General features: G+C 41.3%; 46 protein-coding genes (1 of these 46 running past the window's edge). 31 read left to right on the forward strand and 15 right to left on the reverse strand.

The genetic code is table 11. From position 1 onward, the window contains the following. From I2I33_RS20300 to thiE, 4 genes are all read left to right on the forward strand, one after another. The coding region (locus tag I2I33_RS20300; RefSeq protein WP_229128278.1) for a hypothetical protein at positions 1-205 on the forward strand (205 nt) is incomplete at its 5' end. Positions 206-440: 235 nt separating this feature from the next. Next, positions 441-1,625: a carboxypeptidase-like regulatory domain-containing protein gene (locus I2I33_RS11040; RefSeq protein WP_087420286.1), complete on the forward strand. Its 1,185-nt coding sequence runs from the start codon at positions 441-443 to the stop codon at positions 1,623-1,625. A gap of 173 nt (positions 1,626-1,798) precedes the next feature. Next, the gene (gene thiM, locus I2I33_RS11045; RefSeq protein ID WP_087420285.1) at positions 1,799-2,593 is read left to right on the forward strand and encodes a hydroxyethylthiazole kinase; all 795 of its coding nucleotides are present in this window, start codon (positions 1,799-1,801) and stop codon (positions 2,591-2,593) included. 7 nt (positions 2,594-2,600) lie between these two features. Beyond that, on the forward strand, positions 2,601-3,218 hold the full coding sequence (gene thiE, locus I2I33_RS11050) for a thiamine phosphate synthase (protein ID WP_087420284.1): 618 nt from the start codon (positions 2,601-2,603) through the stop codon (positions 3,216-3,218). 244 nt (positions 3,219-3,462) lie between these two features. On the opposite strand, the gene I2I33_RS11055 is transcribed toward thiE, so the two are convergent. After that, on the reverse strand, positions 3,463-4,809 hold the full coding sequence (locus I2I33_RS11055) for a sodium-dependent transporter (protein WP_087420283.1): 1,347 nt from the start codon (positions 4,807-4,809) through the stop codon (positions 3,463-3,465). Positions 4,810-5,059: 250 nt separating this feature from the next. Between I2I33_RS11055 and guaA the strand changes: the two genes are divergently transcribed. After that, positions 5,060-6,589, forward strand: a complete 1,530-nt coding sequence (gene guaA / locus I2I33_RS11060) for a glutamine-hydrolyzing GMP synthase (protein WP_087420282.1) — start codon at positions 5,060-5,062, stop codon at positions 6,587-6,589. Positions 6,590-6,675: 86 nt separating this feature from the next. Here the strand turns inward: guaA and I2I33_RS11065 are convergent, their stop codons facing one another. The 6 genes from I2I33_RS11065 to I2I33_RS11090 all read right to left on the reverse strand — a co-directional run bounded on the left by I2I33_RS11065 (position 6,676) and on the right by I2I33_RS11090 (position 11,246). After that, on the reverse strand, positions 6,676-7,083 hold the full coding sequence (locus tag I2I33_RS11065) for a HEPN domain-containing protein (RefSeq protein WP_087420281.1): 408 nt from the start codon (positions 7,081-7,083) through the stop codon (positions 6,676-6,678). Beyond that, positions 7,080-7,394: a nucleotidyltransferase family protein gene (locus I2I33_RS11070; protein ID WP_087420280.1), complete on the reverse strand. Its 315-nt coding sequence runs from the start codon at positions 7,392-7,394 to the stop codon at positions 7,080-7,082. The genes I2I33_RS11065 and I2I33_RS11070 overlap by 4 nt, the downstream gene beginning before the upstream one ends. Before the next feature lie 63 nt (positions 7,395-7,457). Next, positions 7,458-8,189: a LytR/AlgR family response regulator transcription factor gene (locus I2I33_RS11075; RefSeq protein WP_087420279.1), complete on the reverse strand. Its 732-nt coding sequence runs from the start codon at positions 8,187-8,189 to the stop codon at positions 7,458-7,460. Next, a complete protein-coding gene (locus tag I2I33_RS11080) occupies positions 8,186-9,238 on the reverse strand; it encodes a sensor histidine kinase (protein ID WP_087420278.1) in 1,053 nt (350 codons plus the stop codon). The genes I2I33_RS11075 and I2I33_RS11080 overlap by 4 nt, the downstream gene beginning before the upstream one ends. Next, entirely contained in the window at positions 9,229-10,248 is a 1,020-nt protein-coding gene (locus I2I33_RS11085; protein ID WP_195666804.1) for a sensor histidine kinase, read from the reverse strand. The genes I2I33_RS11080 and I2I33_RS11085 overlap by 10 nt, the downstream gene beginning before the upstream one ends. A 92-nt stretch (positions 10,249-10,340) precedes the next feature. Next, on the reverse strand, positions 10,341-11,246 hold the full coding sequence (locus I2I33_RS11090; RefSeq protein WP_087420276.1) for a DUF6268 family outer membrane beta-barrel protein: 906 nt from the start codon (positions 11,244-11,246) through the stop codon (positions 10,341-10,343). Positions 11,247-11,584: 338 nt separating this feature from the next. Here I2I33_RS11090 and I2I33_RS11095 point away from each other — a divergent pair, with 338 nt between their 5' ends. The 6 genes from I2I33_RS11095 (at position 11,585) to I2I33_RS11120 (ending at position 22,099) form a co-directional block, all read left to right on the forward strand. Then, positions 11,585-12,757: a FecR family protein gene (locus I2I33_RS11095; RefSeq protein ID WP_140402558.1), complete on the forward strand. Its 1,173-nt coding sequence runs from the start codon at positions 11,585-11,587 to the stop codon at positions 12,755-12,757. Positions 12,758-12,837: 80 nt separating this feature from the next. Further along, a complete protein-coding gene (locus I2I33_RS11100; protein ID WP_087420274.1) occupies positions 12,838-16,446 on the forward strand; it encodes a SusC/RagA family TonB-linked outer membrane protein in 3,609 nt (1,202 codons plus the stop codon). Between the two features lie 11 nt (positions 16,447-16,457). Then, on the forward strand, positions 16,458-17,999 hold the full coding sequence (locus tag I2I33_RS11105) for a RagB/SusD family nutrient uptake outer membrane protein (protein WP_158571939.1): 1,542 nt from the start codon (positions 16,458-16,460) through the stop codon (positions 17,997-17,999). A gap of 3 nt (positions 18,000-18,002) precedes the next feature. Next, on the forward strand, positions 18,003-18,998 hold the full coding sequence (locus tag I2I33_RS11110) for a hypothetical protein (protein WP_087420272.1): 996 nt from the start codon (positions 18,003-18,005) through the stop codon (positions 18,996-18,998). Positions 18,999-19,010: 12 nt separating this feature from the next. Further along, on the forward strand, positions 19,011-19,967 hold the full coding sequence (locus I2I33_RS11115) for a fibrobacter succinogenes major paralogous domain-containing protein (protein ID WP_140402557.1): 957 nt from the start codon (positions 19,011-19,013) through the stop codon (positions 19,965-19,967). Between the two features lie 17 nt (positions 19,968-19,984). Next, positions 19,985-22,099, forward strand: coding sequence for a thioredoxin family protein (locus I2I33_RS11120; protein WP_087420271.1), 2,115 nt, complete (start codon positions 19,985-19,987; stop codon positions 22,097-22,099). 57 nt (positions 22,100-22,156) lie between these two features. Here I2I33_RS11120 and I2I33_RS11125 read toward each other — a convergent pair whose 3' ends face one another. Next, positions 22,157-22,705 (reverse strand): RNA polymerase sigma factor, encoded by a 549-nt coding sequence (locus I2I33_RS11125; RefSeq protein ID WP_087420270.1) that lies wholly within the window; start codon positions 22,703-22,705, stop codon positions 22,157-22,159. 564 nt (positions 22,706-23,269) lie between these two features. Between I2I33_RS11125 and I2I33_RS11130 the strand changes: the two genes are divergently transcribed. The 7 genes from I2I33_RS11130 (at position 23,270) to I2I33_RS11160 (ending at position 29,470) form a co-directional block, all read left to right on the forward strand. Then, positions 23,270-24,289: a DHH family phosphoesterase gene (locus I2I33_RS11130; RefSeq protein WP_087420268.1), complete on the forward strand. Its 1,020-nt coding sequence runs from the start codon at positions 23,270-23,272 to the stop codon at positions 24,287-24,289. 13 nt (positions 24,290-24,302) lie between these two features. Continuing rightward, entirely contained in the window at positions 24,303-24,632 is a 330-nt protein-coding gene (locus I2I33_RS11135) for a DUF1904 family protein (RefSeq protein WP_087420267.1), read from the forward strand. Positions 24,633-24,736: 104 nt separating this feature from the next. Next, positions 24,737-25,156 (forward strand): MarR family winged helix-turn-helix transcriptional regulator, encoded by a 420-nt coding sequence (locus I2I33_RS11140; RefSeq protein WP_087420266.1) that lies wholly within the window; start codon positions 24,737-24,739, stop codon positions 25,154-25,156. Positions 25,157-25,239: 83 nt separating this feature from the next. Next, a complete protein-coding gene (locus I2I33_RS11145; RefSeq protein WP_087420265.1) occupies positions 25,240-26,691 on the forward strand; it encodes an aminoacyl-histidine dipeptidase in 1,452 nt (483 codons plus the stop codon). 119 nt (positions 26,692-26,810) lie between these two features. Beyond that, complete coding sequence (locus tag I2I33_RS11150; protein WP_087420639.1) at positions 26,811-27,284, forward strand: GAF domain-containing protein; 474 nt, start codon at positions 26,811-26,813, stop codon at positions 27,282-27,284. Between the two features lie 113 nt (positions 27,285-27,397). Next, a complete protein-coding gene (locus I2I33_RS11155) occupies positions 27,398-28,159 on the forward strand; it encodes a tetratricopeptide repeat protein (protein WP_087420264.1) in 762 nt (253 codons plus the stop codon). A 174-nt stretch (positions 28,160-28,333) separates the two neighbouring features. Further along, positions 28,334-29,470, forward strand: coding sequence for a hypothetical protein (locus I2I33_RS11160; protein WP_087420263.1), 1,137 nt, complete (start codon positions 28,334-28,336; stop codon positions 29,468-29,470). Here I2I33_RS11160 and I2I33_RS11165 read toward each other — a convergent pair whose 3' ends face one another. Together I2I33_RS11165 and I2I33_RS11170 are read right to left on the reverse strand one after the other, a co-directional pair. Next, positions 29,471-30,172: a tetratricopeptide repeat protein gene (locus I2I33_RS11165; protein ID WP_229128279.1), complete on the reverse strand. Its 702-nt coding sequence runs from the start codon at positions 30,170-30,172 to the stop codon at positions 29,471-29,473. A 55-nt stretch (positions 30,173-30,227) separates the two neighbouring features. Continuing rightward, positions 30,228-32,066, reverse strand: a complete 1,839-nt coding sequence (locus I2I33_RS11170) for a YgiQ family radical SAM protein (protein ID WP_410492000.1) — start codon at positions 32,064-32,066, stop codon at positions 30,228-30,230. Between the two features lie 83 nt (positions 32,067-32,149). Between I2I33_RS11170 and rimO the strand changes: the two genes are divergently transcribed. The 3 genes from rimO to I2I33_RS11185 all read left to right on the forward strand — a co-directional run bounded on the left by rimO (position 32,150) and on the right by I2I33_RS11185 (position 36,622). Beyond that, a complete protein-coding gene (gene rimO, locus I2I33_RS11175; protein ID WP_087420260.1) occupies positions 32,150-33,439 on the forward strand; it encodes a 30S ribosomal protein S12 methylthiotransferase RimO in 1,290 nt (429 codons plus the stop codon). Positions 33,440-33,597: 158 nt separating this feature from the next. After that, positions 33,598-35,781, forward strand: coding sequence for a sodium-translocating pyrophosphatase (locus I2I33_RS11180; protein WP_087420259.1), 2,184 nt, complete (start codon positions 33,598-33,600; stop codon positions 35,779-35,781). A 238-nt stretch (positions 35,782-36,019) separates the two neighbouring features. After that, positions 36,020-36,622, forward strand: coding sequence for a nitroreductase family protein (locus I2I33_RS11185; protein WP_087420258.1), 603 nt, complete (start codon positions 36,020-36,022; stop codon positions 36,620-36,622). 3 nt (positions 36,623-36,625) lie between these two features. Here I2I33_RS11185 and I2I33_RS11190 read toward each other — a convergent pair whose 3' ends face one another. Beyond that, complete coding sequence (locus tag I2I33_RS11190; protein WP_087420257.1) at positions 36,626-37,663, reverse strand: endonuclease/exonuclease/phosphatase family protein; 1,038 nt, start codon at positions 37,661-37,663, stop codon at positions 36,626-36,628. Positions 37,664-37,809: 146 nt separating this feature from the next. Between I2I33_RS11190 and I2I33_RS11195 the strand changes: the two genes are divergently transcribed. The 10 genes from I2I33_RS11195 to I2I33_RS11240 all read left to right on the forward strand — a co-directional run bounded on the left by I2I33_RS11195 (position 37,810) and on the right by I2I33_RS11240 (position 51,740). After that, entirely contained in the window at positions 37,810-40,347 is a 2,538-nt protein-coding gene (locus I2I33_RS11195; protein WP_195666805.1) for a carboxypeptidase-like regulatory domain-containing protein, read from the forward strand. A 51-nt stretch (positions 40,348-40,398) separates the two neighbouring features. Then, a complete protein-coding gene (locus I2I33_RS11200) occupies positions 40,399-41,457 on the forward strand; it encodes a sensor histidine kinase (RefSeq protein WP_087420256.1) in 1,059 nt (352 codons plus the stop codon). After that, positions 41,454-42,512, forward strand: a complete 1,059-nt coding sequence (locus tag I2I33_RS11205; protein ID WP_087420255.1) for a sensor histidine kinase — start codon at positions 41,454-41,456, stop codon at positions 42,510-42,512. The genes I2I33_RS11200 and I2I33_RS11205 overlap by 4 nt, the downstream gene beginning before the upstream one ends. After that, positions 42,509-43,216: a LytR/AlgR family response regulator transcription factor gene (locus I2I33_RS11210; protein WP_087420254.1), complete on the forward strand. Its 708-nt coding sequence runs from the start codon at positions 42,509-42,511 to the stop codon at positions 43,214-43,216. Before I2I33_RS11205 ends, I2I33_RS11210 begins: the two co-directional genes overlap by 4 nt. A gap of 165 nt (positions 43,217-43,381) precedes the next feature. After that, a complete protein-coding gene (locus tag I2I33_RS11215) occupies positions 43,382-43,888 on the forward strand; it encodes a sigma-70 family RNA polymerase sigma factor (protein WP_229128280.1) in 507 nt (168 codons plus the stop codon). A gap of 24 nt (positions 43,889-43,912) precedes the next feature. Further along, positions 43,913-44,800, forward strand: a complete 888-nt coding sequence (locus I2I33_RS11220; protein WP_162613733.1) for a FecR domain-containing protein — start codon at positions 43,913-43,915, stop codon at positions 44,798-44,800. A 104-nt stretch (positions 44,801-44,904) separates the two neighbouring features. Next, a complete protein-coding gene (locus tag I2I33_RS11225) occupies positions 44,905-47,424 on the forward strand; it encodes a TonB-dependent receptor (RefSeq protein WP_204247528.1) in 2,520 nt (839 codons plus the stop codon). Between the two features lie 4 nt (positions 47,425-47,428). Then, entirely contained in the window at positions 47,429-48,400 is a 972-nt protein-coding gene (locus I2I33_RS11230; RefSeq protein WP_162613732.1) for a DUF4249 domain-containing protein, read from the forward strand. Positions 48,401-48,466: 66 nt separating this feature from the next. Then, positions 48,467-49,411 (forward strand): DUF4249 domain-containing protein, encoded by a 945-nt coding sequence (locus I2I33_RS11235; protein ID WP_087420249.1) that lies wholly within the window; start codon positions 48,467-48,469, stop codon positions 49,409-49,411. Beyond that, positions 49,365-51,740, forward strand: a complete 2,376-nt coding sequence (locus I2I33_RS11240; protein WP_195666806.1) for a carboxypeptidase-like regulatory domain-containing protein — start codon at positions 49,365-49,367, stop codon at positions 51,738-51,740. Before I2I33_RS11235 ends, I2I33_RS11240 begins: the two co-directional genes overlap by 47 nt. A 263-nt stretch (positions 51,741-52,003) precedes the next feature. On the opposite strand, the gene ftcD is transcribed toward I2I33_RS11240, so the two are convergent. The 4 genes from ftcD to mrdA all read right to left on the reverse strand — a co-directional run. After that, positions 52,004-53,704, reverse strand: coding sequence for a glutamate formimidoyltransferase (ftcD, locus tag I2I33_RS11245; RefSeq protein ID WP_087420247.1), 1,701 nt, complete (start codon positions 53,702-53,704; stop codon positions 52,004-52,006). A 164-nt stretch (positions 53,705-53,868) separates the two neighbouring features. Then, on the reverse strand, positions 53,869-55,122 hold the full coding sequence (gene hutI, locus I2I33_RS11250; protein WP_087420246.1) for an imidazolonepropionase: 1,254 nt from the start codon (positions 55,120-55,122) through the stop codon (positions 53,869-53,871). Between the two features lie 83 nt (positions 55,123-55,205). After that, a complete protein-coding gene (gene rodA / locus I2I33_RS11255) occupies positions 55,206-56,630 on the reverse strand; it encodes a rod shape-determining protein RodA (RefSeq protein ID WP_087420245.1) in 1,425 nt (474 codons plus the stop codon). Next, positions 56,623-57,671, reverse strand: the 3' portion of a protein-coding gene (gene mrdA / locus I2I33_RS11260; RefSeq protein WP_087420244.1) for a penicillin-binding protein 2. It continues 793 nt past the right edge of the window; 1,049 of the gene's 1,842 nt are visible here — the last part of the coding sequence; its start codon lies beyond the right edge, outside the window; the stop codon is at positions 56,623-56,625. The genes rodA and mrdA overlap by 8 nt, the downstream gene beginning before the upstream one ends.

A 57,671-nucleotide genomic window follows, 5' to 3' on the forward strand; every position in this document is an offset into this window, starting at 1 on the left:
TAAGTGGGTCAGTTTCGGTTATAAAGGTGGGTCAGGTGATTTTTATAATAGTGGGTCAAGTGACTTTATATTTTCCATCGTCCTTAATTTTTTTTGTTCAAAATTAGTTGGTGAAGAGCCCTCCTCTGATACGCAAATCGCGGAAGAACGGCGCAATCTTTTTTCGTTACCGGATTTTTTGCGTGAGTTGTCAGTAACTCACTAATCCTTAAAGCCTTGTTTCGTTATTCGTGTCCATTTCGTCACCTATTGGGCGTGGTTACGAACAAGTAACGTAGCTCCGTCTTGATTTGGCTTCGGCGTGGATTGTAATGGCTCTCGGAATAATTGGCAGCGTAAATGAAACCCCTGTAAATCAAATCCATTACCATATTCTTCCGCATTTCACTTTTTTGTAGTAACTTTGCAGAGGAAAATTAATTTTGAATAATAGAAATGCTATGAATAAAAAAATACTATCATTAATTATTTTGTTTTTAGGAGTGTTCTCGGTCATGCAAGCGCAAAATGACGGGAGGATTCGGGTGAAAGGTGTTGTACTGGACGAGACAACACGGCAACCTATCGCTTTTGCGAATATCGGGATTATCGGAACTGCGGCGGGAGCTGCCTCAGATATGGATGGTTTGTTTGAGTTGATCGTGTCGGAAAAATTGGCAACTTACATGATGAGAGTGTCCGCAGTGGGATATGCATCTGCGGAGATGAAGGTGTACGAGGCACGAGATAAAGGGGAGGTGCAAATTCTTCTGAAACCAGTTACTTACGGGATCGGGGAGGTGGACGTGACGGCCGAGTCTCTGGTGTTGAAGAAATTACTGGAGAACGTGGTGAAGAATATCGGGAGGAATTATATTCCACGGCCCTATAATTACGAGGGATATTTCGAGTATGGTGTAGAGGTAAATGACGGGGAGAAGAAATTTAAGGAGGCGATCGTGGATATTTATGATAGTGAAGGGTATAAGCGTTCAAACGTGGAGCAAACGTTTAAAGCGTTGAATTATAATTTTTCGCAGGTTCGCCGGAGCGGTGAAAGCGGTTCTGCTGTTGACGGTTTGATCTATTTCGATGATATTATTACGGCAGATATTGTTCGTAATACTCGTAATATACTGGATTTACAAAATTTCCGAGACTTCAAACTGAGAAGTAAAGGAAAATTCATGTATGAAGGGGATTCCGTGCAGATTGTTACTTATGAATGTCTGAAACCTTCCTTGTCAAATTCCGGTACGGCAAACGTAACGAAATTCAGTGGGGAATTGTACGTGGAATTAAAGAGTTTCGCGATTATCAAGAACGTGATGCACGTAACTTCTTCCGCGTTTAATTTGTTGGGACGTAATTTGCTGCTTGCTGGAGATAGTCCCCGGCACGAGGTGATGGCCACAATCACGACGAACTATAAACGTGTTAGTTCATACTATTTCCTTAGTGGCGTAAGTATCGTCTACACTTACAAGGATGGTGCCGACCGGATTAAGGGAGAGATGCAGTACCAAACTACTAAAGTCAGCGTGAACAAGACCACCCCGATTGCTGGAAGAGTCTATTACGAGGAAGTACCCACCGATCACAATTTCTGGGATCGATACACGATTTACTTGGAGGAAGAAGAATAGATTAATTTTAGATTTAATGATTTTAGATCCCACTAATTTCTTAATTTATGATTTAAGATTAAGTGAGTTTTACCTATCAACTAACGCTTTTCTTAATCGTAAATCGCAATTCATAAATCATAAATTAATTGATTCTTTCATTTTCAATTTTCAACTTTCAATTTTCAATTATCATGTTGGATCAAATTTGGGAAAATATCCAGCGGGTGAAGGAAGAATCCCCGCTGGTGCATAATATAACGAATGCCGTGGTGATGAATAACACGGCAAATGCGTTGCTTGCCGCTGGTGCATCACCGATTATGGCACACGCCTTGGAAGAGATTGACGAGATGGTGGCTTTATGTCGTGCCACGGTAATTAATATTGGTACACTGGATCGTTTTACCGTGGAATCCATGAAAGCAGCTATCCGGCGGGCAAACGAAGTGGGGCATCCCGTGGTACTTGATCCCGTGGGAGCCGGGGCCACGAGCTTTCGTAATCAAACGTTGCGGGATATACTGGCAGCCGGAACTCCGACTTTTATACGGGGCAATGCATCTGAGATCATGACTATGGCAGGATTATCAACACAATCCAAGGGAGTGGATAGTTCCGAATCTTCTTTAAATAGCCTTGATGCAGCTAAAGCGTTAAGCCAGCGTGTCGGATGTATCGTTTGCGTTAGCGGGGAGACGGATCTAGTAGTAGAAGGGGATCGGGTAGTATACCTGCATAACGGTTCGCCGATGATGGAGAAAGTGACCGGGTTGGGATGTACGGCCTCGGCTATTCTGGGGGCGTTTGCTGCGGTTGTAAAGAATCCGTTTATGGCAGCCGTTAGTGCTACTTCTTTCATGGGGGTATGTGGCGAGATTGCTGTGGGGATGTCTCAAGGCCCTGGAACATTGCAACTTCATCTATATGATGTGATGTATAACTTGAGTCAGGAACAATTCATGCAGATTGTACGAGTTTCAGAATAAGAGGGATATGCGAATTTATTTGGTTACGGATGAAGGGTTGTTATTAGGGAAGGACTTGTACCGTACGGTTGAGGCTGCCGTAAAAGGTGGGGTGAGCATGGTACAGTTACGGGAAAAAGAGTCGTCAACCCGAGAATTTATTGAACGGGCAATTCGGTTGAAAGAAGTGTTGACTCCTTACGGGGTCCCTCTGATTATTAATGACCGGGTGGATGTTGCGTTGGCAGCTGATGCTGATGGGGTACACGTGGGACAAAGCGATATGCCCTACGAGATGGTTAAGCGGTTACTACCGGAGGGGAAAATTATCGGCTTATCCGTGGAATCACCGGAACAAGTGTTGGAAGCCAATGACTATGATTTGGATTACGTGGCAGCAAGTCCCGTGTTTTCAACCACGACGAAAACAAATACTATCGTGGAATGGGGATTAGATGGCTTACGCTGGATTAGATCTGTTTCCCGCCATCCGTTAGTTGCCATCGGGGGAATCCATCCCGATAACGTGGCGTCGATATTTCAGGCCGGGGCGGATAGTGTGGCGGTAATCTCGGCGATTGTCTCTGCCGACGATCCGGAACGAGCTACACGGGAATTATTGGAAAAAAGCGGTGAACTTCACTAATTTATTTTACTATACTAACCCCTGCCTGATAATTAGACTATCCTTGCTTTACCTTTAAAATATAATCTAAACATATCATGAATACATCATCGACACTGACTATTGTTGATGATGTGTTTATGATATGTTGTTGATATGTACTTGAGATAGCGAACCCATAGTGTATTGTCCTTGTATTGTCCTGGAAAAGTTTACTGTAAACTTAGTAAACCAATTTTAGGAAACTACATTGTTGAGAGAATAATCAGAATAGTCCCAGCGAGTGTAACAGAATCACGAGGATAAACAGGGGTGCTACATATTTCAGGACGAATATCAACGGTTTCAGTAACCATAGTTTCAATTCTCCATTATTGGTTAATTCCGCTTCTAGTAAACGGCGATCGAATCTCCATCCCACGTAAATGGAAATCAAGATTCCACCCACGGGTAGCAGTATGTTGGAACTGACGTAATCAAATATCCCGAAGATCGACAAGTTGCCGATATGGACTTCTTTTAACGGCCCAAAAGAAAGGGTGCATAAAATTCCGAAGATTGTGACGATTACCGTGGATATGACGGTCGCTTTGCGACGGCTGATATGCTTTTCTTCCACGAAAAAGGCAACGATTACTTCCAGAAGGGAAATAGAGGACGTGAGAGCGGCCATGGTTAGCAGGAGAAAGAAAAGAATCGCCCATAGTTGCCCGAAAGCCATGCTTTGGAACACTTGTGGCAACGTGAGGAACACAAGGCCCGGCCCGGAATCCGGTGCAATGTTGAAAGCGAACACAGCGGGAAATATGGCAATTCCTGCCAACACGGCGATCAACGTGTCCGCGCAAATCACTTGCAAGGATATAGAAGTCAGGTTTTCATCTTTTTTGATGTAAGAGGCATAAGTCAAGAGGACACCCATGCCGATTGATAAGGAGAAAAAGGCCTGTCCCAGAGCAGAAAGTACTCCCTGCGAAGTAAGTTCCGAGAACTTGGGTAAGAAAAGAAATTTTATCCCTTCCATGGCCCCCTCCAGCGTGCATGCCCGGATTCCGAGTATCACGATAAGCACGAAAAGGAGGGGCATCATGAGTTTGGTGTATCGTTCGATACCTTTTTTTACTCCTGCCAGCACGATAAACCCGGTGAGAGCCATGAACACGATTTGCCAGAATACGGGTTTATAAGGATTCGTGATAAAGTCCGAAAATATGGTATTCAAGTTAACATCGGTGTCGGCATGAAAAGAGAAGGTGAAAGATTTAAAGACATATTCCAACGTCCAGCCGGCAACCGTCCCGTAAAAGGAGAGAATCATCGTGGCAGCAAGAAGAACCAGTACCCCGAAATAACGCCAGGCTGTTTTGGGCTCCAATCGGTCGAAGGTTCCGAAAGCGTTTCTTCCGGAATAGCGTCCTAGAGCAAATTCCGAAAGCATTACCGGTAATCCTATGGCTACCGTGAAAAATATGTATACCAGAAGAAAAGCTCCCCCACCATTATTCCCTGCCTCATAGGGAAATTTCCAGATATTTCCCAAGCCGACGGCGGAACCAGCTAGGGCAGCTATTGCCCCGAATTTAGAGCCAAAACTATCTCTCGTGTTGTGCATAAGAAGAAAAAGTTACAAGTTAACAGATTGCAAGTTACAGGTTAAAATTGTAAAGTGTAAGTGAATTACGGTTTATAGGGATTTTAGGTTACGAAATGACGTTATTTTTTAGCACTGCATATCAGGAGGTTATAAGTATATCAATAGCCTGTAACCTGTTAACTTGTAACCTGTAACTTTTTCGTCAGGACTTTTTTAAAGTTCCGGCGAAAAAAACGTATCTTTGTCCGAAAATAAATAAGCGATTCACATGCAAGAGAAAATTCTAATACTGGATTTCGGTTCACAGTACACGCAGTTGATAGCGAGACGCGTGCGGGAACTGAATGTCTATTGCGAGATTTACCCTTTCAATCACTACCCTGCACTTGATGCGTCCGTGAAAGGCGTGATCCTTTCGGGAAGTCCTTTTTCCGTGCGTGACGAGAAGGCCCCGCAACCGGATTTGTCTTCTATAAAAGGAAAATTACCGTTGCTGGGAGTATGTTACGGGGCTCAGTATCTGGCCCATTATTTCGGGGGTGAAGTTAAAGCCTCGAACAAGAGAGAGTACGGTCGGGCGAATTTATCATTTGTTGATAATTCCTGCCCGTTGTTCAAAAATATCAGCCAACATTCACAGGTGTGGATGTCTCACGGTGATACGATAGAGGTGCTACCCTCGCATTACACGGTGGTTGCCAGCACGTCTGACGTGGAGAATGCCGCTTACCGCATCGAGGGAGAAGAAACTTTCGGTATTCAATTCCACCCGGAGGTGTACCACAGCACGGAAGGAACCGCTTTATTGAAGAATTTCGTGGTGGACATCTGTGGTTGTAAACAAGACTGGACACCGGATTCTTTTATCGAGACTACGGTTGCCGAATTGAAGGAAAAGATCGGCGAAGACCGTGTGATTCTTGGTTTATCGGGGGGAGTAGACTCCACGGTTGCTGCCATGTTATTACACCGGGCTATCGGTAAGAATTTGACTTGTATTTTCGTGGACAATGGTTTGTTGCGGAAAAACGAGTTCTCTGATGTGCTTGAAAATTACAAGGAACTCGGCTTGAACGTGATCGGCGTGGATGCGGGAGATCTTTTCCTTTCCCGTTTGGCAGGTATCGAAGATCCCGAGAAGAAACGTAAGATTATCGGAGCAACATTCGTGGACGTGTTCGACGAAGAGTCGCATAAAGTAAAAGATGCAAAATGGTTGGGGCAAGGTACGATTTACCCGGATGTGATTGAATCATCATCGGTAAACGGACCGTCACAGACCATCAAGTCACATCATAACGTGGGCGGTTTACCCGATTATATGAAACTAAAGGTCGTAGAGCCTTTACGTCTGTTATTCAAGGATGAAGTTCGCCGGGTAGGTAAGAGTCTTGGATTGGCAGATAAATTTTTGAAGCGTCATCCTTTCCCCGGACCGGGTTTAGCTATTCGTATCTTAGGGGAGATCACGAAAGAAAAAGTGAGATTATTGCAGGAGGCCGACTATATTTATATTTCCATGCTTCAAGAAGAAGGTCTGTACGATAAAGTATGGCAAGCCGGAACCATCTTACTCCCGATCAAGAGTGTCGGGGTGATGGGAGACGAGCGTACTTACGAAAGTGTGGTAGCCTTGCGTGCCGTGGAATCAACGGATGGGATGACAGCCGATTGGTGTCACCTACCATACGAATTTTTGGCAAAAGTGTCTAACAGGATTATCAATAATGTCCGGGGGATTAACCGCGTTGTTTATGACATCAGCTCAAAGCCACCAGCCACGATTGAGTGGGAATAGTGGTGGAATTTAAAATAAAGAGAGCGTTCGACAGGTTTAGAGTTGGACGCTCTTTTTCGTAAGATACTTTGAAATGAATTTAGATTCTATTCTGTTTTTATCAAATTAGTAATAGCATCGATGAAAATTTTAGCTTGCGGAAATAATTCATTTACTAAATCTTCATCGCAATAAGCAAAATCATCATAGTCCCCACTATGCCTTTTTTCAAATAAAGTACTGAATGTTTTACCAATTTTTAATGGTAATTTGCCAGTTGCGACAAAATGTAATCCGAGCATCGTTTTAACCCCATTGTGAGTTTGTGTTTGAATATCATACTTTAATAGGAGAGCCACGGTTGCATAATAACATGCGTAATACAAACGATTGATGGCTGCATTATAGAAATTTTCACGTTTCATAACCTCTGCCTCTTTCAATGTTTCATAAGCTCGTTGTATTCTGTATGCAATCAATGCATTCTTGCTATTTTCGTCCATTTTTTCTTTCATAACACGATCCCTTCATTTACAATGTTGATATAAAATGGTGTTTTAAATGGACGATTTTCCCAAAGCTTTTTTAACATTATGATAGGGCTGATCGTGACACCTGTCTTTAATTCCAGTTCATAAAGAGGTAGAGTAATAGATTCTTCCTGTTCTAGAGACATTTTTTCTCCGTCGACTAAAATCAACAAGTCAATGTCACTATCAGAACGAGCTTCTCCACGAGCCTCAGAACCAAACAGGATAGCTTTAGCTGTTGGGGCAATTTCATGTATTATCTTTCTAATTTGTTCTACTACGTCAGCTCGTTTCATGGGTAATGAATTACTTCGTTCTTACAAAGATAAGAATTTATCTTTTATCTTCAATGCTATTTTTTAAAGAACACCTTTTTTGAACCCACCTCTTTTCGTCACGAATTTCTCGAAAAAGTCGTCTCGGTAACTATTGCCAATGGCGATTTCGTGTGAGCGGATGGTGACGTCGTTGTTGTCGAAGGAGGTGATGTGTCGGGTGTTGATGATATAGGATTTGTTAATGCGGAAAAACAGACTGGCAGGAAGTTGTTCGTGTATGGCCTTGAGAGTCATTTTGGTAATGATCCGTTGATCTTTCAACTGGAGAATCACGTAATCTTTCAGTCCCTCGATAAAAAGAATATCCTCGAAATTTACCTTGAAATAACGGCGTTCGGATTTCACAAACAGGTAATCATTCTCCACTTCCTCGATGTTTTCTTTTTCTCCCGTGACGAGTAAAGTGTGATAGTTCATTGCTTTGTTGACCGCTTTCTGGAAACGTTCGAATTCAATGGGTTTTACCAGATAATCTACGGCATCCACCTCGTAACTATCTAATGCGTATTCCGTGTACGCTGTTGTAAAGATGATCAATGTATCTTTAGAAATATTCCAGGCGAACTCGATTCCCGTGATACCGGGCATCTGTACGTCGAGAAAGACGAGGTCTACCGGGTGAGAGGTTAGGTAAGTGGCCGCGGAGGAGGCATTATTGAACATCTCCATCAGTTCCAGTTCCGGCACCCGGGCTATAAGAGACCGGATACCCTTCCGTGCGATCGGCTCGTCGTCGACAATAATACATTTCATAATTTCAATTGTAAATGAACTTTATATTGCGTTTCTGTTTCTTCTATCCGGAGCGAGTAATCCTTCCCGTACAATAACTCCAAACGTCGTTGCACGTTTGACAATCCTAACCCTCCGGTTTCTTTCTTTACCGGAACGAGAGGTTTGGAGTTTTCGCAGGTGAAAGTCAGTTCGTCATGTTCCACTCGAAAATAAAGGTAAATGTACGATAAATTCTCGCTATCGGGGTTATGTTTTATAGCATTTTCAACAAAGGGGATAAAGAGTAGCGGGGGAATCTTCACGTTATTCACATCACCTTCCTTTGAGATCAAGTACTCGAAATGATCCCGGCGCATCTTTTCCAGTTCGAGAAATCCCGTCAGGAAGTGAATGTCCGCACTCAAGAAAACCTCTTGCCGGGCGCTGTCGTTCAATTGGTAGCGCAGCATATCGTCGAGCTTGGTCAGGAGACGGGAAGCCTCGTCCGGGTCTTCCTTCACGAGAATATTGGCATTGTTGAGCATATTGAACAGGAAATGGGGATTGATCTGGTTCTTTAATTGCTGCAATTCCGACTGCATCGTAGTTTTTTCCAGTTCCGTGATTTGCCGGTCATAGATCATCCAGCGCCGGAACAGTTCGATACTGGTGGTTCCCATGGTGATCATCCCGATGATCACGATCGCGTAAAGAACATTGGGTAAAGAGTAGGCGTTCTCGTTCACGAAAATCTCCGTGATCACGCCATATTTTTGATAAAGATACTGAACAATAGGGGCATAAATCAATAATCCTGTAATAATGATGAGAAACAAGGCTGCAATATAAAACGACAATTTATTCTTCACGAGTAGGCGGGGAATCAAGATAAACTGGTTGATATAGGTCGGTAGCATGAACATGGACAAGCTGATGAGATAAGCATAGAACCAGCCTATCCCGGTGAAGTAACCGTACACGTTCTGGAAAGCAAAGAATGCGATGATCAGAAAGGTCGTGATATTTCTGATCTGGTTGAAATTTGGATTCAACTGAAAGTGCGGGTTCAGGTGGTTCTTTATAAACATATTTGTAAACTGGTAATGTTATTTTTGTCTCCTTGTTTTGTTTCAAGTAGAAAGCTCTCCCCGTACAATAACTGGAGTCTTCGATGCAGGTTATACAACCCGTTGGCTGGCTCTTTCGAAAGGCCGGGAGGATAGATACAGGCGAAGTACAGGTTGTTGTTCTTCATTTTGAACAGGATGTATATATCGGGGAATTTACCCGTGTCATGGGATCGGATATACCCGAGGGCATGTTCAACAACAGGAATAAAAAGCAAGGGAGGAACCAGAACATGATCAATGTCCTTATCCATCGTGATACTGAAGTCAAAACGATCGTTGAGTATTTTCTCTAAGTTCATGTAATCCCGAATAAACGAAATATCCGCACTTAACAGCACCTTTTCCCGCATACTATCATAGAGTTGATAGCGCAGCAGGCGACTTAAACGGAGTAAGAGAGAAAAAGCTTTGCCCGCATCCTTTTTGGTCAGCACGTTGGCCGTGTTTAACATACGTGACAGGAAGTCCGGTTGAACCTGATCTTTCAGACGGTCGAGTTCATTCTGTACCTTGCTTTTTTCCAATTCCTGCAATTGTCGGCTGTGCATGATCCAGCGTTGCAGGAATATGGTCATGGAAAATGCCGAGATATAAAAAAAGATGCCTAGGAAGTTAATGAAAAAGAACAGAAAAAGATTACAATTCGGTTTAATCGCCTCGTGAAATACCGGGAAATAAAATTTCGAGATGAAAATAACCAGAAACATCATGAATAGGAGAAATAGGGTACACGAAAGCAGGCAAATAGCGTATGTCCAATACTTGCCTTTAAAAAGAAGACGAGGTATTAATATATACGTGTTCAAGCATATTATCCCCCAGAACAGGAATATGAGGGTGATGTTAATCAACGTGATGGCATTCCATCCCGGGGAAAACTCGGAGTTTTCGAAGAGTCCCCTCATGACGATAATTCCAAGCAACAGTAGAATCAACAAGTGCCTGAAAATCCGAAATTTTGGGTGCATTAGGAAATTTTCCCAATACTGGTTTCCGTTTTTATATGTGATTGAATTGGACATTTGCGTGTAAAACTGGGGATAAATTTAATGATTTCTTTTTAGAATTTCCATGCTATACCGAGAGAGCAATAGAATCCCAATCTGAAATGCGGATCGCTCTCGTCGTCATCGGAGAAGTATTCCTTTAAACTTCTTTTCGAGTAAAAAGCACTCCGAGCCGGAGTAATGCCCAAGGTGAGCGGGATGGATAACGATTTGCCGAGTGTGAATTCCGGACGTAACCCGACAACCACGTATTGCTGGGTGAAATACATCTTTTTCCCGTTTCTCTCGGAAAGAGCCATCATCCCGTCCATTTCGGCAACAAGACTTAATTTCAGGTGGTTGTTAAATTTCATGCCCACGGAAACCCGCACGGCATCAATTAAGGCAACATTTACTTCGTAACGTCCTTCTAATCGCCAGTTGAAATAAAATGCGGGGAAGAGCATAGGATAACCAAACGTGTTATTCAGGGCGGCTCCCACACCAAGGTCTAGGTTCGGGCGTAAATGGCGGATAAACACGATGGCACCTTGTCCCAGTATATTATCCCATCTTGCCTTGGATAGATTATCGCTATCCATGTAAAGGCCGGCCCCAACGGTTGCCAGCATGGACCATTTAGCATTTAGCGGTCTCGTGTGTGTTAACCCGATTTGAAGGTTTAACATATCCGAGGGACATAGGGTTACGGGAAGTTTCTTGTTACTCATGCTTGCATGCGATGCGCTACATCCGATTGCCCAAGCCGTGGGGCGGTTATTCTCGTTCATTTTAACTGAAAGCGGAACCCGGAATCCACCTTGTATTACTTTTAAATCTCCTTTGGCTCCCGAAAGTTTATTCTCTTCATCTTTGTATGAGGTAGAACTGATGTACTCCGTTTTAAAGTAGACCTGAGCATGTGTTTGCTGATAGGCGAGCGGGATAAAAAAGAATAGATAGCATAGAATAGATTTCATATTGTATTGATTTTTTATTCACGGGATAAAAATAGAAGATGTTTGGGAATGGGGATGAAATAATAGACGAAGTCCGGGTATAAGTCGACCAACCTCATGTTTTTGTTCGTCCTTGCGGCATATATTCTTTTATATCTGTCCCTTCATCCCGTCGATATGCCTTTGTAAAGTCTCCGTTTCTATGAAACACGTGTTTAACGATAGTATAACAAACAGATGTGAGAGAATGTATTGATTAATAGAAGATTAATATATTGTGTGAATTTTTTTTGAAAAAAGTGGCATTTTCTTATTACACCAAAGGGGGTGGTTCCCGTTTTGGTATTAAAAGCACAAAAATGACATTGAAAACAAGAGAATATATCGTACAGTTAATTGTCCGCCACGTGCAAGGAACGTTGGATGATACCGGGAAAAAGGAGTTGCTTGAATGGCGGGAAAGTTTCCCCGAGAACGAGGCTCTTTTTCAAAGAATGACTTCCCGTGTTCATTTCGAGGAAAGTTTAAAGGCTTGCGAGATGACGGGTAAGGAGATGGAATCAGAATGGAAACTGATCTATGGGAAAACGATTGGACGTCGGCGCTTGAGTATGAGACGGATGTTTCAGTACGCTGCAATATTGATTGCAGTTGTGTTGATCGGTGGGATCTGGATGTTGGGAGACGGGGATGTTGAGTTACCTGGTGATTCCTTGATGGCTAAGGCTCATCTGATAAAGAAAATAAAACCTCAAGCAATTTTGGTTATGGGGGACGGGACGACCGTGAATTTAAAAGACACAAGCTCTCTGGCATCATTGGTTTCCACGAAAGTGGCACTTTCCGCGAACAAGGAAATTTTGACCTACACGGAAGGAAGTGTTGACACGGTGATGGAGTTCCACACGATGAAAATACCCCGGGGTGGGGAGTACGTGCTGGTATTGTCCGACGGGACGACAGTTTATCTGAATGCCGAATCAGAATTAACATATCCGGTCAAATTCAGTGGTAAAGACAGGCGGGTTTATTTGAAAGGAGAAGCGTATTTTGAGGTGGAAAGAGATACGTGTAAACCTTTTATCGTGGAGGCAAATTCTTTGGAGATACAGGTTCTCGGAACGGAATTCGGGGTGCGGGCTTATGGGGATGAAGAATGTGTCCGTACAACACTTAAAAAGGGAAAAGTGAGCGTGGAAAGTGAGGGGTGCGGGGTGATCCTGACTCCGAATATGCAGGCCTCTTTTGACAAGAAAACGTCACAGATGGATGTACGGGAGGTGAACGTGGATTTGTTCCTAGGCTGGAAAGACGGACGGTTGATATTTGATAATTGTTCTTTGGAAGATATTTTAAAGGATCTGGGTAAATGGTATGATTTTGATGTACGTTATGCCCGGGAAGATGCCCGGTTAATACCATTCTCTCTGAATATAAAGAAACATGATGCTTTTGCGGAGGTCCTTCAATTACTTGAAGACACGGGGTGTGTGAAATTTGATATAAGAGATAACGTCGTTGTTGTAAAATAAAAAGTAGCGCGGGAACGCTACTTTAACCATCCCCCGCTAAGAACAGGGGACGAATAGTTATAAATTTGATTTACAAAGTTATGAAGAAAAATTGTAATCTTGTAAGGAAGAGGTATTTTTTATTTTTCCTTTTCCTGGTTTTTTCTATGCAATTTAGCCAGCGAGTCTACTCGCAGGAAATGAAGTTGTCCTTCAACCTGAAGAATGCAACTTTGAAAGATGTGATTAACGAGATCAAGCGTATTTCGGTCTATGATTTCGTGTATAGCGATCCTCAGTTAACCTCCTTCAAACAACGGGATGTATCATTTACGAACGCGACGATTCAACAAGTGATGGAGGATTGTTTGAAAGACACGAAACTCACGTACGCGATTAATGGAAACACGATCGTGTTTAAATTGAAAGCGACCCAAGAGAAAGAACAGGAGTTGAAATACATCTCCGGAGTGGTTTCGGATCAAGCTGGTAATCCTTTGCCGGGAGCTACGTTGTTAATTAAAGGAACCACGACAGGAATGGCCACGAATACCAATGGAGAGTACAAGATCGGGGTGCCTAAAGATGGGGAATGTACATTGATTTTTTCATTTATGGGAATGAAAACACAGTACGTGAAAGTCGGGAATAAAACGAAAATTGACGTAAAATTAGAAGAAGACTTGACGGAAGTTGAAGAGGTGGTTGTGACCGGTTATCAGAATATTGATAAAAGACATTTGACCAGTGCTGTAAGTTCCGTAAAAGCATCGGATATATTAACTCCCGGTATGACGAGCATTGATCAAGCTTTGGAAGGACGGATTCCTGAATTGGTATTAATCAGTAATTCGGGGGAAGTAGGAGCGACTCCTAGAATTCGGGTAAGAGGTACTTCCACGTTGCTGGGTAACCGGGAGCCGTTGTGGGTGTTGGACGGTTTTATTATGCACGATCCGGTTAACGTGAGTAATGATGATTTGAATAATCCGGATTATATTAATATTATCGGTAATGCTATTGCCGGGATTAATCCACAGGATATTGAACGTATTGATGTATTGAAAGACGCTTCGGCCACGGCTCTTTACGGAACAAGAGCAGCCAATGGCGTGATTGTAGTTACGACTAAAAAAGGGGCAATCGGTCCGGCTCGTTTCTCCTATAATCACTCATCAAAATATACGCGTCGTCCTCGTTATTCGGATAGAAATATAAACTTGATGAACTCGCAAGAGCGGGTACAGTTTGGTAAGGAACTTAGTGATCTGCATTACCAATTCCCATCAGACATGACTATGGTCGGATACGAAGGAGCTTTGGATAGTTATTATAAAGGTTTATCCACGTATGATGAATTTGTGGAAAACGTGAAATGGTATGAAACCGTGAACACGGATTGGTTTGATATTTTAACACGTGATACTTATTCTCATGATCACACATTTGGTGTATCGGGTGGTAATGATGATATCCGCTATTATGTATCAATCGGGTATAACAAGGAAAATGGAGTTTCTAAAACAACTTATACCGAGCGTTACACGACACGTTTGAATTTGGATATGACTTTCTCGAAGAAAATTAAGGCTAATTTTTCCATGAACGGGAACGTGCAAAAGAAAAATCACTTGATGGATGAGATTGATGCAATGGATTATGCTTATAACACGACCCGGGCTTTACCTTGTTTTAATCCTGATGGAACACTTTATTATTATAACAAGTCGGCTTACGGTGGAACGAACAGGTATAGCAATAAGTTTAGGTATAATATTTTAAATGAAATAGAAAATAGTTCTAACGAGTATGACGGAAACACGATTGGAGCAATGCTTGATATCAAATTAACCCCGATCACTGGACTGGATATCTCTGTATCTGGAAATTATAACAGGAGTAGTACTTTACAGGAACAATGGTGGGGTGAAAAAACGCATTATGTAGCTCGTTGGAAAAATGCCGAGTATGAGTCTCTTCCGTTGACAGGTTCATCCGGATATTGTTATTTGCCTTACGGGGGGATTCTAAAAACAGTAAATTCTATTACAGAAGGGTATACTTTCCGTACTCAGGTTGATTATCGTAAATTATTTGGAGAAAATCAACAACATATGATGATGCTGATGGGTGGATTCGAGTTAAATGGAAATACAACCAGACAGATCAGTGATGAAAACCGAGGATTCGTGAAGGACCGGGGACTGCAGTTTATTGATGAATTACAAAATTTGGATGATTATCCGTGGTACAAGGATTGGTTGAACCAGAATCACCGTAGTATAGCGCATGGTATTTCTCACCAGATATCCGGGTATTTTGTACTGAGTTATAGTTATCAAAATCATTTCACGTTGAATGTGAATGGACGTTTTGATGCTTCCAATAAGTTTGGTAGCCGCAGTAATGAACGTTTTTTACCGGTATGGTCTGTTTCTGGTAACTGGAATTTGCAGGAAAATATATTAAAAAACGTTAAGTTTATTAGTGAATTGCGATTGAGAGGATCATTCGGTATACAAGGAAATATGTTGGAAGACCAAAGTCCGAATTTGATTATTAAACAAGGTACATTGGAACCTATTTACAATGAGAACGTGTCTACGATAGCTCGTTACCCGAATCCTAATTTACGCTGGGAAGAGACGCAACAATTAGACGGAGGTCTTGAGATTGGATTTTTTAATTCACGTTTGAACGTGGAGTTTTCTGTTTATTCCAAGAAAACCACGGATTGTTTTACTGATGTGAGAGTTTCTTCGGTAAACGGAGTGGCCAATCATGCTTACGTTATGAATGGTGGGGATTTGAAGAATAGCGGCTACTCTATTTCTCTGTCTGCCACGCCTGTTAAAACAAAAGATTTCCAATGGAAATTCTCCACGTATTATTCAGGAAACTTTAATAAAGTTCAGACAGCATCGGTTGAAAGTTATACGTTAAATGATTATTTGAATGGTACTGCGTTGGTTGACGGGGCAGCAATTGGTAGTTTTTATTCGTACAAATTTTGGGGATTGAATCCTTCGAATGGAACTCCGATGTTTGATGATTATAATGACCGGAAACATTTACTAGAATATAAAACGTTAGAAGAAACGGTGTTGATGACCATGGAAAAGAGTGGACAACGTGATCCGATTTTTAGTGGTAATTTCTCGAATAATTTCACGTACAAAAATTTTTCTCTGTCGATGAATTTATCTTATAGCATCGGTTCAAAAGTAAGATTATTCCCGTTGTATTCTCCAGTGGTTTCGGGTGTTAGTTCGGAGATGAACGTGAGAAAAGAATTCATGAATCGTTGGATGGCTCCCGGTGATGAAGCACATACGAATATTCCGGTTATCATGAGTCCGGCAGATCCTGAATACATGACATATTATGCTCATTTTTCAGCAGGACCGACAACAGCAACACATATACAAAATTTTGCATCCAATGTTTGGAATATGTATGATAACTCTGATATTCGTGTCGTTAGCGGTAATTACTTGAAATGTTCATCTATGACCATACGTTATAATCTCTCTTCCGAGTTGTTAAAGAAAACACCTTTTTCTAACATATCGCTTAGCTTAAATGCGTTGAATTTATTCACGATATCTGCTAAAGAATTGAAAGGACAGGACCCTTCACAAGCGGGTTTTGCAAAACCGAACTTATCGGTTCGTCCTTCTTACACATTCCAATTTAATGTTACATTTTAATAGTCATGATAATGAAAAATATTATTTACATCGCTATTTTAATCCTGTTTACGGGTTGCGGGAATTTTCTTGACGAATATTCGCAGGATCTCGTTGTCCCGAAAACGGTATCGGATTTGAATGAAGTTTTGCTAGGAAATGGATATGTACCTTCTTCGGAAGTACAGTATTTGAGAAGTGGTTCAATTGGCTGGCAACTTAATATTCTAGATGATGACATTAATACGGTCATTGCTTATGTTGCGAACAAAGGTTTGCAGGAAATGGATCAAGTTTATTATGGGTACACGACTTGGCAAATGGAAGTGGGGAGAAATTACACGGGAAATAATTTGTCCGGAGATAATGCCAATTGGGATGCCTTATATCAACGGATTAATTCAATGAATATTATTTTGCACGAACTTGGCAACGTGAGTCAAAGTACGGAACAAGATAAAATGGATGCCATTCGGGTGCAAGGAGAATGTTATTTTTTACGGGCACAGTTTTACTTATTACTTGTGAATATGTATGCTAAAGCGTACGATCCGGATAATGCGGCAACGGATTTGGGAGTGCCTTTAAAGTTGACCTATTACGTGGAGCATGATAAGGATAAAGAAACTCAGTTTGAACGTACTCCTGTTGCTAAAGTTTATGAGCAGATTGTGAAAGATTTAAAGGAATCTGTGGATTGTTTCACGAAAAGTCCCCAGACAAAAAGTTTTTACCGGGCTTCTAAGGGTGCTGCTTTATTATTGTTGAGCCGGGTATATTTGTATATGCAGGATTGGAAGAATGCAGAAATAACAGCAAAAGAGCTGTTGGCAGAAAACAAATCTCTGTTAGATTATAGTAGTATCGTTGACAATGAGAAAGGATATGCAATATCCGAGAGTAGTCCGGAACTCTTGTTCTCACAAGGTCCTTTAAATTTGCAGTGTGATTTTACGGGAGTTGGGGGAGATTTTTGTATATCCAATGATTTGTATAAACTATATGATGAAAATGATTACCGGAAGGGAATTTATTTTGTTCGATCAACACAAAGTGATAGTTTGGGCTTAAATCGTAAATACGAGATGGGAAAACATCGTTCTTATGTTTCGGACATCTTTACGTTACGTACGGCAGAAGGATATTTGAATGTAGCAGAAGCTTGTGCCATGCAGGGGGATGCTGAAGGGGCATCTGATTGGTTGAATCAATTGAGGCATAAACGTATTGAAAATTACACAGATGTAGAATACGATGCCAATGAGGTAATAGATCAAGTACGTGTAGAAAGGAGAAAAGAGTTATGCCTGGAAGGACATCGGTGGTTTGACCTAAGAAGGTACGCCGTGTGTAAAAAAGCTCCTTTTAAAAAGACCATAGAAAGAGTGTATGCCATTTATGATTGGGAAAGTCGAAATATATTTAAATATGCAGAAGTCTACCAGTTAAAAGAAGATGATTTGGCGTATGTTTTCGCTATTCCGAAATCCGTGTTGGAATTTGATAAAGGTATGCCCGATAATATCAGAGAAAATAGGGAATATGTTAGGTTGATATACAGAAATAATGAATAGGTTATGAGAAATGTTATATATTTAGTTTTTGCGTTCTTGATTTTAGGGTGCGGGAATGAGGACGAACTAACGTCTAAGATTGAGATCGAAAATCTGTACGGTATTCAGGATGATCCGTCAGATCCAGTGAAACATCGTGTTTTCGAGATGTACAGCGAATACGGGATACCCGTTTATTTTAATGACACGATCGGGCGAATTTTCGTGAAAAAAGATGTGACCGGAAAGGATGTTTATCGTTATGAAACCTTGGATTTAGCTTGGGGATTCACTTCCTATGATCGGGTTACTTACGATTATGAATACATGATGGACCCGGATGAGCAACTGAAAGCGTTAGATATTATTGAAAATTACTTAAAACTAGCCGCAAAACCTCTTCATCCGTTTAATTTCTTTGTTACCAAATCTGCAAAAATAACTGATTCGAATGATAAAGAAGAGATTTATGAAAAGGGGGCTTACACGATCAATTATCGAACATTATTAATGACGGGAGATTGGACGGACTCTCAGGTTGAAAATTTACCGGGAGAGATGGTTCGAGAAATGGTGAAATCTAAAATTGTTAATTATAAGGATCTGTTAGAGGCATTTAATACTATTTCGGATCCCACTTGGTATGGTGAAATCTGGTCTAGCTTGGATCCTCATTACTATGACTATGTAGACGGAATTGGGCAACCTAAAGCTTGGTTTACCCCATCCGCTTTGTCTGAAGATTGGTATCTGGCCTCTTACTTTACCGAGGAAGAATTGGCTGAATTTAGAGCAGCGGTACGAGCTGCGATTGGGCAATGGGGTTTTGTTAATGGTGATACGTTCGCAAATGTCATGTCTCCTCGCAAGAATGAAATCGATCTAGTACTATACATTACGGAAATGCTAAGATTGTCAAGAGACGAATTCGAAGAATTATGGGGAGACTGTCCTTTGGTTATGGAGAAATATGAGATTTTATATGATATTGTCGCCAATAAACTGGGTGTGGAACTATAAAGAAATGTAAGTATGAAAAAGGTCATTATAATATTATTAGGCATTATAGTGTATTGTAGTTGTCAGGATGATAATAATTCTAATCGGGTAAAACCTGAGGTCAGTTTTTCTGATTTTCAGGATCCTAGAGATTCGAAGACGTATAAATGCATTACTATCGGGGGACAAACTTGGATGGCTGAGAATCTTAAATATCGTTCTCCACGCGGAAGTATGGACGGATGCTATACTTATGGAGAAGAAAATATGAGAGCACAAGATATTGTCATTAATCAAGAATTATGGGCGGATTCCATACGGGCCGGAATTACACGGGGGGACTTTGAGGGAACTGTCGGGACTATGAAATTGGCAGATATACTCATTTTATGGCTTAATTATTTTAAACCGGATTCCTATATCAATCAAGTTGAGAATAGTTACGGTGCAACTTTTCCAGATGCAGTTATATCTTTAAGACGGATTTACAATAATCTTTATCCTCAAGCACTTATGGAGGTGTCGAATCAGTTTTTTGAGAAAGCTGAAAGTACAAATGGACATTATTCTAGTAAATATGGCTTTTTGTACACGTACGAAGGAGCCTTGCAGGCAGTACCCGATGGCTGGCGTCTTCCGACGGATGACGATTGGAAGAAACTGGAAGAAACCTTGGGTATGTCTGTTTCAGAAATAAATATGTTGGACGAGTGGCGAGGAAGTTATGAAGGTGACCTATTGAAAGAGGGGGAACAGGGAATCGGTTTTAATGCAGGTTATGCCGGCGCCAGAGTATATGGGTCTCACATGTATGGTGGAAATTTTTATAACAAAGATGTTAATGCCTACTTTTGGTCGGCAACTCGTAAAGTAGAAAGTGATACAGTCGATTTAGGGATAACAAGGATACTTTTTTTGAAAGAGGATCGCATTATGAGAAGTTCTTCCAAATTAAGTGCTGCATATAGTGTTCGTTGTATAAAAGAATAAAATGTAAAAACAATCACATGAAAAAGTTTACTTTAGTATTAAATCTTGTATGTTTTTTAGCTTTGGGCTCTTTTGCCCAAAGCATGTACGGAGATGCCGTGAAGGCTGACGTGAAAATGAAATATGTCTATTCTTTTGAAGAGGCATTGAAGAAAGCAAAGGAAGAGAACAAACTGATTTTCTTTAATTGTTTTGCAGATTGGGCTGTTCCCTGTCACTCTATGAATAAATTAGTGTTTAGTGATCAAGAATTTGCAGATTGGATGGACAAACATTTCGTGAATTTTTTTATAGATGTAACTACCCCGGCAGGCCGTCCGTTTGCAGATAAGTATAAAATTACATTTCAAGCACATTATCTCGTTTTAAATAGTGATGGTGAAGTGGTGCATCGGATTGTAGGAGGGCATCAGATCCCTGAATTCAAAGCTATTTTGAAAAATGCTTTAAATCCTAAAACTTCATTGGCAGGTATGAACAAGAGATATGCTGCGGGAGAAAGAAATGTTAAATTCTTGAATGCGTATGCTGATGTATTGAAAATTGCCAGCGAAGATGAGACATATAAAAAAGTTGTTGAAGAACTTTTCAGTAAACTGAAAAAATCGGATTGGTCTAAAAAAGTGTATTGGAAATCATTTTGTTATATGACAAAAGATATTGACAGTGAAATGTTTAAATATATGTTGGATCATAAAGCGGATTTCGTCAAATCAAATGGAGAGGAACAGGTCAATCAGTTTATTTCTAATCTCTATGCTAGAACTCTCTATTCATACGCATCTGGAAAAGAGGTTTATAACGGTGAAAAATTGCTGAATATTTATTTGGATATTCAAAAAGCAGGATTGCCAAAAGAGAATATGGTTTATTCTTTATATACCATTGCCAAGTACCGGGGAGAGGGGAATTTCAGTAAAATGATGGATGTGATCGAGACTGTTGTCCCGACATGGGAGTCTACAATTGCGGTTGCATTGGATTTATCTTTAGCCGAAATGAAGGATTTAGACAAGACAGATAAAGAGCGTTTGATCAATTACTTTCAAAAAAGATCAGAGAAAGCCGGGGGAGCCAAAAAAAATTATTTGGCAGCGATAAGCGATATGGTGAATACCGAAGGAATAAAATTTGAGGATATTACTTTTAACGAGGCCTTGAAAAAGGCCAAAGAACAAGGAAAACTGATTTTTATGGATTGTTACACAACATGGTGTGGTCCTTGTAAGATGATGAGTAATCAAGTCTTCAAACAAAAACAAGTAGGTGATTTTTTTAATCAGAATTTTGTAAATCTAAAAGTGGATATGGAAAAGGGTGAAGGACGAGATTTATTGAAAAGATATGGAGTAGACGCCTTCCCAACAATGTTTTTATTAGACGGTGATGGAAATATTATTTATAAAATTCGAGGAGGGCGGAGTGTACAAGCATTCATGACGGCAATAAAAAGAGGACAGAATCTGAAAATTCCTTTCTACATTCAGAAAAGCAGGTATGAGGCTGGTGATCGGTCGGCAGAATTAATGGCAGATTATTTTTATACAATGGCAGATGCTGGTGATGTAAAGAATGTAATGGGAGAGGCTCGTTCTTACCTTGCAACTTTGAAGGTTCCGGATTTATATAGTAAATCAGCTTGGGAGTTGTATGAGAATTTTGTGAATAACGTTACAGATCAAGAATTCAGATATTTGATAACGAATCGAGAGAAGTTCGTGGAAAATATTGGGGATAGTGTGGTAAATAAAAAGATTGAAAAGGTTATTTTCCCTATGGTTATTGAATATTTGAAAGGTTCTGTCTCTAAAAATGACATAGCTGTAGCTTGGAATCTGGTAAATACAGGTAAATTTTCTTCGGATTATTCTTTGGTGTTGCTAAATAAAATTATTTCCATGTATGACAAAAAAGAATTTAGCCAACTAATCGATTTTTACGAGAAAGATGTTACATCGAATCAAGATGATAGAACACGTCTAAACTTGGATGTAATTCTTCATTATTTACTGAAAGATGCTTCTTCTAAAGAGAAAAATCGAGCTGTGACTTATGCGAAAAAAGAGATGGAGAAAGCTAGACCTGGTGTGCGGGATAGTTACATGGCCTTAATTGAGACTTTATCAAAATAAATAATAAATTTCTATCAATGATTCTCCTCGTAAGACTTTGCGGGGAGAATTTTTGTATTATAACCACGTCAGAACAGTAAGTAGATATTTGAGGCGTTCTCGCATATAATGGTTTGCGTTGTTCTTGTGTTTTTTCACGGTATTAATTGTGATATCTAATTGTTGAGAGATTTCTTCATGGCTTTTTCCTTGTAAACTGAGTAAATATACTTCTTTACAAGCAGGAGGGAGTTCGTTAAATACAATACGTAAAGCTTGGAATATTTCAGTTTCCAGTATGTTGTCTAAAAATGATTTTTCTTCAGTATCTTCAGAATTAACGTGTTGAACATATTTTTGAGCAACAGCCTCATGACGAATCAGATCAATACAGGAATTTTGTACAACTTTGTAAAGAAAGGCTTTCGCCTCATTTTCATCTTTAAATTGGGACATTTTTTCCCATAATCGGACAAATGCATCTTGAATGATATCAGAGATAATATCTTGATCATTAATATACTTTATGGCAAAATAGCGTAGAGTAATCCCATACTTTTCATATAAGTAATGAAAGTTTTTTTCTCTTTCTTTATCCGTGAAATGTGGTACAAAACTTTTTGGCATGGGTATTATTGGAATCCTTCTTAATTATTAAGTTAACAAACTGTCATTCTGTTATTTTTATCTAGGTATTTGCAGGTAATTTTGTATCATAAATGGAACGTTTAATGATTTACATTCAAGGTAATTAGTAATCATTTCAAAAAAACAGTTTTTATATTTGCTATATGTTGGTAATGAAAATATTAAACAAAATTTAATTTTATGCGGAAATATCAATAAATGGTCTATATTTGTACAATCATTAAACGTTCGTTTTTTCACATTTCACGAATACTTAATAGATATTAGATTAAAAGAGATCTATCCCAGAATAAATGGTAAAGCTAACGTGAATAAACCCCTTATTCGTAGAATATTCGAAACTCATACAGAGCTTATACAATGGGGAATGGATAAGCAAAAGATGATCTCTGAACAAGCAACGAATAAAGGGTATTTTTTCCTTGGGATCTCGGCTATATTACTTCGAATTTTGGGTTTGTGAGTATTTAAATTCCATATTTTAGATGAGAAAAGCAGTTTTTTCCTATTTTTGCGGGAATTCATACTGAAAAGATAATACAAATGTACGAAACAATCATAGAAAGAATAAAGGAGAGGCTGGAAAGCAGAGATTTAAAGGCGGTTATCATTCCTCACATATCACCAGACGGAGATGCTGCCGGTTCATGTTCTGCCCTGTGGCAAGTGTTGGATCGGGTGGGAATACAGGCACAGTTGATGACGTGTGATTATATCCCGGATTATTTAAAGTGGTTGAAGCGTATTCCGGATGCAATATCTTTTCAGAATCGGCCTAAAGAATGTAAACATTGGTTACATCAAGCGGATATATTGTTCATGCTAGATCATAATACCGTGGCCAGGGAAGGAGATTTGGAGCCTTTCGTGAAGGAGTTCAAAGGGGAGGTTATCATGATTGATCACCACCCGGATCCGGATGACGTGACGTATCGGATTTCGGACACGAGTGTTTCCTCCACGTGCGAATTACTTTATAATGTAATCTCCGGAGTATGGGGTAAAGAGGTCATTGACACGGATATAGCGAATGCCATTTATACCGGGATTTCAACCGACACGGGAGGATTAAGTCACAATTCTTCTCATCCGGAAACGTATCGTGTGATTGCCGATTTGTTGGCATTAGGACTGAATAAAGACTACGTACACGAACAACTTTATCAACGAAACACGCTTTCCCGGTTACGTCTGACGGGGAATTGCCTGTTGAACAAGCTGACGATTGACGAGCATTTTCCGGTAGCCACGATTCCGATCACGTTTCAGGAATTGGAATTATACAATTATAAAGACGGGGATCTGGAGGGATTGGTAAACATACCCTTGTCCATCGAGGAAGTACTGGTTTCTATTCAGATTACCGAACGTAAAGATAAAGTGAAGTTATCCTTCCGGTCAAAGGGCAATATCCCCGTGAACCTGTGGGCAAAAGAGTTTTTCAATGGTGGAGGACATTTAAATGCCGCCGGGGGACAAATGCCGTTGCCTTTGGATGACGTGGTGAAGAAGGTACAGGACACGGCGGAATGGTTCTTTAAGCAATTGAAAGTTGAGAATTAAAAATTGATTCGTTATGCCATTTTTAAGATTTCATGCAGTAGAAAAAAGTAGATTGGACTTGGTAGGGGAGCGATTGATCTCGGAGATTGTTCGCACCTTGGGATGTCCGAGAGAGACAGTTGTAATAGAAGCTATTGACTCTTCTTTTATTTCTGGACACGAGCAATTTCAGGCTTATCCTTTTGTGAAGGTGGAGTATTTTAAGCGTCCGTTGGAACAGCAGAATGCGGTGGCAAAGATTATTTTCGAGTGTCTGAAGGAAATCGGATACCCGGAAAGTGATGTCTATTTTTCTTTTCTGGAGAAGGATTGTTACTATGAAAACGGGGAAGTGATAAAGTAAAGATTACAAGATGGAAATAGAAAAAGCGGTAATATTTTTGCAGATATTGCCGCTTTTTTCAATAATAATAATTAAGTTTGTGCATAGTATAAAATGCAACGACTATGACGGAAGTAAGTGAATTAGTAGCTCTCTTGAGCAAGGCGGAAAGAGGGTACACCAAAGTTTTAAATCGCAGTTTCCAGAATGCCGGGTACGATCTTAGCCGGGAGCAGTATGAACTTCTGGAAGTGTTATGGGAACAGGATCACGTGAATCAGCAGAACATTTCCAAACGTCTTCAGAAGGATAAATACAATGTCACAAAACTATTGAACACCTTGCAAAAAAGAGGTTACGTGCAACGAAAGATGGACAAGGAAGACAAACGGAGTAATTTCGTGGTACTAACTGAAAAAGGGGTAGAATCCCGTCATACGTTGCGCCAGATCGTGGAACAGGTTCACACGGATATAAGTTTTACCTTGTCTCCGCAAGAGTTGAAGTCCGCGATATGGGTGTTGAAAAAGTTGAATTTGCAATAGATCGCCTACGGCGAGTTGTAGGTTGCGAGTTAACAGGTTACAGGTTGAAATTATAAATCTAAAATTGTAAATCATAAATTGTTATGGGAGTTTTTGAAGGATTAAAACCAGAAGCAGTTTGGGGATATTTTGAAGAAATATGTCAGGTTCCCAGACCGTCAAAGAAAGAAAGTAAAATTATCGCTTATTTATTGGATTGGGCGAAGAAACACAATCTGGAGGCGAAACGGGATGATGCAGGCAATGTGTTGATTAAAAAGCCTGCAACAAAAGGAAAAGAGAATGCACCGACCGTGATTTTGCAGGCTCATATGGATATGGTTTGTGAGAAGAATTCAGATACGGTACATGATTTTGATAAAGATCCGATACAACCCTATGTGGATGGAGAATGGGTACGTGCTAAAGGAACTACTCTTGGTGCTGATGACGGGATTGGTATGGCGGCTCAGATGGCCGTGTTGACTTCTACCGACATCGCACACGGACCGATCGAATGTTTGTTTACCGTGGATGAAGAGACCGGGTTAACGGGTGCTTTTGCTCTGCAACCGGGATTCCTGAGCGGGAATATACTTTTGAATCTGGATTCGGAAGATGAAGGAGAGATGTTTATCGGTTGTGCCGGTGGTATAGATACCGTGATTAACATGGGGTACAAGACCGAGAGAACCTCGGCAGAATCATTTGCCGTGAAGGTACAGGTGAAAGGGCTTCAAGGAGGACATTCCGGTGATGATATTAATAAAGGCAGGGGAAATGCCATCAAGATTCTGAACCGTTTCTTGTGGGATTTGAATGCAAAATACGGAATTCGTGTTTCCGTGTTTGAAGGAGGTAATTTGCGGAATGCTATCGCCCGTGAATCTTTTGCGGTGATCACGTTCCCCGAGCAGTACAAGGAAAACGTGAGGGTAGACTTTAATATATATAGTGCAGAAATGGAAAACGTGTGGAAAATCACGGAACCCGGTTTGCAGTTAGCCTTAGAGTCTACGGATGTGCCAGAAAACGTGTTGACAAAAGAAAGTACTGATGCACTTGTAAACGCATTGTACGCTTGTCCTCACGGGGTTTTCTCCATGAGTTACCGTATGCCGGGATTGGTTGAAACATCAACAAATCTGGCAGCTGTTAGATTCAACGAACCCAATAATATTTTAATCACCACTTCACAACGGAGTGACGTGAATTCGGAAAAATTCAATATCGCTAACATGGTTGAATCTGTGTTCACACTGGCAGGAGCCAAGGTTGAACATGGAGAAGGATACCCGGGTTGGGCACCGAATCCGGATTCTCCGGTGGTAAAAGTTGCCGTGGATTCTTACAAACGTCTGTTCGGTAAAGAACCGATCGTACGATCTATCCATGCCGGATTGGAATGCGGTTTGTTCTTGGAGAAATATCCGAACATGGATATGGTATCCTTCGGACCGACGCTGAGAGGTGTTCACTCCCCGGATGAAAAGATCAATATTAAGACGGTACAGATGTGGTGGAGCCACTTGGTGGATATATTACAAAATCTGTAAAAAGTTTGAAAGTTCATAAGGTTTATAAAGTTTGTAAAGTGGAGAATGATTCCTTGATTTTATACTCTTAAAACCTTATGAACTTTACGAATCTTATAAACTTTATAGACATTCATTTTATGGAGACTTCAAGAAAACTGGCAAAATACGATCGGTTGTATGACCAGATCAAACAATATATCCAGACCACGGAAGATATATGGGCCCGGTTGGCGACGATGGAGGCTGTATTGCATCATAAGATGCAGTCTTTTTTTTGGACAGGGGTATACGTGTTGGTTGACGGGGATTTAATTGTACGTTCCTACCAGGGGCCGGTGGCTTGTCAGAAACTCCGAAACGGGGGTGTTTGCTGGGCCGCGATCAACTCCGGGGATACGGTTATTGTGGATAACGTGGAAGAATTTCCGGGGCATATCGCTTGTAATGCCGCCTCGAAAAGTGAGATTGTAATCCCTTTGCGGGATCCCGAAGGCCGTATTTTTGGCTGTCTGGACGTGGATAGCGACCAGTTAGGGGCCTTTGACAGGGAAGATGAAGTAGGTTTAAAGAAAATTTTGTCTCTTCTTTATCAATCAGATAGCGTGAAATGATTCGAGAAATGTGAAAAATAAGTTAAGAGACTTTTGATTTTTCTTAATAGAGTGTTATCTTAGTGGGCATAAACAACGAATTTATTCATGTTAAACAAAAACACACGGAAAATATGAAGAAACTACTTTTATTTGTTCTAACGAGCTTGTTTATAGGAGGAGCTCTATTTGCACAGACCGATGAATCCGGCAAAGTTAAGAATGAAGGTAATGCAGCTTGGAGAGCCAAGAATTATAAAGAGGCCTTTACCAAGTGGGAGCAATACCTGAAATTAATCGAATTCAAAGATGACGCAACGGTTTATAACGTGGCTGTTTGTGCAACTAAATTGAAAGATTATGCCAATGCGGAGAAATACTTTGGTATGTCTATCAAGAATAATTACAAAGTTGCCTCTTCTTATCTGGGAATGGCTGATGCTCAAGAGAATTTGAAAAAGATTCCTGAAATGTTGAAAACGTTACAGGACGGGATTAAAGCAACTCCGGGACAAAACGTGAAGTTGGAAAAAGCATATTCTGATTATTTCGCTAAAGAAGGTCAGAAATTCCAAAAAGCGAACGATATTGCCAAGGCTGCAGAAAATTACACCAAGAGTAGCCAAGTTTCTAACAAACAATTGAAAGCACGCGGATTGTTGAGTTTAGGTACTCTTTATTTCAATAACGGGGCATCTATCCTTCAAAAAGCAACTCCTTATGCAACTTCTGAGAAAGAAAAATATGAAGCAGAAAAGGCAAAGGCTTTGGCTGATTTCAAGAAAGCTCAGGATTATCTGAAACAAGCTGCAACAGTTGAGCCGACAAACGAGGCTGTAAAAGAAACACAAAAACAAGTGGCTGATGCTATCGCTCCGCTAGTTGAAAAGAAATAAAGCTTAGGCTGAATAATAAATCTTGAAGAGATGTGTCAAAATTTTTGACACATCTCTTTCTGTTTATTCCTTACTTGTTTGAAATTTGAATGGCTATTTAATTACTATTTTGCAAAAATATCGTTTGTTTTTCGTAAATTTGAATAATCAAAGGTGTAACTTAAAATCGTGGGCATGGAGAAAGATTCTTTAGATAAAAAATTACCTTGGGAAAATCGGCTATCTATATTTCGGTTTGTCCAGAATCCCCTAAAATATGTCACGGATGAAGATGAATTTGATTGCTTACCGGATCGGATTCCTTTACGACATGATGTAGGTATGTATTTTCCGGCGTACGACGATTACATGGATTATTATCAGTTTGACAAAGAGATTAATCCTGAATTTATCAAACGACTTGCAGATATGTTCCAAGCCTATGTAAATCGGGAAAATATAAATGCTAAAATCGAATTTTATAATCTATTGAAAGGTTTTCCCATTATTAATTATCACCGTGATTTTATAAATGAATTGGCCACGAGAAAAGTCTTGATCACTCCGCAAATGAAAGAATTAGGACGTTGGATGGTCATGGAAACTCCGGATAGGGAAGTGGTCAAGATGGGAATTATCTTGTTGGGGGTATCTCATGACATTGAAAGTATTCCATTGTTAAAGAGTATTGCCAAACATGGAGAGTTTACTTATTATGTAGGATTAGCACTATATGAAATGACCCCCCAATGGGATCTTATGCTGATTGATATTATAGAGCCTTTGTATTACTGGGGACGGATTATGGCTGTGATTCTATTACTTGATTATTCATCCCGGGAGAAAGTGCGAAAATGGTGTGTTAGATATGGATTCCGGCACAATTATTTACCGGATTATAATATCGAAGACTGCATGAAACAAGGGAATGTCTTAAAGGATATGCGAGAAGAAAAGTGGGATGAACCCTTATTACGTGCCGTACAAGCCTATGTGGTGTTTTTACTTGAAAATACTCGCTATACTCAAGAAAATGGAGGGGAAGTCATTCGGTTATATCTAAAATACACGCTTGGGAAACGAAGAGGGTATGTACAGTTTCATATTATACAGTCATTATACAATTTTCTGAATGTAGCGAAGAACGATAAAACATTTGTAGAAAATCTTAATATGTCGGAAGAAGATTATAGTGATCTATGGATAGATGTACACGAGGAAATTCAAAAGCCGTGGTTCCAGAAATTATTACATGAAGATTGCACGTACAAAACTTATCCTTATACTACGCAAGATCGGTTAAAGAAGGTAATACAAGATCTTGGTGACTAATTAATAGTATTGCGAGATAATTTCTGCTGCTTTCGAGTAACCGAGACGTTTTGAGATTTCCAAATCTTGAAGGGCTTCTTTGTAATTATCGACAATCAGCTTGGAAATAGCCCGGTTATAGTAGGCTCTGGCATTGGAAGGATCGATTTCAATGGAACGGGAGTAGCTTTCAATGGCATCGCTAAGTTGGCCTTTCTGGTGAAAGATGACCCCTCGGTTGAAATATACGGCACTTGATTTTAAGCCGAGGGAAATTGCCTTGTTGTAATCGGCAAGGGCTCCGTCCAAGTCTTTCATTCCATAACGAACGATGCCGCGGTAGTGGTATGCCTCCAATAAATCCGGCTGTAAGTTAATAGCGTGACTATAGTCCTGAATAGCTTGGGTTGGCTGACCGAGATTCTCGTATATGATTCCCCGGTTATAATAAGCTAGAGCATGATCAGGGACATTGGCTATCACGTAATTAATATCTTTAAGGGCCTCTTCATTTTGCTTGAGGTTCGCCCGGATAATAGCCCGGTTATAATAGGCGGAAAAGAAATCCGGGTCCAACGAGATCGCATGGTTGAACTCTTCCAAGGCTTTCCGGGGTTGCTCTCGGGTAATGTAGTCCATACCTCGCTGATTACTCTTCACGGCTTGGTGGTGAGTACACGAGGTGAATAGAAAAAATAACATTATCCAAGTATAATAGCGCATATTCCTTTTAATTACGTGATTCAAAGTTAATGATTAATCATGAAAAAATAAATATTTATTTATTTTTATTTGAATATAACCGTTTTACGAGATCCGTTCTTTTCAGTTTCGTGAGGATACCGATAATTTCACTTTTGAATTCCCGTTTGTACCAGAAGAAAAATATGTTCTGGCGTTTTTTCTCGGTTTCTGTTTTGGCCGATTGAATTTTGCGCAGGGAGTAGGGATGAAAACCGGAATAGTACATATCCGTGGCTAATGTCATGGGAGTGGGGGTAAAATCCTGTACTTGTTCCAGCTTGAAATCCAATTCTTTGGTATTGATGGCCAAGTCAGCCATGTCCTCTAGGCTACATCCCGGATGAGATGAGATGAAGTAAGGTATAATCTGTTGTTTTAAATGCTCTTTGTTGTTGATAGCATTGAAACGAGCTGTCAGTTCCCGGAAAAGCTTAAACGAGGGTTTGCGCATCAGGTGTAGCACGTTGTCGGAACTGTGTTCCGGGGCGACTTTAAAGCGTCCGGACACGTGGTGTTTGATGACGGTTTCCAAATATTCCCGGTTTATGGCGTCGATCTCTTTATTGCCCGTGCGATGCATGGAGAGATCGTACCGGATACCGGAACCCACAAAACAGTGTTTCACCCGAGTGTCTCTACGCACTTGGTTATATAGGTCTAAAAGGTGCGAATGGTTGGTGTTTAAGTTTTTACACACGGTCGGGTGTAGGCAGGACGGACGTTTGCATTGCTCACAAATACGATGATCTTTTCCCTTGATCATGTACATGTTGGCGGAAGGTCCTCCTAAATCGGTAATCGTTCCCTTGAAGTCGGGCATATCACAAACATGCTGAACCTCTCGCAAAATGGATGCCTCGGAACGGGATGCGATAAATTTTCCCTGATGGGCGGAAATCGTACAAAAGGCACATCCCCCGAAACAACCGCGATGCATGGTAATGGAATGGCGGATCATGTTATAAGCCGGAATCTCTTTACCCCGGTATTTAGGATGGGGCAAACGGGTAAACGGCAGATCGTAAATCGTATCTATTTCTGTTGTGGTCATGGGCGGGTAGGGCGGATTCACGATTATTAATTCATCTCCGATAGGTTGTATCAGTTTTGCGGCATGAATACTATTGGATTCTTCTTCGATATACCGGAAGTTTGTGGCATATTTTCGCTTGTCCGATAAACACTCTTCGTGAGAGGCGAGTGTGATGGTTTGCCATTTCTTATTGGTGGCGTATTTCTCGTCTTTATGTCTGATCACGGAGGTTTGCGGGATATTGGTTAAGCTTTGAAAAGGAATACCTCTTTGCAGCATCCGGCAGATTTCGGTGAGAGGTTTCTCTCCCATACCGTATACCAGCATATCCGCTTGGCTATCATAAAGAATGGACGGTTTAAGTGAATCTTTCCAATAATCGTAGTGGGTGAAACGTCTTAAAGAGGCTTCTATACCCCCGATAATGACGGGTGTGTCCGGAAAGAGTTCCTTTAATATCTTGGTGTAAACAATGGTCGGCATATCGGGGCGTGCGCCACTCCGGTTGCCGGGGGTGTAGGCATCATCTGAACGGCGTCTTTTAGCTGCCGTGTAGTGGTTTACCATGGAATCCATGCAACCGGGACTGATTCCAAAAAATAAATTTGGTTTGCCCAATTTCTTGAAATCCCGTAAATCATCCTGCCAGTTGGGCTGGGGGACAATAGCTACGTTCAGTCCGAGAGATTCGAGAAGTCGCCCGATAACGGCCCCGCCAAAGGAAGGATGGTCCACGTAGGCATCTCCCGTGAAAAGAATGACATCAATACTTTTCCATCCCCGCTGTTCGACTTCTTTTTTGGTGGTCGGTAACCATTGTTGTATATTATAATCCATGATAGAGCATTTGCTTGAATTCCGCAGCAAAGATACGGAAAGTCGCTGAAGATTTTATTACCTTTGCCGGCAAATTAGAATATGGCATGAAGAAAGTAAATATTATCAGCTTGGGATGCTCCAAGAATTTAGTGGATACGGAGTTATTGATGAAACAACTGGAGAAGGCGGGGTATGGTGTTGAAGTAGATGTTGAAAATTCGAATGCGAAAATTGTTGTCATCAATACTTGCGGGTTTATCGGGGATGCGAAGGAAGAATCTATAAATACGATTTTGGAGCAAGTGGAGCGGAAACAGGAGGGAGAAGTTGAAAAGATATACGTTATGGGATGTTTGTCCCAGCGCTATGATCAGGATTTAAAGAAAGAGATCCCGGAAGTGGATGCTTATTTCGGGAAATTCGATTGGAAAGGGATTCTTGCGGAATTGGGTAAAAGCTATGACGAGAAACTGCGGAATGAACGTCATTTGACGACACCGAAACATTACGCTTATTTGAAAATATCCGAGGGATGTAACCGGGGATGTTCTTATTGTGCCATTCCAATTATGACGGGGGAATATAAATCACGTCCATTCGAGGAAATCGTGGATGAAGCCGAACGGTTGGCTAAACAGGGAGTGAAGGAGTTGTTGGTGTTAGCACAGGATATTACCTATTACGGGATTGATGAATACGGAAAAAACAGGTTGGCTGAATTGGTGGACCGGATTGCAGATATACCGGGCATCGAGTGGATCAAATTGCATTATGCTTACCCGGCCGGATTCCCCATGGAACTTCTTACCGTGATGCGGGAACGGAAAAACGTATGTAAGTATTTGGATATTGCTTTGCAACATTGTAGTGATCACATGCTAAAAATGATGCGAAGAGGGGTGACAAAACAACAGACGATAGATCTCATCAACAAGATTCGGGAAGAAGTGCCGGGGATTGCCTTGCGCACAACACTGATGGTCGGGCATCCCGGAGAGACGGAAGAGGATTACCAAGAACTGGAAGATTTTGTAAAAACGATGAAATTTGAACGTTTAGGGGTGTTCCCATATTCTCACGAGGATGACACGTATTGTGACAAGCATTATCAGGATGATGTACCCGAAGAGACGAAAAATAAACGGGCTGAAAAGTTGATGGCGTTACAAGAAGGGGTTATTGCCGCTATCAACGACTCGTGCGTGGGAAAACGTTTTTTGGTTTTGATAGATCGGGTAGAAGGGGATTATTTTGTCGGGCGTACACAATATGATTCCCCGGAAGTGGATCAGGAAGTGTTCGTGACAAGTGGAAAAGCGCTGCAAATAGGGGAGTTCTATGAAGTGCTTATTACCGAATCGGGGCAATTCGAGCTTTATGCTAAGTGTGAATAGTAATTTTTCAACAAGGGAAATCTATTTTTAGTTGTAAAAAAAATAAAAGATCGGGAATATTTTTTCATTTTTATTTGTACTTTTACTCATCAGGGTTCGTTTAAATCTTGACGAGTATTTTTTTGTACGACTTTTACTAACTACAAATATATAATACCATGTTAAACGATCTATTTTGGATAGTACCTGTATGTGCTATTATCGCTCTCCTTTTCGCAAGGATTTTTTTTAAAGGGATGATGAAAGAGTCGGAAGGAACCGACACGATGAAACGTATTGCCGGGCATGTACGCAAAGGAGCTATGGCTTATTTGCGTCAGCAATATCGGGTAGTAGCCCTTGTTTTTCTTGTTTTATGTGCGCTTTTTGCTTGGATGGCTTACGGTCCCGGTTTACAGAATCCGTGGGTATGGTTTGCATTCTTGACAGGAGGATTTTTTTCCGGATTGGCCGGGTATATCGGAATGAAAACAGCTACCTACGCATCTGCAAGAACGGCCAATGCTGCACGTAGGAGTTTGAATGACGGGCTGAAAGTTGCTTTCCGTTCGGGGGCAGTCATGGGATTGGTAGTTGTCGGTTTGGCTCTACTGGATATTTCTTTATGGTGGTTATTATTAGATTATTTCGTGGAAGAGGCTACAGAGACGGAAAAGGCGATCGTGATTACGACCACGATGCTAACTTTCGGAATGGGAGCATCCACGCAGGCACTTTTCGCCAGAGTGGGTGGAGGTATTTTCACGAAGGCAGCGGATGTCGGTGCAGACTTGGTAGGTAAAGTGGAAGCCGGAATTCCGGAGGATGATCCTCGTAATCCGGCAACTATCGCAGATAACGTGGGGGATAACGTGGGAGATGTGGCCGGAATGGGTGCCGATCTTTACGAGTCTTATTGTGGTTCGATACTGGCGACGGCAGCGCTAGGAGCTGCGGCATTCCGTATGGAGCCGGATGCACAATTTAATGCGATATTGGCTCCGATGTTGATTGCCGCATTCGGGGTGATCTTATCATTGCTCGGTATCTTTCTGGTAAAGACGAAAGAAGGAGCTTCTCAGCAACAATTATTGCGGGCCCTTGATCGGGGAATTAACGTGAGTTCCTTGTTAATCGTGGGAGCCAGTTTCTTGGTGATTCATTTGCTCGGTTTGAGTTATTGGATATGCGGATCAGTGATCGTGGGGTTGGTAACGGGTATTATTATCGGAAAAGCGACAGAATATTACACTTCTCATGCTTATAAACCGACACAAGATATTGCTAAAAGCTCGGAAACGGGCCCCGCAACCGTGATTATCAAGGGAATTGGAACCGGAATGATTTCAACGGCCATTCCGGTACTTACGATTGTTGCGGGTATTATTCTCTCGTTCCTATTTGCGGCAGAATTCAGTTTTGCCAATATGTCCATGGGATTGTATGGTGTGGGTATCGCTGCAGTGGGAATGCTTTCCACGTTAGGTATAACCTTGGCCACGGATGCTTACGGACCGATTGCTGATAATGCCGGGGGTAACGCTGAAATGAGTCAGTTGGGAGAGGAAGTCCGTCACCGTACGGATGCGCTGGATGCACTGGGTAACACGACAGCTGCCACGGGTAAAGGATTTGCTATCGGATCGGCTGCATTGACTGGGTTAGCATTGATAGCCTCTTATATCGAGGAAATTAAGATCGGTTTGTTGCGGATGGGTGAGGAAGTGTTGAAGATTGGAGACAACGTGGTACGGACGGCTGATGCCACGTTGACGGATTTCATGAATTACTATGATGTTACCTTGATGAATCCGAAAGTGTTGTCCGGAATCTTCATCGGCTCGATGATGGCTTTCGTGTTCTGTGGTTTGACCATGAATGCGGTAGGACGTGCTGCCCAGAAAATGGTGAATGAAGTCCGTCGGCAATTCCGGGAAATCAAGGGAATTATGACAGGAGAAGGAGAACCGGATTACGCTAAATGCGTGGAGATTTCCACGAAAGGGGCTCAACATGAAATGGTTTTCCCGTCTTTGTTGGCGATCATTATTCCGGTTGTCATGGGATTGATCTTTGGCGTTTCGGGTGTGATCGGGTTATTGGCCGGAGGATTGGGTACCGGGTTCGTGCTGGCTATTTTCATGGCAAATTCAGGGGGAGCTTGGGATAATGCTAAAAAGTATATTGAAGAAGGTAACCTTGGTGGTAAAGGTTCTGATAATCATAAAGCAACGGTTATCGGCGACACCGTGGGCGACCCGTTTAAGGATACTTCCGGACCGAGTTTGAATATTCTGATTAAATTGATGAGCATGGTGGCTATCGTGATGGCTGGGGTGACTTGTGCGTTTAGTCTTTTATAATAATTTATACTACTCCCTCCAACTCCCTCTTGCACAAGGAGAGTTGGAGGGGGGCGTATAAAATATTAAAAGTTTATTCTCATTATTCAAATTGCATTATTCAAAATGAATAATGGGGAAAAGATATGATTACGGAGAGAATAAAGTATTATTGTAATGTTTTTTAATTTGATTTATTCTAAATAATCTAACCTTTTCAGAAAAAATGCGTATATTGTAGAAAATAAATCATTGAGATATGGAAAGAAAATTTAAAGAAGCTTTGGCACATAGGAGAAGTTATTATGCTCTCTCGAATAAATCACTTATTTCTAACGAAGAGATAGAGGAAATCGTAAAGTTTGCCGTTAAAAATATACCGTCAGCATTTAATTCTCAATCAACGAGAGTGGTGCTTTTATTAGGTGATCAACATACGAAACTGTGGAATATTGTAAAAGATACGTTACGGGAAATAGTTTCCGCAGAGGCTTTCAAATCGACTGAAAACAAAATTGATAAATCCTTTGCATCCGGTTACGGTACGGTTCTTTTCTTTGAAGAGCGGATGATCGTGGAAGGCCTGCAAAAATCATTTCCGACTTATCAGGATAGATTCCCGGTATGGTCACAGCACACTTCGGCAATGCACCAACTGGCGGTGTGGACCATGTTGGAAGATGCCGGGTTCGGAGCTTCATTACAGCATTACAATCCATTGATTGATGAAGCGGTAGCTAAGGAATGGCAATTACCGGAAACTTGGGAATTAATCGCCCAGATGCCTTTCGGAGCGCCTTTACAAGAACCCGGGGCTAAAGAGTTTAACCCGATAGAGGAAAGAGTGCGTATTTTTAAATAATTACTATCTCATCTGGAAATTAACCCACACGGCTTTGTGATCTGTTGGCCATACACCTAGGGGTTCGATGAAAACATCTTGTCCGGATTCGGCCACACGTTGACTCCTGCGAATACTGGTCTTGGGGCCGAGAATTGCGGCCTCTTTTAGATGCAGTCCTTTACGAGGATAATAGAATATGTAATCAATACGATCGCGCTCATCCGCATCGGGAGTCCAAGTGATCTTACTTGGAGGCAAAGCGAGATTATCCGATGGGTAAGTATAGCCGGGATGTGTAACGGGATTGGGATATTTTTCACGATAAGAATCTTTAAAGCCAGCTTCATGGAGTAGGGTGGTTACCGGCCAAGGAACCACAACTCCATGATGATCTGCACTATCTTTTGTGGCTTCAATCCAATCGAAGTGAGAAGGTTCGTTAAAATCACCTCCTAAAAAGATCCAATTTCCTTCTTCAATTTCTTTTTGAGCATCTTTGATAAAAGCACGGATGGCATCATCACGTAATGAAAGATTGTTACGTTCCAAAATAGTCGGAACATCCGTCAAAGGGGCCTCCATTTTGTGCCAATTGTTACCGTCATAACCCCGTACTTCATAATACGTGTCATTCAGATAGTCTAAATGAGCGGTATAAACAGCACAAACTTGCTTTCCCACGGTAGTTTTCATTTTATAAATAGTTCCGTGATCATCTTGAATCGGGAATATCGTACTACTGTCTGTTATAGGATGTTTACTAAGCAATCCTGAATCATAACTATAAAAGGAATAATACGTTTTACCCCTTTCTTTCAAGGCATTCACGATACGGTCACAAAAGCGGGTATCCCGGTAATTCCGGACTTCACTCAGCATGATAAAATCGGGTTCCAAACGGGCTATTTCATCAGCAATAGCGTCAAAACCGCCCGGGATCATCGAACCTTCCTGCCAGATATTAAACTGTAACATACTAAGGTTTCTGGATGAAGAACAACTTGACAACAAGGTGATTATTCCCATGATGCACCCTAAAAATATTATTCTCTTTTTCATTTTATTATAACTTAAACCGATCCTGATGTACAAAAGTAGTAAAATTCTCCGTATGCTTTTGTTTCGTATACAAAACCGGGTGTTTTGTCTCTTTTCTTTAAATCACTTCTGCCCTGAGTCTATTTTTGTCCCGTAATCAAAAAGTATTGGATATGAATAAGACGGAAATAATAACAGAAGTATCACAAATGACAAGTGTAAGTGTGGCAGACTGCGAGAAGGTTTTAGACGCCTTAGAAGAAGTTTTAGGGGGAGAACTGAATCGTAAAGGATGGAAAAACGGGCTTTTTGACATGATTTTCCAAATCATGAGCAAGATTAAAAGCAAGAAAAGAGTCATCGGCATATATTTTTTCCTTTTCATGTTATCCGTGAATGTATGGGGACAGAAAGAGGGTAGAGTTTTAACACAAAGTGTACGAGGACGGGTGATTGACGCCGCATCAGGTTATCCGGTGGCTTATGCATCCGTGTATCTCATGGGGCAAACGGAGGTCGGTGGAGTAACGGATTCCCTAGGCCGTTTTGTCATCAAGAATGTCCCGATCGGCCGGCACGATATACAGGCTTCTTTCGTGGGATACGAACCAACTATTTTCCGGGAGATACTGGTAACTTCCTCGAAAGAAGTCTATTTGACCATTCCATTGAAAGAAAGCATTAAAGAACTGGAAGAAGTGATGGTTCGACCACAATTGAATAAAGAGCAACCATTAAACAAGATGGTCACCACGGGAGCCCGGATACTCAGCGAGGAAGAGGCAAGCCGATATGCCGGGGGAATGGATGATCCGGCCCGTTTGGTAAGTTCATTTGCCGGGATTTCTCCCAGTATGTCAACGAATGGAATATCCATTCACGGGAATGCCCCGCATTTATTGCAATGGAAACTGGAAGACGTGGAAATCCCGAATCCCAATCACTTTGCGGATCTATCTATTCTTGGCGGGGGAATCTTATCCGGGTTAAGTAGTCTCGTACTGGGTAATTCGGATTTCTTTACCGGAGCTTTTCCCGCGGAGTACGATAATGCCGTGTCGGGAGTCTTTGACATGAAGCTACGTAACGGGAATAATCAAAAGATCGAGAACACGTTTCAGATCGGCTTATTAGGAATTGATTTTGCCTCGGAGGGGCCTTTGACCCGAAAACACAATTCTTCTTACATTTTCAATTATCGTTATTCCACCACGGGATTGCTGGGCGACATCGGGGCTATTGATATTGACGGGACTTTGGATTATCAGGATTTGAATTTCAAATTGAGTCTGCCGACACGTAAAGCGGGTGTCTTCTCGATTTGGGGAACAGCCTTGATAGACAAGTCAAAAGGAGACTTTGAAGAAAACACGGATAAGTGGGAATCGATTGGTGATATGATGAAATCCAGTACCAAACAATACATGGGAGCCAGTGGTATCAGTCACCGCTATTTCTTTAACAACGAGACACAACTGAAAACGACGTTAGCGGTTACCTACTTCAAACACGAGGGGACGATGACAAGTTATGACTGGAATTTGAATTCGGCACCTTTTCTTGATTTAAACCGGAGTAACACAAACTTGATATTCACCACTGCCATTACCCGGAAATTCAGTGCCAAGTTCACGAATAAAACAGGGATAACCTACACGAAGATGTATTACGACATGGACATGAATCTGGCCCCCCATCAAATGCATCCTATGGAATTAATCTCCCAAGGTAAAGGAAACACGGATTTAATATCCGGTTACACGAGTTCATCCATTGACATAAGCGAACAGGTCACGTTAAACGTGGGAGTTAACGCACAAGTCCTGACACTGAATAATAGCTGGGCACTGGAACCCCGGGCCGGGATTAAATGGCAGTTTTCACCGAAGAGTTCTTTTGCCCTCGCTTACGGGTTACATAGCCGGATGGAAAAAATGGACGTTTATTTCGTGAAAACACAAGGTACGGGTGATCGTTCCGTGAATAAAGACTTGGGATTCACGAGGGCGCATCACGTGATGTTATCGTATCGTTTCAAAGTATCGGATAACATGAATATGAAAATAGAACCTTATTTCCAACAATTATATGATGTACCCGTTATTGCCGATAGTTCTTATTCCGTGCTGAATAGACGGGATTTTTACGTGGAGAACGCTCTGGTTAACCGGGGGAAAGGACGTAATATCGGGGTAGACATCACGCTGGAACGCTATTTAAATAAGGGACTTTATTACATGGTGACGGCATCCATTTTTGATTCAAAATATTACGGGGGAGATCGGAAATGGCGTAACACGTTGTATAATCGGAATTTTATTATCAACGTATTGGGTGGTAAGGAATGGATGGTCGGGCGTGACAAGCAAAATATGTTCAGTGTGAACTTTAAAATAACCTTGCAAGGGGGAGATCGCTATGCCCCCGTGGATGAAGTAGCCACGTTACTCGATCCGGACCGGGAAGTGCAATATGATGAAACGAAGGCTTTTTCCAAACAATTCTCACCGATGTTTATCACGAATTTCTCCGTGGGGTATAAAATCAACCGGAAAAAGGTGTCACACGAATTCTCGATCAAGTCCTTGAATACGACGGGATGCGAAGAATATTACGGGCATGAGTATAATTTTAAGACCGATAAGATAAAACCCATCCGTGGAGCCACCTCTTTGCCGAATGTCAGTTATAAATTAGAATTTTAATCCGATTTAGGAATAAGATCGTAACTTTGTAACCATCAAATAAAACCTCAAATGTTTAAAATCAACACGGAAGGACAGGCTTTCCTATATAATCTTCTGGTAAATTCGAAATTCCGGATCTGGCGACATATTCTGTTTATCGTGTCACTTGCTGCCATTTCTTTTAACCAGACGTATGTTATCTTCCAACCGGAAATTCCAGCACTTGGAATAAGGCTCTACTGGATTGCCCTGGGGAATTTGGCCTCCTACTTGGCCGTGGCCTATTTGAATATCTACGTGTTGGTACCCCGGTATCTCATGCAGAAGAGATACCTAACGTATACAGTCATGATATTTGGTACCGTGCTGGTGCTTTTATGGATACAGACAATCATTGAAGATACGGCACGAATTTGGTTGGGACAGCGTGCGGGAAACATCCTGGAACCGGTATTTATTTTAAATTATATCTCCTCTTTTGCCACCGTAACCTTGTGTATGCTGGGAGGTTCAATCACGATCGTGTTAAAACATTGGATGACAGAAAATAACCGGGTAAACCAACTGGAAAGAATTCATGTGCAGTCGGAAGTGGAGCAATTGAAAGCCCAAGTCAATCCTCAGTTACTTTTTAATGTACTTAATCGTACTGCAGTTTTGGCAAAAAGTGAACCGAAGGAGGCATCCGGGATGTTATTGGAGTTAAGCCAGATTCTGAGATACCAACTCTATGATTGTAGCCGGAAAGCGGTGTTATTAAAGGCTGAAATAGATTTTTTGACAAACTATCTCGCTTTGGAGCAGGTGTATTCCCATCGTTTTCAATACATGGTTTCAGCCGAAGGGGAGGTGCATCGGATATTTGTCCCTCCCTTGTTGTTCCTTCCTTTCGTGCAACAAGCCGTGATTCAGATATACAGTCAGCCTGTATTTGGCTCGATTGATCTAAATTTTCATGTGAATGGGAATGAGATTCAATTTGTTTGCTCTTTTGATAATGGGAATTTACAGCATCCGGATGACTTTTCGAAAATCAGGCAGAGACTGGAATTGCTATATGGAAACGATTATACCTTATCTGTTGCTAAAAGGACAATTATGTTGAAACTTAAAATACAGAAAACATGAGTAATTTGATTGATAATCACGTTCCGGATTTCCTGTTATCTCCACGTTTTAAGTTCGTGAGACATTTTCTGTTGCTATTAACTCTTGCCTGTATCACAATTAGTATATTTGCCAATCAATCAGGAGAGTTAGTGTTGACTTGGGAACGTTTTTACGGGTGGGTATTTTATTTTTTGCTCACCAGTGTGATCATTTACTTTAATTTATATGTGTTAGCCCCTCGTTTTTTAATAAAGGGCCGATTATTGAAATATCTGGCATCCATGTTGGTACTGACATCATTCTCGCTTGTATTTATCGCAATTTTACAGATGAATGTTCAAGAGGTTAGTGCGAATTACGAGGATGGAAATCCATATATCATATTAAACATGATCACGTCAATCATCTCGTTTGGGCTACTAATATTTGGAACGTCGGCTTTGCTACTATTTAAATACTGGATCGGTTACAGCCAACGAATAGACGAACTGGCCTCTTCGACATTACAATCCGAATTGAAATTTCTCAAGAAACAAATCAACCCACATTTTCTGTTCAATATGCTGAATAATGCTAACGTGCTGATCAAGAAAAATCCAGAAGAAGCCTCCCGGGTGCTTTTCAAGCTTGAAGATATGTTGCGTTACCAAATTAACGACAGCGCGAAAGAACAGGTGTTATTGAGTTCTGAGATTCATTTTTTGAATGACTTTCTGAATCTGGAGAAGGTTCGACGGGATAAATTCGAGTATGTCATTTCCAAAGAAGGAGATATTAGTGAGGTATGGTTGCCACCATTATTGTTTATTCCTTTCGTGGAGAATGCCGTGAAACATAACGTGGATAGCGAGAATTCATCGTATGTCTATCTCGGTTTTAAGGTCTGGGATAAACAACTGGAATTTCAATGTATAAATTCAAAGCCTAAAATCGCTTTACGGAAAAATGAAGTGGGAGGGTTGGGATTAAAGAATATAAAGCGCAGGTTGGAATTGCTGTTTCCGGAACGTTACATGTTGGAGATAGAAGAAAGTGAAATAAGTTATACCGTATATTTACATTTGATATTATGAATTGTATTATTGTTGATGATGAACCGTTAGCCCGTGAGGCGATAGAAATACTGGTAAAAGATACGAGTCAACTAAATCTGACGGGTATGTTTAATAATGCTATCGGAGCGTCAAAGTTCATGGAAGAGAATCCGGTAGACTTGATCTTTTTGGATATTCAGATGCCGGGAATCACGGGTATCGAGTTCGCTCACAATATATCCAAGAGAACGTTGGTCATTTTCACCACGGCTTACACGGAATATGCTTTGGATAGTTACGAGGTCGATGCTATCGACTATTTAATTAAACCGGTTGACCCGGAACGCTTTCACAAGGCTGTCAACAAGGCAATTGCTTACCATTCTTTATTATTAAAAGAAGAGAAAGAAAATATCGAGGCAGGTAACACGGAATACTTCTTCGTAAAGTCTGAAAGACGCTACTTTAAAATAAATTACAAGGATATTCTATTCATCGAGGGACTGAAAGATTACGTGATCATCCAATTGGATGAACAACGGGTGATTACCCGAATGAATCTAAAGAATATATTTGAGTTATTACCCAAGCATGATTTCTTACGAGTCAATAAGTCCTATATCGTAAATACCAAGCATATAGACTCCTTTGACAACAATGACATTTTCATTAAAACACATGAAATAGCTATTGGAAACACCTATCGGGATGCCTTTTTCGAGGCGTTTATGAGGATGGGGTAGTTTGCTATATATGGCTTTCCTAATTTGTGAGACACTATCTCACAAATTATTATTTCTAATATTATACAATATAGTTGTTATTTAGAAAATAATTATTTTCTAAATAACTTATTGCTTTTATATATTTAAGTACATTTGCGAATGTGTATGTGTAAAACTATTCTTATGTCTATAAGCTCTACTATTTTAGAGAAATATTTTAACAAGTTGTACCGACCGTTATGCCTGTATGCCTTAAATATAACCGAATCATATGAGGATTCTGAAGATATTGTACAACAGATCTTCGTGGAATTGTTGGAAAAGGCGGTTGCAGGAAGTTTGGAAGTGGGAGACATGAAGGGATATTTATACACGGTGGTACGGAATCGGGCGGTGAAATATGCGAAAAAGAATCAGGAAAAAGTTTCCGTGGAAAGTGCAATGTACTTAACAGACGAGAATGCCTTATCCATATCGGTAGAGGAGGAGGCTTTAGTTTGGGATTGGATAGACGCTTTACCTACTGAACGACGGAATATATTTTTGATGGCAAAACAGCAAGGCATGAAATACAAGGAGATTGCCATACAACTGGATATTTCGGTTAAAACTGTTGAAGGGCAAATGGGAAAAGCATTGAAGGCTTTGAGAGATAAAGCAATAAAAATCTATTTGTTCTTCTTCGGATAAAATAACTTCATAAACATGGGGAGTATGAAAAATGAATTACTAGCAAAATATATTCTTGGTGAGGCGAACACGAAAGAAGGGCAAAGAGTGGAACAATGGTTGGAAGAAAGTGAAGACCACCAACGAGAATTTCGACAACTCAAGCGCCGTATAGAATTAGGTTCTAAGCGTTACAAATATGGAGTTTTTGACCCCCGACAGGCAATACAAAAAGTGAAATTCCCTGCGAAGACGCACTACTTGCGAATTTTGCCAGTAGCTGCCTCTATCATTGTTTTAATATTCGGTGTATTATGGTTTTGGAATAAATCGTCACTTCAGGAAACGGTTTTACTCTCCCGGACCGGGGAAACAAAAGTATTTTATTTACCGGATAGTTCCCGTGTAATGCTAAGCGGAGATAGTCGTTTGGCTTATAATGCTCAATTCGGAAAGACAAATCGAGAACTTTCCCTACGGGGAGAGGCATTTTTCCAAGTAAAACGGGACACGAGCAAACCTTTTATCGTGGAAACATCCTTAATTCAAGTAGAAGTATTAGGTACTTCCTTTCAAGTGATTGCAGAAAAACTTCAAGCTGAAGTTTTTGTAGAAAAAGGACGGGTGAAAATTACCACCCAAGATAAAAAACAAGAAAGAATCCTTGAAACCGGAATGTCCGTTAAGTATGGGAAAAAGGATAGGAAATTAATGATCTCCACGAAAGAAGATAAAGGGGAACAACAAATCCTTAAATTTGATAACGCTCCCTTGTCTGAAGTCATCGAAACGCTGAATGAATACTACGATAGTCACGTAACATTACCCGCAGACTATGCAACTCTCCGGATAACCGTTGTTTTTAAAGAAGTTTCATTGGAGGAAGCGATCGAGATTATTAACAGGACTTTGGATATTCAATTGACGATTTAAGTATGCGTGCCGGGCTTATACTTGTCTTGTTAATTTTTGGGATCCTAAGAGGAAATGCTCAGGAAGTCTTTTCATTTACATTTCGTGAAACTCCCGTGGAGGAGGTGTTGAAGAAAATCGAACAACAGACGGGATATATATTTTCATATTCACCTTCTATTTTACAACCATTAGTTCAAAAAACAATATCTATAAAACAGGCTAATTTAGAACAGGTTTTAAACCTTTTGTTCAAATCATCAAACATCTCTTGGGAGAAATTGGGAAGATATATCATTTTAAAACCGGGGAAACGCTTTTTCTCTGTTTATGGAAGAATATATAACAAAGAATCCCGGGAAAGGCTGATTGGAGCCTCTGTTTATGATTCCCGGTTGCACGTGGGCGTAGCGACCAATGATTACGGGTTCTACACGTTAATCGTACCGGAAGGAAAAGTTTGTTTAAACTACTCTTACGTGGGTTATCAAAGTGCCTCATGTCAATTTTATTTGAAATCGGATACCGTGATTCACGTCGAATTACAGCCCATGTTGAACTTGGATGAAATTGTTGTAGTTCAACCTAATATCCCCGGATGGGTAAAGAATTCGCAACCGGGACAACTGGAATTTCCGATCTTGACTGCAACCGTGATTCCCAAACTCTTGGGAGAGAGCGATCTACTGAAAGCGATTCAGTTATTTCCCGGTGTGCGGGTTGGCATGGAAGGAATAGCGGGAATACTGGTCCGAGGGGGCAATCGGGATGAAAATCAATTTCTGATAGATGATATTCCATTGTATAACGCAAATCATTTATTGGGATTTTTCTCGGTATTCAATTCTGATGCCGTGAAAAACGTAAATTTCTACAAATCAAGTTTCCCGGCTCGTTATGGGGGCCATCTTTCTTCCATCATGGACATACGTTTGAAGGAAGGTAATCTACAAGAATATCATGGTAGTTTTTCTATCGGCCTTTTATCCAGTAAATTTAATATTGAAGGCCCCATGGAAAGAAATCGTAGCTCGTTTAATATCACGGCTAGAAGAACTTACTTGGATTTAATTGGAGCTCCTATTTATGCGGCGATAAATAACACGAATGATAATAAAGAAAAGATAGGGTATAATTTCACGGATATAAATATCAAGCTGACCCGCGTATTCTCGCGACGGAACACCTTGTCTTTTATTCTATTCTACGGGAATGATTATTTGAAGTACAAGAAGGATGAGAGAGACTCCTATTTTGAACCGGACCGTAAGCGAGATTATATGCGTGGAACGTGGGGAAATTGGGGTGTCGGATTGCGATGGGATAAAATGATCTCCACGGGATTGTATGCGAATACGGTGCTTTCTTATAATCAATATCGGGCTTTTATGAATAAAAGATACCGACATGAAAATTCATCAGGTGACACCATCCGGTTAAAAAAGATCCGTTTCAAATCCGGTCAGGAAGAGTGGAGGCTAAAAAGTGATCTAACTTGGGTCATGAATCATTGGAACCGTTTGTATTTCGGGGGACATTACATATATCACGTTTTCACACCGGAAAAACGAATCACTCTTCATAAAGTAATGGAAGAAGAAACGCCTTCCCGAAAACGGGTAAATTATAAAGAATATGCCCATGAAGTAGCCTTTTACGTGGAAGATGAAATGACTATAAAAGAGAAATGGATCGTGCATCCCGGAATTCGGGGTATATTATTTCATGTCGGGAGTACAAATTATTTTTCACTGGAACCTCGATTTTCCATGCAATATAATTGGACGGATCGTTGGAAAACCAAGGTTTCCTACACGCTGATGTCCCAATATATTCATCAGTTGGGAAGTAGCACGATAAATATGCCTACGGATTTGTGGGTGCCGGTTAGTGATGATGTGAAACCCATGAAATCACATCAATGCGTGTTAGGTGTTTATTATCATCCTTGTGTGCAGTGGCATTTTTCTCTTGAAGGATTTTATAAAACTCAGAATCATTTGCTAGACAATTACAACGGGGTTGACATCACCCCGGAATATGCGGATTGGAAAGAAAACGTTCATTTAGGAAAAGGACGTTCCTATGGATTGGAGTGGATGGGTCAAAAAACAGGGGGAAGGACAAATGGATGGATAAATTATACTCTTTCCCGTGCTTATCGCTGGTTTCCGGATGGTTCAATCAATCAAGGCCGACGTTTCCCGGCGAAATATGATAGCCGTCACATTCTGAATTTGGTTTTACTGCATAAATTCAGCAACTTTTTTGATGTAAGTGCCACGTGGACATTCAATAACGGTTTCTATACAACGCAACCATTGGAAAGATATGATACGCCGACTTACCTACCGGGAGAGAAAGGAGAAGAAAAGAAGGATATTATATTTCATATTGAAAAACGTAACAACATGAAAACACCCGATTATCATCGTCTGGATTTGGGATTCAATTTCCATCGTCGTCGAAAACATGGAATTTCCACTTGGAGTATTAACCTATACAATGCTTATTGCAGGTTGAACACGATAGAATTAAGTCCCGATTATGATTCTAAATATGGCGATCGGGAAGAGCGACAGTATTTTAGTAATGATTGGCTTTTCCCGATCATTCCCTCATTTTCTTACACGTTTACTTTTTGAGATGATGAGAATAGTGATTTTTATATGGATTGGCTTGTTTTATTGCGGGTGTAATAATTCAGAAGAATATGATTTTCGAGGAAAGGTACCCGAAAGTCGCTTGGTGCTTTATGCTTATGCAGAAACGGATTCTTTGCTATATGCTGAAATTTCGAAATCAAGAACATACACGGACAACACGGAAATGGATTCAACGTGGAATGTGAGAGGCCAGGTGTACATGAACGATCAGTACGCAGGAGAATTAAAACCCGTTGGTCATAACCGTTATTCATCAGACGTTCGCCCTAAAGCGGGAGATAAAATCACGATAAAAGTTACCTGTTCGGGATTAGAGGAGGCAGTCGGTTCTACCATGGTATGCAATTCGTTCCCGGAAATCCAATTAGATACTTTTAGTAAAATGAATGCCCTGCAATTACGTGTTCATATAAAAGATGGGGGAGAAACGGAGAATTATTACAGGCTGGTGGTTGAAAATGAAAGGTTTTATCATGGAATCCGTTGGAAAGAGGGACAGGTAAAAATAGATTCTTCCACGACTTATTCTTATGACGTGGATCTTTCCGGGGATGAGCTATTATCACACGAAATGATCACGACGATTTTCGGAAAAGAGATAAATGTCAACCCGTATCAGGTATTTACGAATGAAAGTTTCCGGGGGAAGGAACGAATAATTCATGCAAGCGTAAGTCATCCCTATGCATACGAGAGGGAAACATGGGTGATCACGGGTGACGGAGACACGATCCGGTACGTGGAAAAGGAATCCTATCGCTTGCGGGTGAAAGTACTCCGGATTGACAAACCTTTATTTGATTACCTGTACTCCTTGGGGATTTTTGAACAACAATCGACCATGTATAAAGAACCCGTTAAAGTGTATTCCAACGTACAAGGCGGGCTTGGCGTGGTGGGAAGTTGTTTCACTCGTGAAGTGATCATGGATTTTCGGGCAAAATCTGAAAAATAAAAAATTAGAATAGGGGTTTTCCGGTTTATTGACTCTTAAGAGTAGAAAACTCAAAAGAATCAATACATGAAAAAAGAAGTTGTCGGAATATTCCTCGTATTATTGGTATGGGAATTATTATTAAATGGATGTGAGCAAAAACTGCACCTTGATTTAAACGCCCAATCTCCCGTTCCGGTTGTAAATAGTATTTTAATGGCTGGTGACGATTCTGTTCGCGTACGGGTCACTTGGACAAAAAACGTCTACGAACAGGGTGATTTTCCCGTAGAGGCAAATGCTTTGGTAAAATTGTACAAAAACGATCATTTCGTGGGTGAATGTCGGTACCGGAAAGAGGGATGGTATGTTATTACCCATCACGTGGAGGCTACCGGAGTTTATCGGGTAGAAGTAAACATTCCGGGCAAACCGCTTGTCTGGGGGGAAACCAGAGTACCGGCCCCCTTGCTGAATGCAAGCATAGAATGTGACAGCCTGCAGGAACGGATTATCAATCGGTGGACTGATCGGGAAGAAGAAAAAAACTACTATTGGTTGTCTTCCACCCATTCTTCTCAGAATGGGGTGCCGGACACCTTGCACATGGAACTTCAGTCGTATCTTCAAACGAATAGCACGCTACCCGATGCCTTTAACCGCAGTTTTGACTTTGATGAAGAAATCCCGGCAGAATACGATTACTATTTAAGGGTAGAGGATAGCGGTTTGTCCGGGAAGGAGATCGAGTTAAGTTACAAGGGACGGCGTTCGGGGTATTATTACTGGGAACCGGACACGGGATGCTATAAAAGTACCCGTTATATATTGAGCCTTGATGAAAATTACGATCGTTATTTGAAATCGTCGATCGTGAACGACGATTATCTATCGGCAATGGATTCTGAACCCTTGTTTTATGCTCCTTTGTGGACTTATTCTAACATACACGGGGGAACCGGACTGGTGGCCTCTTATTCAAAATATGAAGATTTATTCATTCAAGTATTCACGAAACGGGAGGAATGGTAAGATGAAACGTATTTTATTCATATTCAGTATTCAGATTTGGATTGTATTTACTTCTTTCGCACAAAACGTAACGTTGAGTGGGTATATTGAGAACAAGGCAACAGGAGAACGACTGGTAAATGCCACGATCGTTGAAACGAAAAGCGGGCGGGGAACAAGCTGTAACCGATATGGTTTCTTTTCACTCTCTTTACCTCGTGGAGAAAACCATTTATCGGTAAGTCACGTGGGATTTACCCGTGTAGAATCTATCATTAACTTGAAAACGGACACATTGATTGTCATGTCGTTAATTCCCGGGAACTGCCTAGAAGAAGTGTTGGTTGTGGAAAAAAAGAATGCTTTTTCATCTGCCGTGGGAAAACATACCTTGTCTTTAGATTGGGTGAAACGAATGCCTGCGGTTCTGGGAGAGGCTGACGTGTTAAAATCCCTTCATTTCCTTCCCGGTGTGAATCCCGGTCAGGAAGGGTTAACCGGTTTTAGCGTGAGGGGTGGTAGTCCCGACAACACTCAATTTTTACTGGATGGCCTTCCCGTGTATAATGTGAATCACGCTTACGGGTATTTTTCCGCTTTTAATGGAGATGCCCTGCAAGACGTTACGCTTTACACGGGTGATCTTCCCGCTCGTTACGGGGGGAGCTTGTCCTCCGTGCTGGAAGTGACCATGCGGGAAGGGAATCGTAAAAAATATTCGGGAGACATTCATGTTAGCCCGGTGGCCGGCTCCGTGGTTGTGGAGGGACCTTTGAAAAAAGATAAGGCCTCATTTCTCGTATCAGGAAGAAGAACTTGGTTGGACGGTTTACTATGGACAGGACAAAAGATTGCCGGGAGTGATTTCTCGACAGGTTATAATTTTTATGACTTAAATGCTAAAGTAAATTGGGAAATCAACCCGTATAATCGGTTGTATATAAGTATGTACAATAGCCGGGATTCTCGTTTCGCAACATGGAAAGCAAAGGATTCCAAACATTCCGACCGTTTCCGGTTTTACTGGGGTAATCTTAGTGTTTCGGGGCGGTGGAATCATCTCTTCAGCCCTACCTTTTTCTCTAATATCACCTTGTATTATAGTCAATTCAATAATAGTCAAATCATGACGGTATATAACGAGAGTGTTTCTCAACGGGAGCAATCGAAGACAAATTCCCGGTTACGGGATTGGACTTTGAAAACCGACTCGGAGATTGCTATCGGGGAGAAGCACCGCATCCGATTCGGAACGGTTTGCTCTATTAAATATTATGCCCCGGAAATGTCATATATCGGTAGTGTAAACTTGAATGAAAACGTGAGAGACACGACTACCGGTAATGTGTATTCGCTGGAAACTTATCTGGAAGATCATTGGCAACTGAATGATCATTGGAGCGTGGATGCCGGAGTTCGTTTTAGTTTACTGGCGGTGCCCCACGCCCGTTATTATTCCTTGCAACCTCGTCTCTCTATTTCGTACCGGATAGGAGAGAGCGTGTTATTCAAGACCTCATGGGCAAGGATGCAACAATCACAGCACCTGTTGACGAGTAATTCGATGGGCATGAATACCGATTTGTGGGTTCCTGTTACCCGGCGAGTAGCTCCCGCATCTTCGGATTTGTTTTCGATAGGTTGTTTCTACGCCTCTGCAAATACCTGGAATTTCTCGATAGAGGGATATTTCCACCGGATGAATCACGTGGTGCGTTACAAAGATGGTATTCTTTTTCTTAAAACAAAGGACAGGAGCTGGCAGGATTATGTTGACATGGGCAAAGGACGAGCTTATGGAGTGGAGGTTATGGCAAAGAAAACGACCGGGGCCTTAACGGGGTGGGTTTCGTATTCGTGGTCAAAATCGGAACGTCGTTTTGATCATGTAAATAACGGGGAATGGTTCCCGTTTGAATATGATCGTCGGCATAAGTTGAACGTGACGACCAATTACACGCTCCCGATCAAGGAAAAATGTAAGTTCAACAAATCATTTTCAATTAATTTTACGCTTGCGACCGGGAACTACATCTCGATAGGGAAACAATTCTATCACGCGGCCCCGATGCCTGAAAGTTTTCAAACAGATGCAGACAACACGCAATACCGGGAATATATTGAATGTCCGAATAATTTTCGAATGCCTGCCTATCATCATTTAGATATATCATACGCTTTGGATAATCGAAAAGGAAAGGGAAGTTCATGGGTATTCGGCATTTATAATTTGTATGCCCGTAAGAATCCTTCTATCATATACCATAAACAAACGAGAGAAGGGGTGACTACCCGAAGTTGGAGTTTACTTCCATTTGTACCGTCCGTGACCTGGAGTTACCATTTTTAAGGTGATATTCTCCTGTTTTCGAAAAAAACGAACAGAAGATGAGCCGATAACGGGCTCAGAATAGGCCACCGGCTTTACACTCCTCCGGTACAAGTCCAATACACCATCAATGGGAACTGGTGCGGTAGAGCTGTAATTGAAATGGTGAAAAATAGGGAAAGCCTGATTACGGTTTTTTCATGGCTCAAACGTGACGGGAATAGGGTACAAATAAAGAGATGGGGCAGCCCCATCTCTTTACTTATTTTGATGAATAACGAATCTTAGATTTTTGAATTCACGATATTCAAAATATCCGTTTCCATTTGTTTGGCCATTTCAACCACTTTTTCACCTCTGGAAATAATATCGTTAGCATATTCTTTATCATCCAATCCGGCAGCATTGATCTTTACGTTCAAGAAAGCGCCGATTACTCCGGAACGAGCGGCCAAAGCACCAACTCCGGCATCAGTTACAGAATTCGGGTTACCGATCTCTGCCATGGCTTTCACCACTTCCATACATTCGTAGCAAAGCATCATCGTTTTGAACGGAACTTCGGTAGCGAACTTGGTTGCATCTTGAATTGCTTGGTGACGTGCAGCTTTTTCTTCGTCTGTTTTCTTCGGTAATCCGAAGGCATCCATGATACGATTGAAAGCGTTAGTATCCTCGTCAACCATTTTGATTAATTCAACTTGGTAAGCTTTTCCTCTTTCAGCCCAATTACTGAATTCTTCCCAACGCTCATCCCAACCGCGTTTGTGAGAAGACAAGTTGGCAACCATCGTGGCCAGTGAAGAAGCAAGAGCTCCCATGTATGCTGAAATGGAACCACCACCAGGAGCCGGAGATTCTGATGCTGTTTCATCAGCAAATTCATGAAGATTCATATCGATCAAGAATTTCTTTCCTTGATTCATCTCATCTTCCAAAATATACTCGATGATTTTCTTTCTGGGTTCGAACGGATACAATTCATCCAAGCCTAAAGATTTCACGGCAATCTTGATCAATTCTTTATCCGATACCCCGGTGGAGCGTTGTTGTTTACGCAAGAAATAACGTCCGGCGTCCAACATGGCTTTTAATGGAATTACACCTACCAATTCGGAACCGGTTACACGAATACCGCGATCCTGTGCTTTACGGCATACTTCGTCGAAAGCCTCATGTACGGAAGTCACGGAAATATCCGTCAAGTTCATGGAGATCTGAGCAATTCCATACTCTTCGATAAACCAACCGATAGCCTTTACAGACTTCAAGGTTCCCGGAATCATCACGTTTTTACCTTTCTCGTCTTTCACGATCTTACCGGTAATAGGATTTCCTTCTCTCTTAGCTCTTCCTCTTTCGCGTACGTCAAAAGCGATCGCATTGGCACGACGGGTAGAGGTGGTATTTAAGTTCACGTTGTAAGCCACCAAGAAGTTACGGGCTCCAACAGCCGTAGCTCCGGTTTTAGCCGTCCACTCGTTCAACTCACGGGGACCGAAATCGGGATGCCATTGTTCACTGCTTAAACGCTCTCCAAGAGCCTCGTATTCTCCAGCACGGCAAGTAGCCAAATTTCTTCTTTCCGGGGTGAAGGCTGCACTCTCGTAGCAATATACCGGGATGTTCAATTCTTCACCGATACGTTTTGCCAAAGCACGTGCGTATTCCACGGTTTCTTCCATCGTGATGTTTGATACCGGAACCAAAGGACAAACGTCTGTAGCTCCGAAACGGGGATGCGCTCCCTTGTGCTTTTTCATGTCGATCAATTCGGATGCTTTTTTAACAGCACGGAAAGCGGCTTCACATACTTCTTCCGGAGTACCTACCATGGTAACAACCGTACGGTTCGTTGCTTTTCCCGGGTCCACGTCAATAAGACTAACTCCTTCAACAGCCTTGATTTCTGCTGTAATCTGATCTATAATGTGCATATCGTTCCCTTCACTGAAATTCGGAACGCACTCGATTAGTTTTTTCATATATATTAATTTTATAATTTAACAAAAAATAAATTTAGTATCGATTACCTAATCACTCAATCATGAAATCGTAAATCATCAATCAATAAATCTTCTAAGGGTATCTTATCCGGTACGCTTTCCGGATCCATACCTTTTTGTAATGTGAATAGGGCATAGCTTCCTTAAATTTGTTCTCCGTTTAAGAATACCGCTTCAACTAAATCCGTCCCGTAAGCGTATGGAAGATACTCTATTCCAGTAATCGGAGTCGTGATATAGAAATTCGCTTTTTTACCCACGGCGATACTACCCAGCTCTTCTTCTACACCCATAGCGTATGCCGAGTTGATGGTCGTTGCATTAATCACCTCTTCCGGCAGCATTTTATAATTCACGCACCCGAGAGACATCACAAATTTCATGTTTCCGGAAGGAGAGGAGCCAGGATTAAAATCCGAAGCCAAAGCAACAGGAAGTCCGGCATTAATCATTTTACGAACCGGAGAGTAAGGCATATTCAAAAAGAATGCAGCTCCTGGTAACACGGTCGGCATGGTTTCACTACCTTTTAATGCAGCGATTTCTTCATCCCCGACATATTCAAGATGATCCACGGATAAGGCATTGTATTTTACCCCGACTTGAATACCACCCGAGTAATCCAGTTCGTTAGCATGTATCTTCGCACGCAATCCGTATTTCATTCCGGCATTCAACATCCTGTCCGTGTCTTCCACGGTAAAGAATCCTTTATCGCAGAACACGTCGATATAATCAGCCAAATCCTCGGCGGCAACAGCCGGAATCATTTCATTAATGATTAAATCCACGTATTCCGTTTGCCGTCCCTTGTATTCCACCGGAACAGCATGAGCACCTAGGAAGGTGGACTTTATGGTTAAAGGAGTTTCCTCGCTCAGTCTTTTAATCACACGCAACATTTTGAGTTCACTCGCCGTGTCCAAACCGTAACCACTCTTGATTTCCACGGCTCCGGTTCCAAGAGAGGCAATCTCTTGCAAACGGGCATAAGCTGAATCAAATAACTCTTCCTCCGATGCCTTCCGGATACGTTCGGCTGAATTCAAAATGCCACCACCTCTTTTGGCAATCTCCTCGTATGATAAACCTTTGATTTTATCAATATATTCTATTTCTCGGCTTCCGGCATACACGATATGCGTGTGGGAATCACAGTAGGCGGGGAGAACCAAACGTCCTTTGGCATCTATTTCCTTCACCGTGTCCGTGCCCTCGTAAATCGTATCTTGATTCAATTCGCTCATTTTACCGAAAGCTTCTATTTTATCCTCGTTAATCAGAAGGTAGGCATCGTCAATGATTCCCAGTTTTGCCATGTCGGCACCTGCAACCCATTTACGTGGTTCTTCCTCAACCTGAACAAGTTGCTTTATGTTTATAATTAATGTTTTCATTCTTCTCGTGTTTAATTCATTTGGGAACGAATGTATTAAAATCCTTGAAAATCCACAAGGAAAGCGTTCAGAAAGTTTATTTATTATCTAAAGACTTGTAAACGATTGGCATCTAATCTCAAAAATATAAATATAAGAATGGTAAAAGACCATAGTGATGATCCCCCGTAACTGAAGAATGGAAGAGGAATACCGATAACTGGTGCCATTCCAATAGTCATTCCAATATTGACCGCCACGTGGAAGAATAGGATAGAGGCTACTCCATAACCATATATCCGGGAAAAACTGGAACGTTGCCGTTCTGCCAGTTTGATAATTCGTAAAATAAACACCGCCAGTAGCACGATGACGAAGGTACTCCCGACAAATCCCCACTCTTCGCCAACAGTACAGAAGATAAAGTCTGTACTTTGCTCCGGAACGAAGTTCAATTTAGTCTGTGTTCCTTGTAGGAATCCCTTACCCAGTAATCCCCCGGAGCCTATTGCAATTTTGGATTGCGTGACATTGTATCCTGTTCCCTTGGGGTCTACTTTTATACCCAGTAACTCGTTAATACGATCCTGCTGGTGAGGTTGAAGATGGTCAAAAGCATAATTCACGGAAGGAGCGGCCCCGACACATAACCACGAGATCAGTAATAGGGTAATCATGTTTTTCATCTTCCGTTTATATATCGGGTAGATCGCGGTTATACTTGTAATCACGTAAACGATGAGTAGCATGTAATAATCGGAAATCGATAGATTAAACATCCATTTAATCAAGGCAAAAAGCCCGAAACCACACCCGATGGACAGGATGATCTGGAATAATTCCCGAATATCGTGCCGATAATAATAAAAGGCTATCAGTGTTCCCCCGATAATGACAAGCAATACCGTGAAAGGGGTATACAGCAATGCCATGATAAATATAGCTGCCGCCACGAAACAGAGCAATAGGATAGAGCCATGCAATCCTTCCCGGAAAAGAACGAGTATAAAACTACTGTACACGAGAGCTGACCCCGTGTCGTTCTGCAAGATAATCAATCCCGCGGGAAGAGCTAAAATCAACCCGATGGTCAAAAGGCTGGAAAAGCGCATTACCTTAAAATTATGACGGCTCATGACATAGGCTATGGCCAAGTTGGTTGCAAATTTGGCAAACTCCGCCGGTTGAATGCGAAAATCCCCGACTTCAAACCACGAACGCGCTCCCTTGGTTTCCGTACCAAAAAACAGGACGGCAATCAACAAAAATATCATGATGCCGTAAATGACCATCGAGAAGGTGGTAAAGAATTTACTATCCGTGAGTAGAACGAGAAAAGCAAGCACGAAAGCCGCCCCGATCCAAATCAACTGTTTCCCGTACTTTTGAGAAATATCAAGAATACTGCTATGATTTTCATCATATACAGCCGCGTAAATATTTATCCACCCGATTAATACAAGCAACAGGTATAATAGAATGGAAACCCAATCTATGTTGGCAAGTAGGTTATTAGATCTGCTATTCATTGCTCGTTTCTTTTACTTTACTGGTTGTATCATGGATCAGACTACCTTGGAACATCTCTTTTTCAAGAGGTTTCTTCTTGTCGGATATTTTTCCTTTCAAATATTTCTCTATTAATAAACCGGCAATCGGGGCCGCGTAACGTGATCCCCAAACCCCGTTTTCAACATATACAATCAACGCGATCTTCGGATCTTCTACCGGGGCAAAAGCAATAAACACGGAGTGATCGTCACCATGCGGATTTTGCACGGTTCCCGTTTTTCCGGCTATTGTAATCGAATCTACCTGTGCCCGTCGTCCGGTTCCTCCCTTGATAACCATTTGCATTCCTTCGACGATAGGGTCAAAGTGTTTCCGGTCAATGGGAATAACGTGCTTTTTTATCTGGCTGGAAATCGAGTCATTTATCGATCTTACAATATGTGGTGTAATATAGTATCCCCGGTTCGCCAAAATCGTGGCCAAATTCGCCATTTGAATCGGCGTGATCATTAATTCTCCCTGACCAATGGAAAGAGAAATCATGTAGGAAGGGTACCATTTTTGTGTTTTAAACACATTGTCGTAATATTCCTGCGTGGGGATAGAACCGGATACTTCATTGGAGAAATCCGGGCATATCTTATTGCCGAACCCGAAGGACATCACGTATTTCCGCCATTCCCCGTAAGCATTTCGCACCGTTTTATATTCCGGTAATTCCAAAATTCTCTTGAAAACATTGGCGTAATAGGGGTTACAGGAGTTTTCAATGGACTGGAGTAAATTCACGGGAGAACTATGGTGGTGACACTTCATGAATTTTCCCCCGACAATATAAGCACCTCCACTACACGTACATTGTGTTTGCAGGGAAATCGCTTTTGTTTGTAAACCAATCAGAGCTTGAACGGTTTTGAATATGGAACCCGGGGGATATTGTGCCATCGTCGTTCTGTCAAATAGGGGTTTCAAGGGATCATTTAGCAATTTGGAGTAATTTTTCCCCCGATCCAAGCCGACCATTAATTGCGGATCATAACCGGGACTGGACATCTTGA

It is taken from the genome of Butyricimonas sp. BSD2780061689_150309_C8, assembly GCF_015560935.1.
Taxonomy (GTDB): Bacteria; Bacteroidota; Bacteroidia; order Bacteroidales; family Marinifilaceae; genus Butyricimonas; species Butyricimonas paravirosa.

Bases quoted from the DNA above. Each gene is read 5' to 3' on its own strand.
- I2I33_RS11055 (WP_087420283.1), bottom strand. From the start codon at position 4,809: ATGCACAACACGAGAGATAGTTTTGGCTCTAAATTCGGGGCAATAGCT.
- I2I33_RS11135 (WP_087420267.1), top strand. From the start codon at position 24,303: ATGCCATTTTTAAGATTTCATGCAGTAGAAAAAAGTAGATTGGACTTG.
- I2I33_RS11205 (WP_087420255.1), top strand. From the start codon at position 41,454: ATGAGTAATTTGATTGATAATCACGTTCCGGATTTCCTGTTATCTCCA.
- I2I33_RS11110 (WP_087420272.1), top strand. From the start codon at position 18,003: ATGAGAAATGTTATATATTTAGTTTTTGCGTTCTTGATTTTAGGGTGC.
- I2I33_RS11100 (WP_087420274.1), top strand. From the start codon at position 12,838: ATGAAGAAAAATTGTAATCTTGTAAGGAAGAGGTATTTTTTATTTTTC.
- I2I33_RS11080 (WP_087420278.1), bottom strand. From the start codon at position 9,238: ATGTTTATAAAGAACCACCTGAACCCGCACTTTCAGTTGAATCCAAAT.
- I2I33_RS11145 (WP_087420265.1), top strand. From the start codon at position 25,240: ATGGGAGTTTTTGAAGGATTAAAACCAGAAGCAGTTTGGGGATATTTT.
- rodA (WP_087420245.1), bottom strand. From the start codon at position 56,630: ATGAATAGCAGATCTAATAACCTACTTGCCAACATAGATTGGGTTTCC.
- I2I33_RS11155 (WP_087420264.1), top strand. From the start codon at position 27,398: ATGAAGAAACTACTTTTATTTGTTCTAACGAGCTTGTTTATAGGAGGA.
- I2I33_RS11140 (WP_087420266.1), top strand. From the start codon at position 24,737: ATGACGGAAGTAAGTGAATTAGTAGCTCTCTTGAGCAAGGCGGAAAGA.
- I2I33_RS11185 (WP_087420258.1), top strand. From the start codon at position 36,020: ATGGAAAGAAAATTTAAAGAAGCTTTGGCACATAGGAGAAGTTATTAT.
- I2I33_RS11065 (WP_087420281.1), bottom strand. From the start codon at position 7,083: ATGAAAGAAAAAATGGACGAAAATAGCAAGAATGCATTGATTGCATAC.
- I2I33_RS11200 (WP_087420256.1), top strand. From the start codon at position 40,399: ATGTTTAAAATCAACACGGAAGGACAGGCTTTCCTATATAATCTTCTG.
- I2I33_RS11180 (WP_087420259.1), top strand. From the start codon at position 33,598: ATGTTAAACGATCTATTTTGGATAGTACCTGTATGTGCTATTATCGCT.
- I2I33_RS11120 (WP_087420271.1), top strand. From the start codon at position 19,985: ATGAAAAAGTTTACTTTAGTATTAAATCTTGTATGTTTTTTAGCTTTG.
- I2I33_RS11125 (WP_087420270.1), bottom strand. From the start codon at position 22,705: ATGCCAAAAAGTTTTGTACCACATTTCACGGATAAAGAAAGAGAAAAA.
- I2I33_RS11160 (WP_087420263.1), top strand. From the start codon at position 28,334: ATGGAGAAAGATTCTTTAGATAAAAAATTACCTTGGGAAAATCGGCTA.
- I2I33_RS11150 (WP_087420639.1), top strand. From the start codon at position 26,811: ATGGAGACTTCAAGAAAACTGGCAAAATACGATCGGTTGTATGACCAG.
- thiM (WP_087420285.1), top strand. From the start codon at position 1,799: ATGTTGGATCAAATTTGGGAAAATATCCAGCGGGTGAAGGAAGAATCC.
- I2I33_RS11130 (WP_087420268.1), top strand. From the start codon at position 23,270: ATGTACGAAACAATCATAGAAAGAATAAAGGAGAGGCTGGAAAGCAGA.
- I2I33_RS11085 (WP_195666804.1), bottom strand. From the start codon at position 10,248: ATGCACCCAAAATTTCGGATTTTCAGGCACTTGTTGATTCTACTGTTG.
- ftcD (WP_087420247.1), bottom strand. From the start codon at position 53,704: ATGAAAAAACTAATCGAGTGCGTTCCGAATTTCAGTGAAGGGAACGAT.
- I2I33_RS11075 (WP_087420279.1), bottom strand. From the start codon at position 8,189: ATGAAATGTATTATTGTCGACGACGAGCCGATCGCACGGAAGGGTATC.
- I2I33_RS11240 (WP_195666806.1), top strand. From the start codon at position 49,365: ATGAAGATTTATTCATTCAAGTATTCACGAAACGGGAGGAATGGTAAG.
- I2I33_RS11090 (WP_087420276.1), bottom strand. From the start codon at position 11,246: ATGAAATCTATTCTATGCTATCTATTCTTTTTTATCCCGCTCGCCTAT.
- I2I33_RS11235 (WP_087420249.1), top strand. From the start codon at position 48,467: ATGAAAAAAGAAGTTGTCGGAATATTCCTCGTATTATTGGTATGGGAA.
- I2I33_RS11220 (WP_162613733.1), top strand. From the start codon at position 43,913: ATGAAAAATGAATTACTAGCAAAATATATTCTTGGTGAGGCGAACACG.
- I2I33_RS11105 (WP_158571939.1), top strand. From the start codon at position 16,458: ATGAAAAATATTATTTACATCGCTATTTTAATCCTGTTTACGGGTTGC.
- rimO (WP_087420260.1), top strand. From the start codon at position 32,150: ATGAAGAAAGTAAATATTATCAGCTTGGGATGCTCCAAGAATTTAGTG.
- I2I33_RS11040 (WP_087420286.1), top strand. From the start codon at position 441: ATGAATAAAAAAATACTATCATTAATTATTTTGTTTTTAGGAGTGTTC.
- guaA (WP_087420282.1), top strand. From the start codon at position 5,060: ATGCAAGAGAAAATTCTAATACTGGATTTCGGTTCACAGTACACGCAG.
- thiE (WP_087420284.1), top strand. From the start codon at position 2,601: ATGCGAATTTATTTGGTTACGGATGAAGGGTTGTTATTAGGGAAGGAC.
- I2I33_RS11095 (WP_140402558.1), top strand. From the start codon at position 11,585: ATGACATTGAAAACAAGAGAATATATCGTACAGTTAATTGTCCGCCAC.
- I2I33_RS11115 (WP_140402557.1), top strand. From the start codon at position 19,011: ATGAAAAAGGTCATTATAATATTATTAGGCATTATAGTGTATTGTAGT.
- I2I33_RS11190 (WP_087420257.1), bottom strand. From the start codon at position 37,663: ATGAAAAAGAGAATAATATTTTTAGGGTGCATCATGGGAATAATCACC.
- I2I33_RS11210 (WP_087420254.1), top strand. From the start codon at position 42,509: ATGAATTGTATTATTGTTGATGATGAACCGTTAGCCCGTGAGGCGATA.
- I2I33_RS11215 (WP_229128280.1), top strand. From the start codon at position 43,382: ATGTCTATAAGCTCTACTATTTTAGAGAAATATTTTAACAAGTTGTAC.
- I2I33_RS11230 (WP_162613732.1), top strand. From the start codon at position 47,429: ATGAGAATAGTGATTTTTATATGGATTGGCTTGTTTTATTGCGGGTGT.
- hutI (WP_087420246.1), bottom strand. From the start codon at position 55,122: ATGAAAACATTAATTATAAACATAAAGCAACTTGTTCAGGTTGAGGAA.
- I2I33_RS11070 (WP_087420280.1), bottom strand. From the start codon at position 7,394: ATGAAACGAGCTGACGTAGTAGAACAAATTAGAAAGATAATACATGAA.
- I2I33_RS11165 (WP_229128279.1), bottom strand. From the start codon at position 30,172: ATGCGCTATTATACTTGGATAATGTTATTTTTTCTATTCACCTCGTGT.